The organism is Streptomyces sp. NPDC031474 (assembly GCF_055581185.1).
This window is the reverse complement of sequence record NZ_JBVIJX010000007.1, coordinates 363,493-420,860: the sequence shown is the minus strand read 5'-3', so window position 1 is coordinate 420,860 and position 57,368 is coordinate 363,493. Positions and strand designations below refer to the sequence as shown.

At 70.6% G+C, this 57,368-nt stretch carries 53 protein-coding genes (2 of these 53 only partly in view); 5 read left to right on the top strand and 48 right to left on the bottom strand.

What is annotated here, in order from left to right; all coding sequences use genetic code 11:
- The 3 genes from ACZ5SK_RS17135 to rpe all read right to left on the bottom strand — a co-directional run.
- A protein-coding gene (locus tag ACZ5SK_RS17135) for a barstar family protein (protein ID WP_334583209.1) crosses the window boundary here: on the bottom strand, window positions 1-207 show its 5' portion. 138 nt of this gene lie to the left of the window's left edge; the window shows 207 of its 345 coding nt (coding positions 1-207); its start codon is at window positions 205-207; the stop codon falls past the left edge of the window.
- A gap of 176 nt (window positions 208-383) precedes the next feature.
- Window positions 384-1,427, bottom strand: a complete 1,044-nt coding sequence (locus ACZ5SK_RS17130; RefSeq protein WP_334583210.1) for a sugar-binding transcriptional regulator — start codon at window positions 1,425-1,427, stop codon at window positions 384-386.
- A gap of 90 nt (window positions 1,428-1,517) precedes the next feature.
- Window positions 1,518-2,204 (bottom strand): ribulose-phosphate 3-epimerase, encoded by a 687-nt coding sequence (gene rpe / locus ACZ5SK_RS17125; RefSeq protein ID WP_334583211.1) that lies wholly within the window; start codon window positions 2,202-2,204, stop codon window positions 1,518-1,520.
- Between the two features lie 159 nt (window positions 2,205-2,363).
- Here rpe and argG point away from each other — a divergent pair, with 159 nt between their 5' ends.
- A complete protein-coding gene (gene argG, locus ACZ5SK_RS17120) occupies window positions 2,364-3,818 on the top strand; it encodes an argininosuccinate synthase (RefSeq protein WP_334583212.1) in 1,455 nt (484 codons plus the stop codon).
- A 79-nt stretch (window positions 3,819-3,897) separates the two neighbouring features.
- Here argG and ACZ5SK_RS17115 read toward each other — a convergent pair whose 3' ends face one another.
- Window positions 3,898-5,316: an RsmB/NOP family class I SAM-dependent RNA methyltransferase gene (locus tag ACZ5SK_RS17115; protein WP_334583213.1), complete on the bottom strand. Its 1,419-nt coding sequence runs from the start codon at window positions 5,314-5,316 to the stop codon at window positions 3,898-3,900.
- Window positions 5,317-5,476: 160 nt separating this feature from the next.
- Window positions 5,477-6,409, bottom strand: a complete 933-nt coding sequence (gene fmt / locus ACZ5SK_RS17110) for a methionyl-tRNA formyltransferase (RefSeq protein ID WP_334583214.1) — start codon at window positions 6,407-6,409, stop codon at window positions 5,477-5,479.
- Window positions 6,410-6,662: 253 nt separating this feature from the next.
- On the opposite strand from fmt, the gene ACZ5SK_RS17105 reads away from it, so the two are divergent.
- Window positions 6,663-7,208 carry a hypothetical protein gene (locus tag ACZ5SK_RS17105; RefSeq protein ID WP_334583215.1) on the top strand — a complete coding sequence of 182 codons (546 nt, stop codon included), beginning with the start codon at window positions 6,663-6,665 and terminating at the stop codon, window positions 7,206-7,208.
- A gap of 120 nt (window positions 7,209-7,328) precedes the next feature.
- On the opposite strand, the gene ACZ5SK_RS17100 is transcribed toward ACZ5SK_RS17105, so the two are convergent.
- The 14 genes from ACZ5SK_RS17100 to pyrR all read right to left on the bottom strand — a co-directional run bounded on the left by ACZ5SK_RS17100 (window position 7,329) and on the right by pyrR (window position 24,017).
- Window positions 7,329-9,512 (bottom strand): primosomal protein N', encoded by a 2,184-nt coding sequence (locus ACZ5SK_RS17100; RefSeq protein WP_468576234.1) that lies wholly within the window; start codon window positions 9,510-9,512, stop codon window positions 7,329-7,331.
- Between the two features lie 182 nt (window positions 9,513-9,694).
- On the bottom strand, window positions 9,695-10,903 hold the full coding sequence (metK, locus tag ACZ5SK_RS17095) for a methionine adenosyltransferase (RefSeq protein WP_334583217.1): 1,209 nt from the start codon (window positions 10,901-10,903) through the stop codon (window positions 9,695-9,697).
- A gap of 240 nt (window positions 10,904-11,143) precedes the next feature.
- Window positions 11,144-12,346: a bifunctional phosphopantothenoylcysteine decarboxylase/phosphopantothenate--cysteine ligase CoaBC gene (coaBC, locus tag ACZ5SK_RS17090; RefSeq protein ID WP_334583218.1), complete on the bottom strand. Its 1,203-nt coding sequence runs from the start codon at window positions 12,344-12,346 to the stop codon at window positions 11,144-11,146.
- A gap of 120 nt (window positions 12,347-12,466) precedes the next feature.
- A complete protein-coding gene (gene rpoZ, locus ACZ5SK_RS17085) occupies window positions 12,467-12,739 on the bottom strand; it encodes a DNA-directed RNA polymerase subunit omega (protein WP_003988945.1) in 273 nt (90 codons plus the stop codon).
- A gap of 40 nt (window positions 12,740-12,779) precedes the next feature.
- The gene (gmk, locus tag ACZ5SK_RS17080; RefSeq protein WP_334583219.1) at window positions 12,780-13,373 is read right to left on the bottom strand and encodes a guanylate kinase; all 594 of its coding nucleotides are present in this window, start codon (window positions 13,371-13,373) and stop codon (window positions 12,780-12,782) included.
- A gap of 60 nt (window positions 13,374-13,433) precedes the next feature.
- Window positions 13,434-13,757, bottom strand: coding sequence for an integration host factor (locus ACZ5SK_RS17075; RefSeq protein WP_003977346.1), 324 nt, complete (start codon window positions 13,755-13,757; stop codon window positions 13,434-13,436).
- Window positions 13,758-14,035: 278 nt separating this feature from the next.
- A complete protein-coding gene (pyrF, locus tag ACZ5SK_RS17070; RefSeq protein ID WP_334583220.1) occupies window positions 14,036-14,878 on the bottom strand; it encodes an orotidine-5'-phosphate decarboxylase in 843 nt (280 codons plus the stop codon).
- On the bottom strand, window positions 14,875-15,981 hold the full coding sequence (locus tag ACZ5SK_RS17065) for a quinone-dependent dihydroorotate dehydrogenase (RefSeq protein WP_334583221.1): 1,107 nt from the start codon (window positions 15,979-15,981) through the stop codon (window positions 14,875-14,877). The genes pyrF and ACZ5SK_RS17065 overlap by 4 nt, the downstream gene beginning before the upstream one ends.
- 52 nt (window positions 15,982-16,033) lie before the next feature.
- A complete protein-coding gene (carB, locus tag ACZ5SK_RS17060) occupies window positions 16,034-19,342 on the bottom strand; it encodes a carbamoyl-phosphate synthase large subunit (RefSeq protein WP_361701617.1) in 3,309 nt (1,102 codons plus the stop codon).
- Window positions 19,335-20,477: a glutamine-hydrolyzing carbamoyl-phosphate synthase small subunit gene (carA, locus tag ACZ5SK_RS17055; protein WP_334583223.1), complete on the bottom strand. Its 1,143-nt coding sequence runs from the start codon at window positions 20,475-20,477 to the stop codon at window positions 19,335-19,337. The genes carB and carA overlap by 8 nt, the downstream gene beginning before the upstream one ends.
- Complete coding sequence (locus tag ACZ5SK_RS17050; RefSeq protein WP_334583224.1) at window positions 20,474-21,052, bottom strand: PH-like domain-containing protein; 579 nt, start codon at window positions 21,050-21,052, stop codon at window positions 20,474-20,476. Before ACZ5SK_RS17050 ends, carA begins: the two co-directional genes overlap by 4 nt.
- Entirely contained in the window at window positions 21,049-22,335 is a 1,287-nt protein-coding gene (locus ACZ5SK_RS17045; RefSeq protein WP_334583225.1) for a dihydroorotase, read from the bottom strand. The genes ACZ5SK_RS17050 and ACZ5SK_RS17045 overlap by 4 nt, the downstream gene beginning before the upstream one ends.
- A 4-nt stretch (window positions 22,336-22,339) precedes the next feature.
- On the bottom strand, window positions 22,340-23,338 hold the full coding sequence (locus tag ACZ5SK_RS17040; protein ID WP_334583226.1) for an aspartate carbamoyltransferase catalytic subunit: 999 nt from the start codon (window positions 23,336-23,338) through the stop codon (window positions 22,340-22,342).
- A 94-nt stretch (window positions 23,339-23,432) separates the two neighbouring features.
- Window positions 23,433-24,017 carry a bifunctional pyr operon transcriptional regulator/uracil phosphoribosyltransferase PyrR gene (gene pyrR / locus ACZ5SK_RS17035; protein WP_079663523.1) on the bottom strand — a complete coding sequence of 195 codons (585 nt, stop codon included), beginning with the start codon at window positions 24,015-24,017 and terminating at the stop codon, window positions 23,433-23,435.
- A 241-nt stretch (window positions 24,018-24,258) separates the two neighbouring features.
- Here pyrR and bldD point away from each other — a divergent pair, with 241 nt between their 5' ends.
- A complete protein-coding gene (gene bldD, locus ACZ5SK_RS17030; protein ID WP_009313753.1) occupies window positions 24,259-24,759 on the top strand; it encodes a transcriptional regulator BldD in 501 nt (166 codons plus the stop codon).
- 320 nt (window positions 24,760-25,079) lie between these two features.
- On the opposite strand, the gene nusB is transcribed toward bldD, so the two are convergent.
- From nusB to ACZ5SK_RS16940, 18 genes are all read right to left on the bottom strand, one after another.
- Entirely contained in the window at window positions 25,080-25,514 is a 435-nt protein-coding gene (gene nusB / locus ACZ5SK_RS17025; RefSeq protein WP_334583227.1) for a transcription antitermination factor NusB, read from the bottom strand.
- Window positions 25,515-25,516: 2 nt separating this feature from the next.
- Window positions 25,517-26,083: an elongation factor P gene (efp, locus tag ACZ5SK_RS17020; RefSeq protein ID WP_020117452.1), complete on the bottom strand. Its 567-nt coding sequence runs from the start codon at window positions 26,081-26,083 to the stop codon at window positions 25,517-25,519.
- Between the two features lie 51 nt (window positions 26,084-26,134).
- Window positions 26,135-27,241, bottom strand: a complete 1,107-nt coding sequence (locus ACZ5SK_RS17015) for an aminopeptidase P family protein (protein WP_334583228.1) — start codon at window positions 27,239-27,241, stop codon at window positions 26,135-26,137.
- Between the two features lie 61 nt (window positions 27,242-27,302).
- Complete coding sequence (locus ACZ5SK_RS17010; protein ID WP_334583229.1) at window positions 27,303-28,184, bottom strand: Pro-rich N-terminal domain-containing protein; 882 nt, start codon at window positions 28,182-28,184, stop codon at window positions 27,303-27,305.
- Between the two features lie 208 nt (window positions 28,185-28,392).
- Window positions 28,393-29,487 carry a 3-dehydroquinate synthase gene (gene aroB, locus ACZ5SK_RS17005; protein ID WP_334583230.1) on the bottom strand — a complete coding sequence of 365 codons (1,095 nt, stop codon included), beginning with the start codon at window positions 29,485-29,487 and terminating at the stop codon, window positions 28,393-28,395.
- Window positions 29,484-29,999, bottom strand: coding sequence for a shikimate kinase (locus tag ACZ5SK_RS17000; protein ID WP_334583231.1), 516 nt, complete (start codon window positions 29,997-29,999; stop codon window positions 29,484-29,486). Before ACZ5SK_RS17000 ends, aroB begins: the two co-directional genes overlap by 4 nt.
- Window positions 29,996-31,180 carry a chorismate synthase gene (aroC, locus tag ACZ5SK_RS16995; RefSeq protein WP_334583232.1) on the bottom strand — a complete coding sequence of 395 codons (1,185 nt, stop codon included), beginning with the start codon at window positions 31,178-31,180 and terminating at the stop codon, window positions 29,996-29,998. Before aroC ends, ACZ5SK_RS17000 begins: the two co-directional genes overlap by 4 nt.
- A gap of 183 nt (window positions 31,181-31,363) precedes the next feature.
- Entirely contained in the window at window positions 31,364-32,221 is an 858-nt protein-coding gene (locus ACZ5SK_RS16990) for a shikimate dehydrogenase (protein ID WP_334583233.1), read from the bottom strand.
- Window positions 32,202-33,986, bottom strand: coding sequence for an endolytic transglycosylase MltG (gene mltG / locus ACZ5SK_RS16985; RefSeq protein WP_334583234.1), 1,785 nt, complete (start codon window positions 33,984-33,986; stop codon window positions 32,202-32,204). Before mltG ends, ACZ5SK_RS16990 begins: the two co-directional genes overlap by 20 nt.
- 123 nt (window positions 33,987-34,109) lie before the next feature.
- Complete coding sequence (ruvX, locus tag ACZ5SK_RS16980) at window positions 34,110-34,574, bottom strand: Holliday junction resolvase RuvX (protein WP_079665190.1); 465 nt, start codon at window positions 34,572-34,574, stop codon at window positions 34,110-34,112.
- 8 nt (window positions 34,575-34,582) lie between these two features.
- Window positions 34,583-37,255, bottom strand: a complete 2,673-nt coding sequence (gene alaS, locus ACZ5SK_RS16975) for an alanine--tRNA ligase (protein ID WP_334583235.1) — start codon at window positions 37,253-37,255, stop codon at window positions 34,583-34,585.
- Entirely contained in the window at window positions 37,255-37,608 is a 354-nt protein-coding gene (locus tag ACZ5SK_RS16970) for a hypothetical protein (protein ID WP_334583236.1), read from the bottom strand. The genes alaS and ACZ5SK_RS16970 overlap by 1 nt, the downstream gene beginning before the upstream one ends.
- 9 nt (window positions 37,609-37,617) lie before the next feature.
- Entirely contained in the window at window positions 37,618-38,058 is a 441-nt protein-coding gene (locus ACZ5SK_RS16965) for a DUF948 domain-containing protein (protein ID WP_319334828.1), read from the bottom strand.
- Between the two features lie 181 nt (window positions 38,059-38,239).
- The gene (rpsD, locus tag ACZ5SK_RS16960) at window positions 38,240-38,854 is read right to left on the bottom strand and encodes a 30S ribosomal protein S4 (RefSeq protein ID WP_079663510.1); all 615 of its coding nucleotides are present in this window, start codon (window positions 38,852-38,854) and stop codon (window positions 38,240-38,242) included.
- A gap of 311 nt (window positions 38,855-39,165) precedes the next feature.
- Window positions 39,166-40,521 (bottom strand): replication-associated recombination protein A, encoded by a 1,356-nt coding sequence (locus tag ACZ5SK_RS16955; RefSeq protein ID WP_334583237.1) that lies wholly within the window; start codon window positions 40,519-40,521, stop codon window positions 39,166-39,168.
- Between the two features lie 71 nt (window positions 40,522-40,592).
- On the bottom strand, window positions 40,593-41,252 hold the full coding sequence (locus ACZ5SK_RS16950; protein ID WP_334583238.1) for a vitamin K epoxide reductase family protein: 660 nt from the start codon (window positions 41,250-41,252) through the stop codon (window positions 40,593-40,595).
- Window positions 41,253-41,454: 202 nt separating this feature from the next.
- Window positions 41,455-42,717 carry a histidine--tRNA ligase gene (gene hisS / locus ACZ5SK_RS16945; protein WP_334583239.1) on the bottom strand — a complete coding sequence of 421 codons (1,263 nt, stop codon included), beginning with the start codon at window positions 42,715-42,717 and terminating at the stop codon, window positions 41,455-41,457.
- Between the two features lie 12 nt (window positions 42,718-42,729).
- Complete coding sequence (locus ACZ5SK_RS16940) at window positions 42,730-43,446, bottom strand: MBL fold metallo-hydrolase (RefSeq protein WP_334583240.1); 717 nt, start codon at window positions 43,444-43,446, stop codon at window positions 42,730-42,732.
- 179 nt (window positions 43,447-43,625) lie between these two features.
- On the opposite strand from ACZ5SK_RS16940, the gene ACZ5SK_RS16935 reads away from it, so the two are divergent.
- On the top strand, window positions 43,626-44,444 hold the full coding sequence (locus ACZ5SK_RS16935) for a peptidylprolyl isomerase (RefSeq protein ID WP_334583241.1): 819 nt from the start codon (window positions 43,626-43,628) through the stop codon (window positions 44,442-44,444).
- Window positions 44,445-44,612: 168 nt separating this feature from the next.
- A complete protein-coding gene (locus ACZ5SK_RS16930; RefSeq protein ID WP_319671189.1) occupies window positions 44,613-45,842 on the top strand; it encodes a DUF349 domain-containing protein in 1,230 nt (409 codons plus the stop codon).
- 102 nt (window positions 45,843-45,944) lie between these two features.
- Here the strand turns inward: ACZ5SK_RS16930 and ACZ5SK_RS16925 are convergent, their stop codons facing one another.
- The 11 genes from ACZ5SK_RS16925 to pdxS form a co-directional block, all read right to left on the bottom strand.
- On the bottom strand, window positions 45,945-48,461 hold the full coding sequence (locus ACZ5SK_RS16925) for a RelA/SpoT family protein (protein WP_334583242.1): 2,517 nt from the start codon (window positions 48,459-48,461) through the stop codon (window positions 45,945-45,947).
- Between the two features lie 203 nt (window positions 48,462-48,664).
- On the bottom strand, window positions 48,665-49,213 hold the full coding sequence (locus ACZ5SK_RS16920) for an adenine phosphoribosyltransferase (RefSeq protein WP_334583243.1): 549 nt from the start codon (window positions 49,211-49,213) through the stop codon (window positions 48,665-48,667).
- The gene (gene secF / locus ACZ5SK_RS16915; protein WP_361701819.1) at window positions 49,210-50,322 is read right to left on the bottom strand and encodes a protein translocase subunit SecF; all 1,113 of its coding nucleotides are present in this window, start codon (window positions 50,320-50,322) and stop codon (window positions 49,210-49,212) included. The genes ACZ5SK_RS16920 and secF overlap by 4 nt, the downstream gene beginning before the upstream one ends.
- 2 nt (window positions 50,323-50,324) lie before the next feature.
- A complete protein-coding gene (gene secD, locus ACZ5SK_RS16910) occupies window positions 50,325-52,127 on the bottom strand; it encodes a protein translocase subunit SecD (RefSeq protein ID WP_334583244.1) in 1,803 nt (600 codons plus the stop codon).
- 136 nt (window positions 52,128-52,263) lie between these two features.
- Window positions 52,264-52,758 carry a preprotein translocase subunit YajC gene (gene yajC / locus ACZ5SK_RS16905; protein ID WP_334583245.1) on the bottom strand — a complete coding sequence of 165 codons (495 nt, stop codon included), beginning with the start codon at window positions 52,756-52,758 and terminating at the stop codon, window positions 52,264-52,266.
- 177 nt (window positions 52,759-52,935) lie between these two features.
- The gene (gene ruvB, locus ACZ5SK_RS16900; RefSeq protein WP_361701634.1) at window positions 52,936-54,030 is read right to left on the bottom strand and encodes a Holliday junction branch migration DNA helicase RuvB; all 1,095 of its coding nucleotides are present in this window, start codon (window positions 54,028-54,030) and stop codon (window positions 52,936-52,938) included.
- 10 nt (window positions 54,031-54,040) lie between these two features.
- A complete protein-coding gene (ruvA, locus tag ACZ5SK_RS16895) occupies window positions 54,041-54,646 on the bottom strand; it encodes a Holliday junction branch migration protein RuvA (RefSeq protein WP_361701636.1) in 606 nt (201 codons plus the stop codon).
- Entirely contained in the window at window positions 54,643-55,191 is a 549-nt protein-coding gene (ruvC, locus tag ACZ5SK_RS16890; protein ID WP_468576228.1) for a crossover junction endodeoxyribonuclease RuvC, read from the bottom strand. The genes ruvA and ruvC overlap by 4 nt, the downstream gene beginning before the upstream one ends.
- A gap of 126 nt (window positions 55,192-55,317) precedes the next feature.
- Window positions 55,318-56,070, bottom strand: coding sequence for a YebC/PmpR family DNA-binding transcriptional regulator (locus tag ACZ5SK_RS16885; protein WP_334583249.1), 753 nt, complete (start codon window positions 56,068-56,070; stop codon window positions 55,318-55,320).
- Between the two features lie 48 nt (window positions 56,071-56,118).
- The gene (pdxT, locus tag ACZ5SK_RS16880) at window positions 56,119-56,730 is read right to left on the bottom strand and encodes a pyridoxal 5'-phosphate synthase glutaminase subunit PdxT (protein WP_334583250.1); all 612 of its coding nucleotides are present in this window, start codon (window positions 56,728-56,730) and stop codon (window positions 56,119-56,121) included.
- A gap of 8 nt (window positions 56,731-56,738) precedes the next feature.
- Window positions 56,739-57,368, bottom strand: partial view of a pyridoxal 5'-phosphate synthase lyase subunit PdxS gene (gene pdxS / locus ACZ5SK_RS16875; protein ID WP_079663494.1) — the 3' portion only. It continues 282 nt past the right edge of the window; 630 of the gene's 912 nt are visible here — the last part of the coding sequence; its start codon lies off the right edge, out of view — the gene reads right to left on this strand; the stop codon is at window positions 56,739-56,741.

Below are 57,368 nucleotides of genomic sequence, written 5' to 3'. Positions count from 1 at the left end.
CAGTCGGCCGCGGGCGGCCGGGGTCGCGGGCAGGTCGGTCAGGGAGTCGGCGAGGGCATCCCAGTTGCGGCCGAAGTAGTCGGGCAGGCCGAGCGCGCGGGCGCAGCGGTCCATGAAGGCGGGTTTGCCGGTGACGCCGGTGAGGTCCAGTTCCGTGTGGTCCCAGCCCCCGGCGCCGAGGACCTCGGCGAGCGTCGCGTCGGTCATCTCAGTACCGCCCTGCACATCCGGTTGTGATCACCGCTGTAGTAGACCCCACCGGCGACCGCGGTGACAATGAGCCGACCCGTGGCCCGGCGGGCCGTCCGCGCCGCCCCTGCACGGAGGACGGCCGTGACCGCACGCCTTCGGCGCCGTCACGGCCGTCCCGGCATGACACTCCCTCAGATCCCGTCCGGGTCCGCCCGGTTGAGGGCCGGCTTCGGTGTCGGTCCCGCCGTCATCAGGTAGTCGGCCGCCGACGTGTCCGTCACCAGGCTGGTGACGAGACCCGAGCGCAGCACCGCGTCGATCGCGGCCGCCTTGCGCTGACCGCCCGCTATGGCGACGACCTCGGGGACGCGGCGCAGCTGGTCGGTCTTGACCGTGATGCACCGCTCGCCCAGGTCTCGGCCGACCCTGCGGCCCTCGGTGTCGAAGAGGTGCGCGGACATCTCGGCGGCGACGCCGAGCGAGGCGTAGTGCGACCGCTCCTCGTCGCTGAGCATGTCGTGCACCGTCGAGATGCCCGGCTCCCAGGAGCCGATGGAGACACAGGCGACCGTGACCTTGTCGAAGTACTCGAAGGCCCGGGCGATCCCGGTCTGGTGGCGCAGGGCCTGCGCGGTGGCCGCGTCCGGCAGCAGCATCGGCGCGTAGATGGGGTGCGCGTCACCGCCGGACACCTGTGCGGCGCGGCGGACGGCCTCGACCGAGCCGCGTTCCGCGGTCCCCGCGTCGTACACACCCGTCAGCTGCACGACCGTGCAGGGCGGCAGCCGGTCCAGCGCCGCCGCCATGTGAATGGTGGACCGGCCCCAGGCCAGCCCCAGTACGTCCCCCTCGTTGACCAGTTCGCCGAGCAGGTCGGCGGCCACTTCCCCCAGGTTCTCGGGGTCCGTGGTCTCCTCGGCCTCGGCCGGGGACTCGACCACGACGGCATGCCTGAGGCCGTAACGGGCGCGGAGCGCGTCGGAGCGCTCGGCGTCCAGTTCGGCCGGCACTCGGATCTCGATCCGTACGAGATCCCGTTCGAGGGCGGTCTCCAGGACCCGGGCCACCTTGAAGCGGCTGACGCCGAACTCCTCCGCGATCTGGATCTTGGACTTTCCCTCGAGGTAGAAGCGGCGGGCCATGGCCGCCGCCTGCACCAGCTCAGCGGGTCCCATCCGCATGGCTGACCGGCCCGCCGACATACCCGACACGGCGATCTCCTCACTGCTGTTCACACTCTGGATACGCCGTTCATCCTCGCAGATCCGGCGCAGTTGATCAGCTCTGATGGGAGCCGTTCACATTCCTGTCGGCAAGTGGTTGGCTCAGTGTTCACATGCCCACGAGGCCCCGGCGGTAGCCGCCTCCGCCTGAGCCCGCAGGCCACGGACCGCTTCGGCCGGGTCGGCGGCGCCGTACACCGCCGACCCGGCCACGAACACGTCGGCGCCCGCTTCGGCGCACCGCTCGATCGTGCCGGCCGAGACCCCGCCGTCGATCTGGAGCCACAGGTCGAGGCCGTGCTTGCCGATCAGCTCGCGGGTGCGGCGGATCTTGGGAAGCATGATGTCGAGAAACGCCTGGCCCCCGAAGCCCGGCTCGACCGTCATGATCAGCAGCATGTCGAGTTCGGGCAGCAGATCCTCGTACGGCTCGATCGGCGTCGCCGGCCTGAGCGCCATGGAGGCCCGGGCGCCCTTGGCGCGGATCTCGCGGGCGAGCCGCACCGGCGCGGCGGCCGCCTCGACATGGAAGGTGACGGACGAGGCGCCCGCCTCGACGTACTGCGGGGCCCAGCGATCGGGGGCCTCGATCATCAGATGGCAGTCCAGCGGAGTGTCCGTCGCACGGGCCAGTGACTCCACGACCGGCACACCGAGCGTGAGGTTCGGGACGAAATGGTTGTCCATGACGTCGACGTGGAGCCAGTCGGCTCCCTCGACCGCCTTCGCCTCCTCCGCGAGGCGGGCGAAGTCGGCGGACAGGATGCTGGGGTTGATCTGCACGGCCATGACCCAAGCCTGCCATGCCCTCCGGGGGTTGGGCGCATCGGTCCTGGAGAGCTACGGTGCGTTGTCCGGCGCGGGCTGTGTGTGGCTTGTCGCGCCCCGCACGGCGGAGCCGCACATGCGCCCTTTGCATGACCATGCGAGTTCATGCATAATCTTCCTATGTCCAAGGTCCTCACCTCCCTTCCCGCCGGCGAGCGCGTCGGCATCGCCTTCTCCGGCGGGCTCGACACCTCCGTCGCGGTCGCGTGGATGCGCGACAAGGGCGCCGTCCCGTGCACCTACACCGCCGACATCGGCCAGTACGACGAGCCCGACATCGCCTCGGTGCCCGGCCGCGCGAAGACCTACGGCGCCGAGATCGCGCGCCTGGTCGACTGCCGTGCCGCCCTGGTCGAGGAGGGCCTGGCCGCGCTCACCTGCGGCGCGTTCCACATCCGCTCGGGCGGGCGCGCCTACTTCAACACCACTCCCCTCGGCCGTGCCGTCACCGGCACCCTCCTGGTCCGGGCGATGCTCGAGGACAACGTCCAGATCTGGGGCGACGGCTCGACGTTCAAGGGCAACGACATCGAGCGGTTCTACCGCTACGGCCTGCTCGCCAACCCGCACCTGCGCATCTACAAGCCCTGGCTGGACGCGGACTTCGTGACCGAGCTCGGCGGCCGCAAGGAGATGTCGGAGTGGCTGGTCGCCCATGACCTGCCCTACCGGGACAGCACGGAGAAGGCGTACTCCACCGACGCCAACATCTGGGGCGCCACCCACGAGGCCAAGACCCTGGAGCACCTGGACACCGGCGTCGAGACCGTCGATCCCATCATGGGCGTGCGGTTCTGGGACCCGTCGGTCGAGATCGCCGCCGAGGACGTGACGATCGGCTTCGACCAGGGCCGCCCGGTGACGATCAACGGCAAGGAGTTCTCCTCCCCCGTCGACCTGGTGATGGAGGCCAACGCCATCGGCGGCCGGCACGGCCTCGGCATGTCGGACCAGATCGAGAACCGGATCATCGAGGCGAAGAGCCGCGGCATCTACGAGGCGCCGGGCATGGCCCTCCTGCACGCCGCCTACGAGCGCCTGGTCAACGCGATCCACAACGAGGACACCGTCGCCCAGTACCACAACGAGGGCCGGCGCCTGGGCCGCCTGATGTACGAGGGCCGCTGGCTGGACCCGCAGGCGCTGATGATCCGTGAGTCGCTCCAGCGTTGGGTCGGCGCCGCGATCACCGGCGAGGTCACCCTGCGGCTGCGGCGCGGCGAGGACTACTCGATTCTCGACACCACGGGCCCGGCGTTCAGCTACCACCCGGACAAGCTCTCCATGGAGCGCACCGAGGACTCGGCCTTCGGCCCCGTCGACCGCATCGGCCAGCTGACCATGCGCAACCTCGACATCGCCGACTCGCGTGCCAAGCTGGAGCAGTACGCGGGCCTCGGTCTGATCGGCACCGGCAGCCCCACCATCGGCGCCTCCCAGGCGGCCGCGACCGGTCTGATCGGCACCATGCCGGAGCTCCCGGAGGGCGGCGCCGAGGTCATCGCCTCGCGCGGCGAGGTCTCCGAGGCGGACGAGCTGCTGGACCGCGCCGCGATGGAGTTCGGCACGGACTGACCCCGGACGGGGACACATCACGCGGGAAAGGCCGGCCCGACGCCGTTGCGTCGGGCCGGCCCTTTCGACCGTTGCGGCCTCAGCCGGTCTTCCTGATCAGCGCCAGGTACATGGCGTCGGTCCCGTGCAGATGCGGCCACAGCTGGACGTCGGGGCCGTCGCCGAGCGCCGGCACGCCGGGCAGCAGGGGCCGGGCGTCGATCAGCTCGGCCTGCGGGAACTGCTTGAGCAGGTCGGCGACCACCGCCCGGGTCTCGGCGAGGTGCGGCGAGCAGGTGGCGTATCCGACGACGCCCCCCACCCGGACGGACTCCAGCGCGGTCCGCAGCAGCCCGCGCTGCAGCGGAGCGAACCCGTCGAGGTCCTCCGGCCGACGCCGCCATCGCGCCTCGGGCCGACGCCGCAGAGCGCCGAGCCCCGTGCACGGCACGTCCATCAGCACCCGGTCGAAGGAACCGGGCCGCCACGGCGGCCGGGTCCCGTCTGCGGCGACGACCTGGTAGGGCCCGGGATTGCCGGCGAGGGCCTTGGCGACGAGCCCCGCCCGGTGCGGCTGCTTCTCGGAGGCGAGGAGAGTGGCGCCACGCTGCGCGGCGAGCGCGGCGAGAAGGGCGGCCTTGCCGCCGGGCCCGGCGCACCCGTCCAGCCACTTCGTGTCGGGCCCGTCGACCGGCGCGTTGGCCAGCGCGAGCGCAACCAGCTGGCTGCCCTCGTCCTGCACCCCCGCCCGCCCGTCCCGTACGGCGTCGATGGCGCCGGGCTCGCCGCCCTCGGTGAGCCGCACGGCGTACGGCGACCAGCGCCCGGCGACCGCGGCCTCCTCCCGCAGCAGCTCCCCGGTGGTGGCCCGTCCGGGCCGGGCGACGAGCGTCACCTCGGGCCGCTCGTTGTCGGCCTCCAGCAGTTCCTCGATGCCGGCCCGCCCGCCGCCGAGGGAGTCCCACAGCGCGGAGACGACCCAGCGGGGATGCGAGTGCACGACGGCGAGATGGTCCTCGGGGTCGTCGTCGTAGGGCGGTGCGACCTTCTCGACCCACTCGTCGAGATCGTGCTGGGCGACCTTGCGCAGCACCGCGTTGACGAACTTGGCACGCCCGTCGCCGAGCACGACCCGGGCGAGCTCGACGGAGGCGGACACGGCGGCGTGCGTCGGGATGCGCGTCCCGAGCAGCTGGTGCACACCGAGGCTCAGCACATCGAGCACCGGCGGATCGACCTCACGCAGCGGCCGGTCGACACAGGCCGAGATGACGGCGTCGTACGTCCCCTGCCGGCGCAGCGTCCCGTAGACCAACTCGGTGGCGAGAGCCGCGTCCCGTCCGTCGAAGCCCCCCTTCTCCCGTGCCTTGCGCAGCAACGGCGGCAGCACGAGGTTGGCATACGCGTCCCGCTCGTCCACCGCCCGCAACACCTCGAAGGCGAGGAGACGGACAGGATCCTTCTGGGGCCGACGGTAGGGCTTGCCCGGCTTGCGGGAACCCTGGGGCTGATCGCTCACGGTGCTCCGGATTACAGGATGGGATGCGCAGACAGACTGACGTTCCAGCGTACGTCGGCGGCGGCAGCGGAAGACTTTCCGGCCTTGTGCGCCCAGCAGGGCTTGTGGGGCTTGTGCACCCAGCAGGGCTTGTGGGGCATGTGGGGCTTGTGCAGGAGCGTTACGCCCCGACGGTCTCGCCCTCCCCGATCCGGACGCCGCGCGCCCAGTCGGCGGCCCGCATCGGCTTCTTGCCCTGCGCCTGCACCCACACCAGCTCGACCGCGTACGAACCGGTGCCGACATGCACGCTGTTCTTGCCGACGGACAGTGCGCCGGGGGCGAGATCGGTCCGCTCGGGAACCGGCTGGACCTGGATCAGCTTGAGCCGCTCGCCGCGGAAGGTGGTCCAGGCGCCGGGCGCGGGGGTGCAGCCGCGCACGACGCGGTCGACGCGCAGAGCCGGCGTTGCCCAGTCGACCTGGGCGTCCTCGACGGTGATCTTCGGTGCGAGAGTGATCCCCTCGCCCGGCTGCGGCACGGCCTTCAGGCTGCCGTCCGCGATCCCGTCCATGGTCGCGGCGAGCAGTCCGGCGCCGGCGAAGGCGAGCCGGGTCAGCAGATCGCCGCTGGTGTCGGTGGACCGGATCTCCTCGGTGACCGTCCCGTACACCGGCCCCGAGTCGAGACCCTCCTCGATGAGGAAGGTGGAGGCGCCGGTGATCTCGTCCCCCGCCATGATGGAGTGCTGGACGGGCGCGGCGCCGCGCCAGGCGGGCAGCAGCGAGAAGTGCAGGTTGACCCAGCCCTGGGCCGGGATGTCCAGCGCCACCCTGGGCAGCAGCGCCCCGTAGGCCACAACGGGGCAGCAGTCCGGCGCGATCTCCTTCAACCGCGCCAGGAACTCCGGGTCCCGGGGCTTGAGGGGCTTCAGCACCTCGATGCCCGCCTCCTCCGCGCGCCGGGCGACAGGAGAAGCGATCAGCCGCCGCCCCCGCCCGGCCGGCGCGTCGGGCCGCGTGACGACAGCGGCCACCTCGTGCCGCCCGGAGGCGAGCAGAGCGTCCAGAGCGGGTACGGCGACCTCGGGGGTACCGGCGAAGACGAGCTTCATGAGTGGGCGGGGCCTCTCGGACGGTTCGAATGACGGGCGACACACAAGTTTATGGGGCGGGAACGACCAACGCCCCGGCACCCGAGGGGAGGCCGCCGACGGCGAGGGCCGTGGGCCGAGCCGCGCACACCCCGCCCCAGGGGGCGTACGCATATGCTCATACGCCCCCACACCGTGACCAGCGGAGCGAACCCGCGTTGGTCAAGACAGAGTTGACCACACCTACTTCAACGCCGGTTCGAGAGGCTTGTTCATGGCCGACCATGCAACCCACGACGCCCAGGCCCGGGCCAGCCTGCACTTGCTGGTGCGGGACATCGAGCGCGTCCGCCGGCAGGTGGACGCACTGCGCACCCTCACCGCCCAGCTGGGCAACGTCTACCGCCCCCGCCGCTCCGGCCCCTCCACGGGCTTCGTCGTCTACGGACGCGCTCCCGCCCCCACGGTCCGCCTGGCCCAGGAACTGCGGGACAGCGTCGAGACCCTGGTCACCGCGGCGGTGGACTTCGACCGTTCACTCGGCTTCTCATGGGACGCGGTGGGCTCCGCGCTCGGGGTCACCAAGCAGGCCGTCCACCGCCGTTACGGCGCCCGCCGCGCCGCGGCCCAGGCGACCACCACCGAGGCGGACCGTCCGACGGAGCCGACCGGCGCCCGCTCGGTCGGCGTGACCACGGGCCTCCCGACGGTTCCCACGGTCCCCGCCGCCCGCTCGATGCCGACCCAGCCGACGGCCGGCAGCCCGGCACTGCGGGACGAGGCAAGGCCGACCGCCTTCCCCGGCCCGCGCAGCGGCTGACGCACCCCGTCCGTCCCCTCACCGCACCCCCATCCCACACAGCACCGCCCGCTCCACCCCACCCTGCCCTCTCGGCCCAAGCCCGAGAGGGCAGCCGCGTATCCGCGACCACGCAGCGCCTCACCCGATGTCCGGCGGATCGACCCGCACCCGGACAACGTCCTCCCCACCCCGGGGCGCCCGGGAAGCCCGAGCCATCCGAGCCGCCTGCGCCGCCTTCAACGCGGCAGCCAGCGCAGCGCCCCTGCCCGGCGGGACCCGGATCAACGCCCGCTCCCACTGCTCCCCGGGCGGCGGCGCCCCCGCCCGTCGAGGCCGCCCCGCCGGACCGGCCGGCACCGGAACCGGCCCCAGCACCTCCGCCTCCCGAGGCAGTTCGACGGCCTCCAGGAACGCGGCCACCGCCTCCGCCGTCCCCGACACCGCCGCCATCCGTGACACCGGCGGAAACCCCAGCTCGGCGCGCTCGGCGAACTCCCGCACGGCGTGCCCCACGGGATCCCACCGCACCAGCGCCTGCACGGGCCGCAGCGTGGGCTCGGCGACGACGACCACGGTCCCCCCGTCCCCCTGGGGCCGCACGAGCGCGGCGGCCGCGATCCAGCGGCGCAGCGCGTCCTCCCCGGCCCGCAGGTCGGGCCGGCCGAGCATGGCCCAGCCGTCCAGCAGCAGCGCGGCCGCGTATCCGCCCTCGGCGACCGGCTCGGCCCCGGGCGTGGACACGACGAGCGCGGGCGTGCCCGGCACGGTGTCCAGCACCTGCTCCCGCCCCGATGTACGCACCGGAACGGCGGGAAACGCCCGCCCCAGCTCCTCGGCGGTCCGCCGCGCCCCCACGATCTGGGCCCGCAACCGGAACGAGCCGCACTCCGGGCAGTGCCAGGCGCCCTCCTCACGCCCGCACCACCCGCACCACAACGAGCCGCCCACCGCGCCGCCGTCCCGCGCCTCCAACGGCCCGGAGCAGTGCCGGCACCGGGCGGGGGCACGGCACTGCGCACACGCCATCCGCGGCACGTACCCCCGTCGGGGCACCTGCACCAGCACCGGCCCGTGCCGCAGCCCTTCCCGGACCGTCTGCCAGGCCAGGGTGGGCAGCCGGGCCGCCCTGGCGGCCTCGTCCCGAGCGAGATCCTGGTCCCCCACGGTCCGCACCAGCGGAGCGGAGCGCCGCACCTGCTCCCGCCCGGCGACCAACGGCCGCGCCCAGCCGCTCTCGACGAGCTGGGCGCCCTCCACCGTGCAGCTCCAACCCCCCATCAGGAAACCGCACTTGTCCTGAGCGGCCCGCAGCAGCAGCACCTCCCGCGCATGGGGCTGCGGCGCATGCTGCTCGCTGTGGCTGTCGTCCCCGTCGTCCCAGAGCGCGACCAGCCCCAGGTCCTGAACCGGCGCGAACATCGCGGCGCGCGTTCCGACGACCGCCCGCACCGATCCGCGTCGCACCGCGAGCCACTCGCGGTACCGCTTCTCGGGCCCGGCGTCCGCGGTGAGCAGCGCATGCCGGCCCTCCCCCAGCAGCGCCGTCAGCGCCGCGTCGACCCGCGCGGCGGCCCGCCCGTCCGGTACGACGACCAGGGCCCCGCGCCCCGAGGCGAGCGTCGCGGCGACGGCCCGCGCCAGCGCCTCGCTCCACTCGGGGCCGGGCAGCGCGTTCCACACGGCCCGCGGCGCGCCCCCGGCCGCCAGCGAATCGAGGAACGCGCCGCCCCGCTCGTACCGCGCCCAGGACCCGGCCTCCGGCGCCCCCGGCGGGGGCAGCGGGGCGGGCGAGGGCCGCTGCTCGGCGCGCGCGTTGCGCGGCGGCACCGCGAGTTGCAGCACGTCGGCCAGGCTCCCCGCGTACCGGTCGGCGACGGCTCGCGCCAGTCCCAGCAGCTCCTGGCTCAGCACCGGCTCGGGCGACACCACCTGGGCGAGCGCCGCGAGCGGCCCGGAGTAGTCCGATGCGGCGAGCCGCTCGATGAGGAACCCGTCGATGAGCCCGCCGCCCTCGCGGCGCCCTTCCCTGACCCGCCCGCGCCCGGCCCCGAACCGCACCCGCACCCGCACCCCCGGCTGCGCGTCCGCGTCGAGTTCGGCCGGCACCGCGTAGTCGAAGTAGCGGTCCAGGTGCAGCACGCCCTTGTCGACGAGCACCCGCGCGACGGGCAACTCCTCGGCCAGTGCGGCCCCCCGCCACGTCCGGGGCTTGGCTCGCGGCGCCTTGGCCTGCCGCACGCTTTCCCGAATCAGCGCGAGCTGCTCCGGTGGGGCGCCCTCGCCGGCCGCCCCACCGCCCCCCTGCCCGTTCTCGCTGCTCACGCCTGCATTCTTACCAAACGCCACTGACAACGGCCGCCCTCGGACGCGTCACCCCCGAGAGGCCGGGAGCCGCGCCCGCCCAGGACGACGTCGGCTCCCGGAACCAACAGGTTCCGGGAGCCGACGTCGTCCACAGGTTTCCCGCCCTGCGAGTCGGGCGGAGTCCTGGCGTCAACCGCGTATCAGATGCCCGCGGCCTTCCGCAGGGCCTCGACGCGGTCCGTACGCTCCCAGGTGAAGTCGGGGAGCTCACGGCCGAAGTGGCCATAGGCGGCGGTCTGGGCGTAGATCGGGCGGAGCAGGTCGAGGTCGCGGATGATCGCGGCCGGACGCAGGTCGAAGACCTCGTCGATGGCCTTCTCGATCTTCTCGACGTCCACCTTGGCCGTGCCGAAGGTCTCGACGAAGAGGCCGACCGGCTCGGCCTTGCCGATCGCGTAGGCGACCTGGACCTCGCAGCGGGCCGCCAGACCGGCCGCCACCACGTTCTTCGCCACCCAGCGCATCGCGTAGGCGGCCGAGCGGTCGACCTTGGACGGGTCCTTGCCCGAGAAAGCGCCGCCGCCGTGCCGGGCGAAGCCGCCGTAGGTGTCGATGATGATCTTGCGACCGGTGAGGCCGGCGTCGCCCATCGGGCCGCCGATCTCGAAGCGGCCGGTCGGGTTGACCAGCAGTCGGTAGTTCTCGGTGTCGAGCTTGATGCCGTCGTCCAGGAGCGCCTTGAGCTCCGGCTCCACGACGAACTCGCGGATGTCGGGGGCCAGCAGGGAGTCCAGGTCGATGTCGCTCGCGTGCTGCGAGGAGACGACCACCGTGTCGAGGCGGACGGCCTTGTCGCCGTCGTACTCGATGGTGACCTGGGTCTTGCCGTCGGGGCGCAGGTAGGGGATGGTCCCGTTCTTGCGGACGTCCGACAGGCGCTTGGAGAGGCGGTGCGCCAGGAAGATCGGCAGCGGCATCAGGGTCGGCGTCTCGTCGGAGGCGTAGCCGAACATCAGGCCCTGGTCGCCGGCGCCCTGCTTGTCGAGCTCGTCGTCGTCGCCCTCGACCCGGGACTCGTAGGCCGTGTCCACACCCTGGGCGATGTCCGGGGACTGCGCGCCGATGGACACCGACACGCCGCAGGAGGCGCCGTCGAAGCCCTTCTTGGAGGAGTCGTAGCCGATCTCGAGGATCTTGTCGCGCACGAGCTGGGGGATCGGCGCGTAGGCCTTCGTGGTGACCTCACCGGCCACATGCACCAGGCCGGTCGTGATCAGGGTCTCGACCGCGACCCGGGAGGTCGGGTCCTCGCGCAGCAAGGCGTCGAGAATGGTGTCGCTGATCTGGTCAGCGATCTTGTCGGGGTGACCCTCGGTCACAGACTCCGAAGTGAAAAGGCGACGGGACACAACGCTCCCTGGGGTTGCAGCGGCTGCTGGCTGATCATTGGCGGACGCGACGGGAGCTGCGCCCGGCGTCATCCGAGAACAGTTTATCGGTCGTGCCCCACCACCGGCCCACCCGTCTCGCCTCTCGGGAGCGCTGTGACCTGCGGCACGAGCATTCTGCCGAATGCCCGGCAGCCTTGGCCAGGGGCGCCACACCCGATTCGAGCGAGCTACGAGGGGACGGCGATGCGCATCAAACAGTCAGGTCAGGCGGGTCGTCACCAGGTCCCACACGATTTCGGCCAGGGCCTCCTTCGGGCCGTGCGGCACCGGGGTCTCACTCCCGTCGGCCCCCAGAACAAGCGCCTCGTTCTCCTCGGAGCCGAATGTGCGACGCTCCCCCACCTCGTTCACCACCAGCAGATCGCACCCCTTGCGCCGCAGCTTCGTCCGGCCGTTGGCGAGGACGTCGTCGGTCTCGGCGGCGAAGCCGACAACCACCTGATTGGGGCGCGCCCGGTCGGCGGAGATCTCCGCGAGAATGTCCGGATTCCGCACGAGAACGATGGGTTCCGGTTCCTGGCCGTCCTTCTTCTTGATCTTTCCCGCCGCGTATGTCTGTGGCCGGAAGTCGGCCACCGCGGCGGCCATGACGACCGCGTCGGCGTCCGCGGCGGCCTTCAGGACCGCCTCGCGCAGTTGTACGGCCGTGCCGACCTGGACGATGTCGACCCCGGCCGGGTCGGGCAGTCCGGTGTTCGCGGCGATCAGCGTGACGCGGGCGCCGCGGGCGGCGGCGGTGCGGGCGAGGGCGTAGCCCTGCTTGCCGGAGGAGCGGTTGCCGAGGAAGCGGACCGGGTCGAGGGGCTCGCGGGTGCCGCCGGCGCTGACGACCACATGCCGGCCGGCGAGGTCGGGTTCGCGCACTCCCCTGGCCAGGACGCGGCGGCAGACCTCGAAGATCTCGGCCGGGTCGGGCAGCCGCCCCTTGCCGGTGTCGACGCCGGTGAGCCGGCCGACGGCCGGCTCGATGACGACGGCGCCCCGGCGGCGCAGTGTCGCCACGTTCTCCTGGGTGGCCGGGTGCTCCCACATCTCGGTGTGCATCGCGGGGGCGAAGACGACCGGACAGCGGGCGGTGAGGAGGGTGTTGGTGAGGAGGTCGTCCGCGAGGCCGTGGGCGGCTTTGGCGAGCATGTCGGCCGTGGCCGGGGCGACGACCACCAGGTCGGCGTGCTGGCCGATGCGGACGTGCGGGACTTCGTGGACGTCGTCCCAGACCTCCGTGGAGACGGGGTGGCCGGACAGGGCGGACCATGTGGCGGCGCCGACGAAGTGCAGCGCGGAGGCGGTGGGGACGACGCGGACGTCATGACCCGACTCCGTCAGTCTGCGCAGCAGCTCGCAGGCCTTGTAGGCGGCGATGCCCCCACTGACCCCCAGAACGACCTTCGGCTTGTCCACCGTCTCTCCCCGACCTCGACGACGTACGCCGCGGCTCCCGGCGTATGAGTCCATCAGACACCACAGGCCCGGCAGTCATGCTGCCGGGCCTGTGGAAAAAGCAACTGCGAGCCGAAAATACTACTGCGCGGGACCCTCGACGGCCTCGGACGTCAGCAGCCCCGCGTTGATCTCGCGGAGGGCGATCGAGAGCGGCTTCTCGTGGACATGCGTGTCGACGAGCGGACCGACGTACTCGAGGAGGCCCTCGCCGAGCTGCGAGTAGTACGCGTTGATCTGGCGGGCCCGCTTGGCCGCGTAGATCACGAGGCTGTACTTCGAGTCGGTGGCCTCGAGGAGCTCGTCGATCGGCGGGTTGATGATGCCCTCGGGCGCGGAGATGGAAGAGGACACGCTCTACCTTCCGATGGATGGGAAAAAAGAATGGTCGTGATCACACGACATCCGTCAAGGCTAGCAGCTCGCGCGCCACGTCCTCGACGGAGGTGTTGACCAGGGTCTCGTCGAACTCCGGCTCGGCCGCGAGTTCGATCTTCGCGGCCTCCAGCCGGCGCTCGATGACCTCGGGCGGCTCGGTGCCCCGCCCGGTGAGTCTGCGCACCAGCTCCTCCCAGGAGGGAGGAGCCAGGAACACCAGCTGGGCCTCGGGCATGGACTCACGGACCTGCCGGGCGCCCTGGAGGTCGATCTCCAGGAGGACCGGCTCGCCCGACTCCAGGCGCTCCAGTACGGCGGCGCGCGGAGTGCCGTAGCGGTTGCCGGCGAACTCGGCCCACTCCAGCAGCTCGCCGTTGGCGATCAGCTTGTCCATCTCCTCGTCGGTGACGAAGAAGTAGTGGACTCCATGCTTCTCGCCGGGACGGGGCTTACGGGTCGTCGCCGACACCGAGAGCCAGACCTCGGGGTGTTCCTTGCGCATATGGGCGACGACCGTGCTCTTGCCGACCCCGGAGGGGCCGGAGAGCACGGTCAGCCGCGGACGTGCGTCCGGGGGCTCGGGGGTCGTCCCCCGGAATGTTGCAGCCATGCAGCGATTATTCCAGCAATCCCGGAGTGCCCGGGACTCCCTTCCCGCAGGACCCGGGAATCAGGAGCCGGTGCTGCCGAACTCACGCTCCAGGGAGGCGATCTGGTTGGAGCCGAGGCCACGTACGCGGCGGCTCTCGGAGATGCCGAGTCGCTCCATGATCTGCTTGGCGCGGACTTTGCCCACGCCCGGGAGCGACTCCAGGAGGGCGGAGACCTTCATCTTGCCGATGACGTCGTTTTCCTGACCCTGCTTGATGACCTCGTGAAGCGAGGCGCCGGAGTGCTTCAGTCGATTCTTGACCTCGGCCCGCTCCCGGCGAGCCGCGGCGGCCTTTTCGAGCGCGGCTGCGCGCTGTTCGGGGGTAAGGGGCGGAAGAGCCACGCCTACGTCACCTCGGATGTCGAACTGTCGGATACGGACCGGTGAGGAACCTAGTCGCCCCACACCTGGTGAGCCACGAGCAACACGCTTGCCCGTTCACTCTCCGTCGGAGACTAGCGGCCAACTCCGCCGGAGTCAGCGAGAACAGAGGAAAAGTCCTGGTCAGCCTCCGTAGGGCCGGGCATTTAAGACATACTGCCCCGGATTTGAGGATGTATCCAGACTCAAGTCGGCCCGAGGCCGCCCGACCGAGCCCCCGGTCGGGCGGTCGGAGCCCCTCAGGCGGAGGCCACGGCGGCACGCACCTCTCGCGCAAACCGCTCCACGGCGTCACGCAGCGCGACGACGTCGGGACCCTGACGCAACACGCCCCGGCTGATGTTCGGCACGACATTGCGCAGTGCCGACCCGAAGACCCGGGGAAGGTCGGCCGGTGTCGCGCCCTGGGCGCCGACACCGGGCGCGAGGAGCGGACCGTTGATATCGAGGTCGTAGGTCGACAGGTCGCCCAGGGTGGCGCCGACGACCGCCCCGAAGGAGCCCAGCGGCTCCTCCCCCACGTTCTCGGCGGCCAGGTGCGCCAGCATCGTCGCGCCGACGTTGCGGCCGTCGGCCCGCACCGCGTGCTGGACCTCGCCGCCCTCCGGATTGGAGGTCAGCGCCAGCACGAAGAGCCCGGCGCCGCTCTCGCGGGCCAGCGCCACCGCCGGCGACAGGGATCCGTAGCCGAGGTACGGCGACACCGTGAGGGCGTCGCAGAACAGCGGGGCGTCCGGGTGCAGGAACGACTCGGCGTAGGCGGCCATGGTCGAGCCGATGTCACCGCGCTTGGCGTCCATCACGACCAGCGCGCCGGCCGCCCGCGCCTCCTGCACCGACTTCTCCAGGACCGCGACCCCGCGCGAGCCGAACCGCTCGAAGAAGGCGCTCTGCGGCTTCAGCAGGGCCACCCGGTCCGCCGTCGCCTCCACGACCGTGCGGCTGAACCGCTCCAGGCCGGCGACGTCGTCGTTCAATCCCCACTCGGCGAGCAGGGAGGCATGCGGGTCGATGCCGACGCACAGCGGGCCGCGCTCGTCCATCGCGCGACGCAGTCGCGCGCCGAAGGGCTCCGGGGTCATGCCGTCTTCCTCACGTCGGCGCCGACCGCGTCGGCGAGGGTGGCGTAGGGACTCGTCCGCAGGCGGGCGGCGAGCCCCTTGTGGATCGCGCGGCCCCAGAAGGGCCCCTCGTAGATGAAGGCGCTGTAGCCCTGCACCAGCGTGGCACCGGCCAGGATGCGCTGCCAGGCGTCCTCTGCGTTCTCGACGCCGCCGACGCCCACCAGGGTGATGCGGTCGCCCACGCGCGCGTAGAGGCGGCGCAGCACCTCCAGGGAACGGGCCTTGAGGGGCGCCCCGGACAGACCGCCGGTCTCCTTCACCAGCAAGGGGTCGGACGCCAGCCCGAGGCCCTCGCGCGCGATGGTGGTGTTCGTGGCGATGATCCCGTCCAGGCCGAGCTCGACGGCCAGGTCGGCGACCGCGTCCACGTCGTCGTCCGCCAGGTCCGGAGCGATCTTCACCAGCAGCGGGACGCGCCGCGAGGTCACCGTGCGGTCGGCGGCCTCCCGGACGGCGCTCAGCAGCGGCCGCAGCGCCTCGGTGGCCTGCAGGTTGCGCAGCCCCGGCGTGTTCGGCGAGGACACGTTCACCACCAGGTAGTCGGCGTACGGCGCGAGCCGCTCGGTCGACTTCACGTAGTCGCCGACGGCCTCCTCCTCCGGTACGACCTTGGTCTTGCCGATGTTGACGCCCACCACGGGCTTGAAGACCGGCTCACGGGAGGCGAGGCGCGCCGCGACGACCAGCGAGCCCTCGTTGTTGAACCCCATGCGGTTGATGAGCGCGCGGTCCTGCACGAGCCGGAACAGCCGCTTCTTGGGGTTGCCGGGCTGCGGCTCGCCGGTGACCGTGCCGATCTCGACGTGGTCGAAGCCCAGCATCGACATCCCGTCGATCGCGACGGCGTTCTTGTCGAAGCCGGCGGCGAGCCCGAAGGGGCCGTGCATGCGCAGCCCGAAGGCCTCGGTGCGCAGTTCCTTGTGGCGGGGCGCGAGGGCGGCGGCGACGAACGTGCGCAGCACGGGGGTGCGGGCGGCGAGCCGGATCCAGCGGAAGGCCAGGTGGTGGGCCTGCTCCGGGTCCATCCGCCTGAAGACGAGGTTGAAGAAGATCTTGTACATGGTTCCCTCATGCAGAGGGGGACACCGTTTCCGGTGTCCCCCTCGTCGGCTGCTAGTCGCGGGCCGCGGTCAGGTGTTCCGCGTGTTCCTGGAGCGAGCGGACGCCCACGTCCCCGTGGTTGAGGGCGTCGATGCCCTGGACGGCGGCGGCGAGCGCCTGGACCGTCGTCAGGCACGGCACGGACCGCGCCACGGCCGCCGTACGGATCTCGTAGCCGTCGAGGCGGCCGCCGGTGCCGTAGGGGGTGTTGACGATGAGGTCGACGTCGCCGTCGTGGATGAGCTGGACGATGGTCTTCTCGCCGTTCGGGCCGGGACCCTCGGACTGCTTGCGCACGACCGTGGCGTTGATGCCGTTGCGCTTGAGGACCTCGGCGGTGCCGGAGGTGGCGAGCAGCTCGAAGCCGTGGCCGACCAGCTCACGCGCCGGGAAGATCATCGAGCGCTTGTCGCGGTTGGCGACCGAGATGAACGCGCGCCCCTTGGTGGGCAGCGGTCCGTACGCCCCCGCCTGCGACTTGGCGTACGCCGTGCCGAAGACGGAGTCGATGCCCATGACCTCGCCGGTGGAGCGCATCTCCGGGCCGAGGACGGTGTCCACACCACGGCCGGAGGTGTCCCGGAAGCGGGTCCACGGCATCACGGCCTCCTTGACGGAGATCGGCGCGTCCAGCGGCAGCTCGCCGCCGTCGCCGGTGGCCGGGAGCAGGCCCTCGGCGCGCAGCTCCGCGATGCTCGCGCCCAGCGAGATCCGGGCGGCGGCCTTCGCCAGCGGCACCGCGGTCGCCTTCGAGGTGAAGGGGACCGTGCGGGACGCGCGCGGGTTGGCCTCCAGCACGTAGAGGATGTCGCCGGCCATCGCGAACTGGATGTTGATCAGGCCGCGGACGCCCACCCCGCGCGCGATGGCCTCGGTCGAGGCCCGCAGACGCTTGATGTCGAAGCCGCCGAGCGTGATCGGGGGCAGGGCGCACGCCGAGTCGCCGGAGTGGATGCCGGCCTCCTCGATGTGCTCCATGACGCCTCCGAGGTACAGCTCCTCGCCGTCGTAGAGCGCGTCGACGTCGATCTCGATGGCGTCGTCGAGGAAGCGGTCGACGAGGACCGGGCGGGTGGGGCTGATCTCGGTCGACTCGGCGATGTAGGACGACAGCCGGGTCTCGTCGTAGACGATCTCCATGCCGCGGCCGCCGAGGACGTAGGACGGCCGGACGAGGACGGGGTAGCCGATCTCGTCGGCGATGGCCTTGGCCTCGGCGAAGGTGGTGGCCGTGCCGTGCTTCGGGGCCGGCAGCCCGGCCTCGGCGAGCACGCGCCCGAAGGCGCCCCGGTCCTCGGCCGCGTGGATGGCCTCCGGGGGCGTGCCCACGATCGGCACGCCGTTGTCCTTCAGCGCCTGCGCCAGACCGAGCGGGGTCTGGCCGCCGAGCTGGACGACGACACCGGCGATCGGCCCGGCCTGCGCCTCCGCGTGGACGATCTCCAGCACGTCTTCCAGCGTCAGCGGCTCGAAGTACAGGCGGTCGGAGGTGTCGTAGTCCGTGGAGACGGTCTCCGGGTTGCAGTTGACCATCACGGTCTCGTACCCGGCGTCGGACAGCGCGAAGGAGGCGTGGACGCAGGAGTAGTCGAACTCGATGCCCTGGCCGATGCGGTTCGGGCCGGAGCCCAGGATGATCACCGCGGGCTTCTCGCGGGGCGCGACCTCGCTCTCCTCGTCGTAGGAGGAGTAGAAGTACGGCGTCTTCGCGGCGAACTCGGCGGCGCAGGTGTCGACCGTCTTGTAGACCGGGCGTACGCCCAGCGCATGCCGGACCTCGCGCACGACGTCCTCGCGCAGACCGCGGATCTCGGCGATCTGCTGGTCGGAGAAGCCGTGCCGCTTGGCCTCGACGAGCAGATCGCCGTCCAGCCGGTCGGCGGCGGCCAGGTCGTCGGCGGTCTCCTTGATGAGGAAGAGCTGGTCGACGAACCAGGGGTCGATCTTCGTGAACTCGAAGACCTCCTCGGGGGTGGCGCCGGCGCGGATGGCCTGCATGACGGTGTTGATGCGGCCGTCGGTGGGCCGCACGGCCTCGCGCAGCAGCTCGTCCTTGTCACCGGGCTCGCCGACGAAGGTGAACTGGCTGCCCTTCTTCTCCAGCGAGCGCAGCGCCTTCTGGAAGGCCTCGGTGAAGTTGCGGCCGATGGCCATGGCCTCGCCGACCGACTTCATGGTGGTTGTGAGGGTGGAGTCGGCGCTCGGGAACTTCTCGAAGGCGAAGCGCGGGGCCTTCACGACCACGTAGTCGAGCGTCGGCTCGAAGGAGGCCGGGGTCTCCTGCGTGATGTCGTTGGGGATCTCGTCGAGGGTGTAGCCGACGGCGAGCTTGGCCGCGATCTTGGCGATGGGGAAGCCGGTCGCCTTGGAGGCGAGGGCCGAGGAACGCGACACGCGCGGGTTCATCTCGATGACGATCACGCGACCGTCCTCGGGGTTCACCGCGAACTGGATGTTGCAGCCGCCGGTGTCGACGCCGACCTCGCGGATGACCGCGATGCCGATGTCACGCAGGATCTGGTACTCGCGGTCGGTCAGCGTCATCGCGGGCGCGACGGTGATCGAGTCGCCGGTGTGCACGCCCATGGGGTCGAAGTTCTCGATGGAGCAGACGACCACGACGTTGTCGTGCTTGTCGCGCATCAGCTCCAGCTCGTACTCCTTCCAGCCGAGGATGGACTCCTCCAGGAGCACCTCGGTGGTCGGCGACAGGGTGAGGCCCTGCCCGGCGATGCGGCGCAGCTCCTCCTCGTCGTGGGCGAAGCCGGAGCCGGCGCCGCCCATGGTGAAGGAGGGGCGGACGACGACCGGGTAGCCGCCGAGGGTGTCCACACCCGCGACGACCTCGTCCAGGGTGTGGCAGATGACCGAGCGGGCCGACTCGCCGTGCCCGATCTTCTTGCGGACCTCCTCGACGACCTCCTTGAACAGGTCGCGGTCCTCGCCCTTGTTGATGGCCTCCACGTTGGCGCCGATCAGCTCGACGCCGTACTTCTGAAGGACGCCGTTCTCGGCGAGCGAGATGGCCGTGTTGAGGGCCGTCTGGCCGCCCAGGGTGGGCAGCAGGGCGTCGGGGCGCTCCTTGGCGATGATCTTCTCGACGAACTCGGGGGTGATCGGCTCGACGTAGGTGGCGTCGGCGATCTCCGGGTCGGTCATGATCGTCGCCGGGTTGGAGTTGACCAGGATCACGCGCAGGCCTTCGGCGCGCAGGATGCGGCACGCCTGGGTGCCGGAGTAGTCGAACTCGGCGGCCTGGCCGATGACGATCGGGCCGGAGCCGATGACCAGGACGGACTGGATATCGGTGCGCTTAGGCACGCTGGCCCTCCATCAGGGATACGAAGCGGTCGAACAGGTAGGCGGCGTCGTGCGGGCCCGCTGCCGCTTCGGGGTGGTACTGGACGGAGAAGGCCGGCTGGTCGAGCAGCTGCAGCCCCTCCACGACGTCGTCGTTGAGGCAGACGTGGGAGACCTCGGCGCGGCCGAACTTCGTCTCGCTGACCTTGTCGAGCGGCGCGTCCACGGCGAAGCCGTGGTTGTGCGCGGTGACCTCGACCTTGCCGGTCGTACGGTCCTGGACCGGCTGGTTGATGCCCCGGTGGCCGTACTTCAGCTTGTAGGTGCCGAAGCCGAGGGCGCGGCCGAGGATCTGGTTGCCGAAGCAGATGCCGAACAGCGGCGTCCTGCGCGCGAGGACCGCGGTCATCAGGGCGACGGGACCGTCGGCGGTGGCCGGGTCGCCGGGGCCGTTGGAGAAGAACACCCCGTCCGGGTCGACGGCGTAGACGTCCTCCTCGGTGGCGGTCGCCGGGAGCACGTGCACCTCGATGCCGCGCTCGGCCATGCGGTGCGGAGTCATGCCCTTGATGCCGAGGTCGACGGCGGCGACGGTGAACCGCTTCTCGCCGACCGCCGGGACGACGTAGGCCTCCTTGGTGGCGACCTCCTCGTAGAGGCTCGCGCCCTTCATGTGCGGCTGGGCCTGCACGCGCGCCAGGAGCTCGGAGTCGGCGGCGATCGCCTCGCCGGAGAAGACGCCGGCGCGCATCGAGCCGCGCTCGCGCAGGTGGCGGGTGAGCGCGCGGGTGTCGATGCCGGAGATCCCGACGACGCCCTGGGCGACGAGCTCGTCGTCCAGGGAGCGTTTGGCGCGCCAGTTGGACGGCACGCGCGCGGGGTCGCGCACGACGTAGCCGGAGACCCAGATGCGGCTGGACTCGTCGTCCTCGTCGTTCCAGCCGGTGTTGCCGATCTGCGGGGCGGTCGCGACGACGATCTGGCGGTCGTAGGACGGGTCGGTGAGGGTCTCCTGGTAGCCGGTCATGCCGGTGGAGAACACCGCTTCGCCGAAGGTCTCCCCCACGGCCCCGTAGGCACGGCCGCGGAAGATCCGGCCGTCCTCCAGGACGAGTACGGCGGGAACCTTGGTGGCCCCCCTGGTGGAGGTCGTCATCGTGCGCCTTCCGTCGTGTTGTTCTTGATCATGGAGTTGATGGCGTCCACCCACTCGGTGTGCTCGGCCGCGTGGTCGGACCGGAAGCCGGAGTCGATCAGCTTGTCGCCGTGCGCCCAGGTCACCACCAGCAACCCGCCCTCGGTGAGGACCTTGCCGGCGATGCCCTTGCCGAGCAGCGCCTCGCGCAGCGCGCCGACGGGGATGAAGAAGTCGGTCGCGCCGGGGCGTACGACGTCCAGTCCCGCGTCCGTCAGGGTGAGCTCGACCCGGCTGCGGGTGCCCAGGCCGTGCGCCACGATGCGGTCGAGCCACTGCCCCGCGGTGGTGGAGCCGTGGTAGCGGCCGCTCATCGACAACACAGTCAGTCTCGCCTCGCCGGACTCGGGCGGCGCGGTGGGCAGGTCGGGGAGGTCGCCCTGGAGCGTGCCGCGCCACTTCCAGCCCTCGCGCATCAGCCAGTACACGAGCGCGACGAACAGACCGAGGCCGACCACCCAGCCGATGCGCGCGGCCCAGTCGGTCACCGCGGCGGATTCCTTCTCGGCCGCGAGGAGTAGTGCAGCAGATGTCACGTGAGCTTCCCGTCGACGAGCGTGGCCTTGCCCCGGAGCCACGTGTGCGTGACACGGCCCGGCAGCTCACGCCCCTCGTAGGGAGTGTTGCGGCTGCGCGAGGCGAAGCCCGCGGGGTCCACGGACCCACGGTATTCCGTGTCGACGAGCGTGAGGTTGGCGGGCTCACCTGCCGAGACGGGGCGGCCGTGCCCCGTGGCCTGCCCGATGCGGGCGGGCGTGCGGGACATGCGGTCGGCGACCCCGGCCCAGTCGAGGAGCCCGGTCTCCACCATCGTCTCCTGGACCACTGACAACGCGGTCTCCAGGCCGACCATGCCCATGGCGGCCGCGGCCCACTCGCAGTCCTTGTCCTCGTGCGGGTGCGGGGCGTGGTCGGTGGCGACGATGTCGATGGTGCCGTCGGCGAGGGCCTCGCGCAGGGCGAGCACGTCGCGTTCGGTGCGCAGCGGCGGGTTGACCTTGTAGACCGGGTTGTAGGACCGGACCAGCTCGTCCGTCAGGAGCAGATGGTGCGGGGTGACCTCGGCGGTGACGTCGATGCCGCGGGACTTGGCCCAGCGGACGATCTCGACCGAGCCGGCGGTGGAGAGGTGGCAGATGTGGACGCGGGAGCCGACGTGCTCGGCGAGCAGGACGTCCCGGGCGATGATCGACTCCTCGGCCACCGCGGGCCAGCCCCCGAGCCCCAGTTGGGCGGAGACGACGCCCTCGTTCATCTGGGCGCCCTCGGTCAGCCGCGGCTCCTGCGCGTGCTGGGCGACGACCCCGCCGAAGGCCTTCACGTACTCCAGGGCCCGGCGCATGATCACCGCGTCGTCGACGCACTTGCCGTCGTCGGAGAAGACGGTGACACCGGCGGCCGACTCGTGCATGGCGCCCAGTTCGGCGAGCTTCTTGCCCTCCAGGCCGACGGTGACGGCGCCGATGGGCTGCACATCGCAGTAGCCGTGCTCGCGGCCCAGTCGCCAGACCTGCTCGACGACGCCGGCGGTGTCGGCGACGGGGAAGGTGTTGGCCATGGCGAAGACGGCCGTGTAACCGCCACAGGCCGCGGCACGCGTACCCGTCAGCACGGTCTCGGAGTCCTCGCGGCCGGGCTCGCGCAGATGCGTGTGCAGGTCGACCAGTCCAGGCAGCAGCACCTTGCCGCCGGCGTCGACGACCGTCGCGCCCTCCTCGGACAGGCCCGTGCCGACAGCCTCGATGAGCTCGCCGTCGATGAGGACGTCCTGCGGCTCCCCGCCGAGCACCTTCGCACCACGGATCAGGATCTTGCTCATGTTCTTACTTCTCCTCGGTGGTACGGGCATGGCCGACGGCGGGCACGTCTTTGGAACTGAACACGGCGCCGCCCAGGAGCAGGTAGAGGACGGCCATCCGGATGGAGACGCCGTTGGCGACCTGCTCGACGACGGTGCAGCGCTCGGAGTCGGCGACCTCGGCGGTGATCTCCATGCCGCGGACCATCGGGCCGGGGTGCATCACGATGGCGTGCTCGGGCATCTTCGCCATGCGGTCGCCGTCGAGGCCGTAGCGCCGCGAGTACTCGCGCTCGGTGGGGAAGAACGCGGCGTTCATCCGCTCCCGCTGCACCCGCAGCATCATCACCGCGTCGGACTTGGGCAGCGTGCTGTCGAGGTCGTACGACACCTCGCAGGGCCAGGCCTCGATGCCGACCGGGACGAGGGTGGGCGGGGCGACCAGGGTGACCTCGGCGCCGAGGGTGTGCAGCAGGTCGACGTTGGAACGGGCGACCCGGCTGTGCAGGACGTCGCCGACGATCGTGATGCGCTTGCCGGAGAGGTCCTGCCCGAGGCCGGCGTCCCGGCCGACGAGCCGGCGGCGCATGGTGAAGGCGTCCAGGAGGGCCTGGGTGGGGTGCTGATGGGTGCCGTCGCCGGCGTTGACGACGGCCGCGTCGATCCACCCGGACGTGGCCAGGCGGTACGGCGCTCCGGAGGCGCCGTGCCGGATGACGACGGCGTCGACGCCCATGGCCTCCAGCGTCTGCGCGGTGTCCTTCAGGGATTCGCCCTTGGACACCGAGGAGCCCTTGGCGGAGAAGTTGATGACGTCCGCGGACAGGCGCTTCTCGGCGGCCTCGAAGGAGATACGCGTGCGCGTGGAGTCCTCGAAGAACAGGTTGACGATCGTGCGGCCGCGCAGGGTCGGCAGTTTCTTGATGGGCCGGTCGGCGACCCGGGCCATCTCCTCGGCGGTGTCGAGGATCTGGACGGCGTCGTCGCGGGTGAGGTCGGCGGCCGAGATGAGATGACGCTGCATCTGTCAGGCTCCGTAAGGCAGTTCATGGGGAGGATTCGGGCAGGCAGGGGCACGGCGGCTGGGCGTACGGCCCATCGGGCCGCACGCGCGCGTGCTACTGCTGGGCGGTCTGCTTCACGCCGAGCAGCACGGTGTCGCGACCGTCCTCCTCGGCGAGCAGGACCTTGACCGTCTCCCGCAGCGACGTGGGGAGGTTCTTGCCGACGTAGTCGGCGCGGATGGGCAGTTCCCGGTGGCCGCGGTCGACGAGGACCGCGAGCTGGACCGCGCGCGGGCGCCCGATGTCGTTCAGGGCGTCGAGGGCGGCGCGGATGGTACGGCCCGAGAAGAGCACGTCGTCGACGAGGACGACCAGTCTGCCGTCGAGGCCGTCACCGGGGATCTCGGTGCGGGCCAGCGCACGCGGCGGGTGCATGCGCAGGTCGTCGCGGTACATCGTGATGTCCAGGGAGCCGACCGGGATGCCGCGGTCGGTGATCTGCTCCAGCTTGGCGGCGAGCCGCTGGGCGAGGAAGACGCCGCGGGTCGGGATGCCGAGGAGCACCACGTCGTCGGCGCCCTTGGCGCGTTCGACGATCTCGTGGGCGATGCGCGTCAGCACGCGCGCGATGTCGGGGCCTTCGAGAACGGGCCGCGCATCGGTTTGCCGGGAATCCTGCGGGGTGTCCTGCTTGTCCATAAGAAACGGACCTCCTTCTCCGCCTCACGGGACGGACCTTAAAGGACGTCGGATTTGCGCCATCAACGGTAGCAGGCCGGGAGGACACCCAGGATCACCCCCTTGGCGTAATCGGCCACGGATACCACGGAAGAGTCGGTGTGGACCATTCGGCTTGACGCAGAAGAATCACGCTGCGTAACCTCACAGTGAGTTACCAGCACGCGGCTGCTGCCGCGTCGACCCAGTGCCGGGGAGCTATATGTCCAGCGAATACGCCAAACAACTCGGGGCCAAACTCCGGGCGATCCGCACCCAGCAGGGCCTTTCCCTCCACGGTGTCGAGGAGAAGTCCCAGGGCCGCTGGAAGGCGGTCGTGGTCGGTTCGTACGAGCGCGGCGACCGCGCCGTGACCGTGCAGCGCCTTGCCGAGCTGGCGGATTTCTACGGCGTTCCCGTGCAGGAACTGCTGCCGGGCACTACCCCGGGCGGGGCGGCCGAGCCCCCGCCGAAGCTGGTCCTGGACCTGGAGCGGCTGGCCCATGTGCCGGTCGAGAAGGCCGGTCCTTTGCAGCGGTACGCCGCCACGATCCAGTCGCAGCGCGGTGACTACAACGGCAAGGTGCTGTCGATCCGCCAGGACGACCTGCGCACCCTCGCCGTCATCTACGACCAGTCGCCGTCGGTCCTGACCGAACAGCTGATCAGCTGGGGCGTCCTGGACGCGGACGCGCGTCGCGCGGTCTCCCACGAGGAGAGCTGAGCCGCTCCGCGGTTGAGCAGAAACGTACCCTCGGGGTGGCCGGAACCCAGCGGTTCCGGCCACCTCGACGGCGTTCTACGGGCCTGTGGGGCCCGAGAGGCACCCGGATGCCGGAGGGCCCGCAGCGTCACCGCTGCGGGCCCTCCGGCGTGTCGTACCGCTGAAGGACCTGTCCGGCCACTTGATCGGCCGCGCAGGTCCAGGTCGTGTCCGCGAAGTCCCGCCTTGCTCGCGACGCCGGGCACGGTCCCCCAGAGGGGGACCCCCAGCCGCGTTGTCGGGTCGCCGGCGCTACTTTGCGGACATGACCCAGGCGCGACCTAGGCGTCGTCCCTGCGCAGGGACGGCTTGAGCTCCTTGAGGCGGCCGAGCAGGCCGTTCACGAACGAGGGCGACTCGTCCGTGGAGAACTCCTTCGCCAGCTGCACCATCTCGTCGAGGACGACCGCGTCCGGCGTCTCGTCGGCCCAGATCAGCTCGTAGGCGCCGAGACGGAGGATGTTGCGGTCGACGACCGGCATCCGGTCCAGCGTCCAGCCGACCGAGTACTGGGAGATCAGCTCGTCGATGCGCCGCGCGTACTGCGCATAGCCCTCCACCAGCTGCATCGTGTACTCGCTCACCGGCGGCTGCCTGGTGTCGGCCCGGGAGAGCCGGATCCAGTCCGCGAGGACGGTCAGGACGTCGGCTCCGCGCTGGTCGCCTTCGAAGAGGATCTGGAAGGCACGCTTGCGGGCCGTGTTGCGGGCAGCCACGGTTAGCTGTTCACCCGGCCGAGGTAGTCGCTGGTGCGGGTGTCGACCTTGATCTTCTCACCGGTGGTGATGAAGAGCGGGACCTGGATCTGGTGGCCGGTCTCCAGCGTCGCGGGCTTGGTGCCACCGGTGGAGCGGTCGCCCTGCAGGCCCGGCTCGGTCTCCTGGACGACGAGCTCGACGGCGGCCGGCAGCTCGACGAAGAGCACCTCGCCCTCGTGCTGCGCGACGGTGGCGGTGAAGCCCTCGATCAGGAAGTTGGCGGCGTCGCCGACGGCCTTGCGGTCGACCATGAGCTGGTCGTAGGTCTCCATGTCCATGAAGACGAAGTACTCGCCGTCCATGTAGGAGAACTGCATGTCGCGCTTGTCGACAGTGGCCGTCTCGACCTTGACGCCGGCGTTGAACGTCTTGTCGACGACCTTGCCGGAAAGCACGTTCTTGAGCTTGGTGCGCACGAAGGCCGGGCCCTTGCCGGGCTTGACGTGCTGGAACTCGACGACGGACCAGAGCTGGCCGCCTTCGAGCTTGAGCACCAGGCCGTTCTTGAGGTCGTTCGTGGAAGCCACGGTTGCGGAATCTCCTGGACTGACGTGGACGACCCCGGGGCACGCACCTGCCTAGAGGGCGAGCAGCTCCTTGGTCGTGATGGTGAGTAGCTCGGGTCCGCCGTCCGCCTCGGGGCGCACGACGAGCGTGTCATCGATCCGGACACCGCCCCGGCCCGGGAGGTGGACCCCCGGTTCGACGGTGACCGGCACGCAAGCGTCCAGTTTACCCATGGCCGCGGGAGTCAACTGCGGGTCCTCTTCGTTTTCGAGTCCGACGCCGTGTCCGATGATCGCCGGGAGGCCCTCGGAGTACCCCGCGGAGTCCAGCACGTGGCGTGCCGCGCGGTCCACGTCACGGCAGGCGGCGCCGGGCGTCAGGGCCTCGCGTCCGGCCCGCTGAGCGGCGAAGACGAGGTCGTACAGCGCTACCTGCCAGTCCGCCGGGGACGTGCCGATCACGAAGGTACGGCCGATCTCACAGCGGTAGCCGCGGTAGGCCGCGCCCAGGCAGACGGTGAGGAAGTCGCCCTCCTCGACGCGTCGGTCGGACGGCCGGTGTCCGCGCCGGCCGGAATTCGGTCCGGTGGCGACGGAGGTGGCGAAGGCGGGGCCGTCGGCTCCGTGGTCGACGAGGCGCCGCTCCAGTTCCAGGGCGAGATGCCGTTCCGTCCGCCCGACCAGGATGGACTCCAGCAGTTCCCCGAGGGCCTGGTCGGCGATCTCCGCGCCGATGCGGAGACAGGAGATCTCCTCCTCGTCCTTCACGACACGGAGCTGTTCCACCGCGCCGCCCAGATCCGCCAGGCGCAGGCGCGGGGCGACCGAGCGGAGTTCCCGGTGCCGGGCCACCGTGAGGTGGTGTTCCTCGACCGCCAGGGAGTCTCCGCCCTGGGCCATGAGGAGGTCGGCGGCGGCGACCGCCGGATCTCCTCCGGCGTGGGAGAGGGAGTGGACGCGCAGCGCGTCGTCCGGTCGGCCCTCGCCCGGACGGTCGTCGAGCGGGCCGGCGCACACGAGGAGGTCCTCGCGTCTGCCCAGCAACAGGACGGCGCCGTGCGGAGCCGCGCCCGCGAGGTATCTCACATTGGCGGGGCGAGAGACCAGCGCTGCCACGCTGCCGGCCGCGTTGCAGCGTTCCCGTAGGCGGGATCGGCGAACCTCGTGCACCTCTGACATGAGACGAGCGTAGGAGGGGTGGCCGGATTGTGCTGGTTGGAGAAGCGTTCGGGGGACGCCGCTACCACTTCGGGGGGCTGGCGATGGCGCGGGCCAGTACGTCGTTCAGGACCCGTGCCGTGGTGGGGACGTCCAGTTGGGAGTTGTCGATGATGGGGAGGCCCGAGCCGTACCAGCCGGCCATGCGGCCGTGGATGCGGGCGACCTCCTCGTCGGTGAGGCGGCGGTTGCCGGAGCGTTCGGCGTTGCGTTCCAGGACGACTTCCAGGCCGGGGAGGAGGACGACGGGCAGGAGGCCCGGTCCCACATGCCGTTTCCAGCCACCCAGGCCCACGGCCGGGCGGTCGGGGAAGATCGCGTCGTCCAGGATGCACGAGATGCCGTTGGCGAGGAAGTTGCGCGCGGCGAAGCCGCAGGTGCGGCGGGCGAGGCGGTACTGGGCCTCGGAGTGGTCGTTCCATCCGGACTGCGGGTCGGCGAAGCCCGAGCGGACCCATTCGCGTACGTCGTCGAGGCTGACGTGGGCGGTGGGCACCCGGCGGTGGTCGGCCCAGTACTTGGCGACGCTGGTCTTGCCGGCGCCCGCGGGACCGATCAGCAGAACCGCGAGCGTCGTGGCCGTCGGGTCCGGGACCGTCGGGGCGGGCGGCGCGCTGGGCATGGCGACGGGGCCGCCGGGCGGCAGGGGGACATGCCCCGTCGCGTCGACGCCCTGCGGAACGGGGGCGTGCTGCGGGGCGGGGGGCGGCGGCACGGGCGGCACCGGCGGCTGGGGCGCGGGCGGGACCGGTCCCGAGGGGGCGCCCAGGTATCCCGGCTGCGGCTGGGGGGCGCTGCCGGGCTGGTGCGGGCCCGGGTGTCCCGCGCCCGGCGACCAGCCGGGGGCCGGACCGTGCCCCGGCTGGTGGGGCGGCGGCAGCGGAGAACCCACTGCGTGCTGCATCCGGTGCCACTCCGTCTCGTACAGGCAATGGGCGCTGGTTGTGGGGGTGCGGACCCCTCTTCGCCACTGAACGGTACCGCCCCCGGCCGTCGATTGGTGAACGGCCGGGGGCGGTCCGAAGTGCCCGGTGTGGAAGGCGAATCGGGCGGAAGGGGAGCGGGCGTACTTACTCGGCCGTCCCGCGGTCCGCCTGGCTCGTCCCGCGGTCCTACTCGCCCACCTCGCCGTACGCGGCGAGCAGGACGGCCGGGTCGGGGCCTTCCAGCACGGTGGGCTTGGCCAGACCGTCCAGGACGATGAAGCGCAGCAGGTCGCCGCGGGACTTCTTGTCGACCTTCATCGTCTCCAGCAGCTTGGGCCACTGGTCGTACCGGTAGTGCAGCGGCAGGCCCACCGACTCCAGAACCGTGCGGTGGCGGTCGGCCGTGGCATCGTCCAACCGGCCCGCCAGGCGGCCCAGTTCGGCGGCGAAGTGCATGCCCACGGACACGGCCGCGCCATGCCGCCACTTGTAGCGCTCGTTCTTCTCGATGGCGTGCGCGAGGGTGTGACCGTAGTTGAGGATCTCCCGCAGCCCCGACTCCTTCAGATCGGACGACACCACGTCCGCCTTGACCCTGATGGAGCGCTCGATCAGCTCGGCGGTGTGCGGGCCCGCCGGGGTGCGGGCGGACTCGGGGTCGGACTCGATCAGGTCCAGGATCACCGGGTCGGCGATGAAACCGGCCTTGATGATCTCCGCCAGACCCGACACGTAGTCGTTGACCGGGAGGGAGTCAAGCGCCGCCAGGTCGCACAGCACGCCGGCCGGCGGGTGGAAGGAGCCGACGAGGTTCTTGCCCTCGGCGGTGTTGATGCCGGTCTTGCCGCCGACGGCCGCGTCGACCATGGCCAGCACCGTGGTCGGCACGGCGATCCAGCGCACGCCGCGCAGCCAGGTCGCCGCGACGAACCCCGCGAGGTCGGTGGTCGCACCGCCGCCCACGCCCACCACGACGTCCGTGCGCGTGAACCCGGACTGGCCCAGCGCCTTCCAGCAGTAGGCGGCGACCTCCGCGGTCTTGGCCTCCTCCGCGTTGGGCACCTGGATGGCGACGGCCTCGAAGCCCTGCCCGGCCAGGTCGGCGCGGAGCGCGTCCCCGGTCTCCGCCAGCGCCTCGGGATGGATCACCGCGACCCGCTTGACGCGGTCACCGATCAGCCCGCCGAGCTCCTCCAACAGCTGACGGCCGACCAGCACCTCGTAGGGTTCGGAACCCGCGCTGCCGCCGACCCGGATCCGCGTCACGGACTCGCTGCTCATGCTTCCTTCAACTCCAAAGCGTCCAGGGCTGCTTGGGCGACCTCTTCGGGCGTGCGACCGTCCGTCGCGACCACCGCCGTGGCAACGCCCTCGTACAGGTGACGGCGGGCCTCCATCAGCTCGCGCCACTGCTTGCGCGGGTTGACGGCGAGCAGCGGGCGGGCCGCGTTGAGGCCGGTGCGCTTGACGGCTTCCTCGACGTCCATCGCGAGGTAGACCACGCGCTGCCCGGCCAGCAGGCCGCGTGTGTCGGCGTCCAGGATCGAGCCGCCGCCGAGCGCGAGGATGCCGGCGTGCTCGGCGAGCGCACGGTGCACTGCCTGCTTCTCGATGGCGCGGAAGGCGTCCTCGCCTTCGTCGACGAAGATCTCCGCGATGCTGCGGCCCTGCTCGGCGACGATGTCGTCGTCGGTGTCCCGGTAGCCGGCGCCGAGGCGCTCGGCCAGCAGCTGTCCGACGGTGGACTTGCCGACGCCCATCGGGCCGACCAGGACGACCAGCGGCCCGCTCATCGGATGTGCAGGTGGTCGAGGTACGACCGGACGTTGCGCCGGGTCTCGGGCACCGAGTCGCCGCCGAACTTCTCCGCCACCGCGTCCGCCAGGACGAGGGCGACCATCGCCTCGGCCACGATCCCGGCCGCCGGCACGGCGCACACGTCGGAGCGCTGGTGGTGCGCCTGGGTCGCCTCGCCCGTGGCCACGTCCACCGTCTGCAGGGCGCGCGGCACGGTCGCGATCGGCTTCATCGCCGCCCGCACGCGCAGCAGCTCCCCCGTGGTCAGACCGCCCTCGGTGCCGCCGGAGCGGCCGGTGGAGCGGCGGATGCCCTCGGGCGTGGTGACGATCTCGTCGTGCGCCTTCGAACCCGGCACGCGCGCGAGGCCGAAGCCGTCGCCGACCTCGACGCCCTTGATCGCCTGGATGCCCATCAGGGCAGCGGCCAGCCTGGCGTCCAGGCGGCGGTCCCAGTGCACGTGCGAGCCCAGCCCCACCGGGACGTCGTAGGCCAGCACCTCGACGACGCCACCGAGGGTGTCGCCGTCCTTGTGGGCCTGGTCGATCTCCGCGACCATCGCCTTCGACGCGTCCGCGTCCAGGCAGCGCACCGGGTCGGCGTCCAGCTTCTCGACGTCGGCCGGGGTCGGCACGACGCCGTAGGGCGCCTTGGCCGCGGCCAGCTCCACGACGTGGGAGACGATCTCGATGCCCGCCGTCTCCTTCAGATACGACCGGGCCACCGCGCCGAGCGCGACCCGGGCGGCGGTCTCCCGCGCGGAGGCGCGTTCCAGGATCGGCCTGGCCTCGTCGAAGCCGTACTTCTGCATCCCGGCGAGATCGGCGTGGCCGGGGCGCGGGCGGGTGAGCGGGGCGTTGCGGGCCAGACCGGCGAGGACCTCCGGGTCGACCGGGTCGGCCGCCATCACCTGCTCCCACTTCGGCCACTCGGTGTTGCCCACCATGACCGCCACCGGCGAACCCAGGGTGAGACCGTGCCGGACGCCGCCGAGGAAGGTGACCTCGTCGCGCTCGAACTTCATCCGCGCGCCACGCCCGTAGCCGAGCCGCCGTCGCGCCAGGTGGTCGGCCACCATGTCCGTGGTGATCGGCACGCCGGCGGGAAGGCCCTCCAGCGTGGCGACAAGTGCGGGACCGTGGGACTCCCCCGCGGTCAGCCAACGCAGCCTGCTCAACGATGCTCCTCAAGTCTCGCGCCCCGTTATGCCGTGCCGCACGCGCGTCCTTGCGTACGTCGTCGGCGTGACCGGGTGCGCGGCCCGGGCCCGCCACCTCCGATCCTCCCACGTCCGGGCCCCGGACACGGTCGCCGGTCCATCCAGCGGACGGAGCGGCGGACAGAGCGGCGGACGGACGGGTCAGCGACCGTGCGCTGCCCGACGTGCGGCGAGAGCGTGTTCGCCCGCCTTGCGCATGGCCTCCACGGGAGCCGGGGCGCGGCCGGTCATCTGCTCCACCTGGAACACCGCCTGGTGCACGAGCAGGTCGAGGCCGCTGACGACGGCGCCGCCGAACATGGACCACCGGGCGGCCAGTTCCGTCGGCCAGGGATCGTAGAGCACGTCGAAGAGGGTGGCGGGCCGCTCCGGCACGGAGAGGGCGAGGGCGTCCGTGGCACCGGCCGGGGTGGTCGCGACGACCAGCGGGAAGCGCAGGGCGTCGGCGGCGTCCGCCCAGTCGGCGATCCGGACCCCGACGTCGAGCCGTTCGCCCCACTGCCGCATCTCCGCGGCGCGGGCCCCGCTGCGGACGTAGGCGACGATCTCGCCGGTGCAGACCCGGGCCAGGGCCGCGAGCGCGGAGGACGCGGTGGCGCCGGCGCCGAGGATCGCGGCCGAGTCGACCTGTTCGACGCCGTGCTCGCGCAGGGCGGCGACCATGCCGGGGATGTCGGTGTTGTCCCCGACGCGCCGGCCGTCCTCGGTGAACACCAGGGTGTTGACCGCGTCGACGGAGGCCGCCGTCTCGCTGATCTCGTCGAGCAACGGGATGACCGCACGCTTCAGCGGCATGGTCAGCGACAGCCCGGCCCAGTCGGCGCCGAGCCCGTCGACGAAGGCGGGCAGGGCCGCCTCGTCGACCTCGAAGCGGTCGTACGTCCAGCCGGTGAGCTCCAGCGCCTCGTAGGCGGCGCGGTGCAGCGCCGGGGAGAGGGAGTGGGCGATGGGGCTGCCGAGTACCGCGGCCCGGCGGGCGTCAGTTGCCCGTGCTGGCATCGAACTTGTCCTTGAGTTTCTGGAAGTCCGCGAAGGTCTTGGCGAATTCGGTGTTGCTCTCACCGTCGGTGGCCACGAAATAGATCCAGCCGTCGGCGGTCGGATTCAGGGTGGCCTTCAGCGCGTCGTCGCCGGGATTGCCGATCGGACCGGGCGGCAGACCCTTGTTGGTGTAGGTGTTGTACGGGTCCTTGTTGCTGTTGATCTCGGACGCGCTGATATGGATCTTGCTCTCGCCCTTCAGGTAATTGAAGGTCGAGTCGAACTGGAGCAGTCGGTTGGTCTCTTCGTTCGTGGGCTTGAGCCGGTTGTAGACGACCTCCGCCATCTTGCGGTAGTCCTCGTGCGTCTTGCCCTCGGCCTGCACGAGGCTGGCGACCGTGATGACCTGCAGCGGACTCTCCAGCTTGAGCGCCTTGGCCTTGGCGTCGAGGTTGTAGCCGCCGTACACCTCGTTGGCGTGGGCGACCATCGCCTTCAGGATGGCCTCCGGCTTCATGCCCTTGGCCGCGGGATAGGTGCCCGGGAACAGGAAGCCTTCCAGCGGGTCCTTGATGCTGGCATTGTCGTTCGCCCAGCTGGGCAGCCCGAGCTTCTTGTACTGGGTTTCCGCCACCTTCCGGGTGGCTCCGGAGGCGAGACCGAGCTTTGTGTCGATGCTCTTGTAAACGCCCACGTTCCGCTGACCCGGCGCGACCACCACATTGGCCTGGCTCTTCGGGTCGAGCATCATCGCGACGGCGCTTTTCGCGGACATCTCCTTTTTGAGGATGTACGCGCCCGCCTGGATGCTGTCCGCCTGGGGATTGCTCGTGAACGCGGAGACGAACGCGTCCACGCTCTTGACGACGCCGGCTTCCTTCAGCAGTCGGCCGATGGCCGCGCCGCCGGATCCCTTGGGAACCTCGACGCTCACACTCTGGGCGGTGCCGGCGCCCGCGTAGTCGGGAGCCGCGCCGTAACGATTCTGGTAGTAGTGGTAGCCGAAGTAGCCGACGCCGCCGATGCCACCGGCGAACACCAATACGACGACCAGGCAGGCGCAGCCGTTGCGGCTCTTCTTGCTCTTCGCCCCCTTGGCGCCCTTCGCGCCCTTGCCGCCTCGGCCCCTGCGATTCCCGCGGCCCTCGGGCTCGTCCTCGTCCTCGTCGTCCTCGGCTCCGCCACCTGCGAAGAAGGCGTGCTCGCCCTGGTCGGGGCCGGGATCCCAGTCGGGCTTCTGGTCGGGCTCCGGTTCCGGCTCCGCCTGGGCCGGTTCGGGCTCGGGGCGTCGCCGGGCGGGCGGTTCCGGCGGCGGATACGCGTCCGGGGTGCCGTAGAAGTCGGGCTGCTCCGCACCGTAGGCCGCGGCCTGCTGGCCGTAGGGGTCACCGGGGTCGGCCGCGTACGGGACATGGGCATGCGTGCCCGTGCCGTCCCAGCCGCCCTCCTGATAACCCTCCTGGTATCCCTGCTGGTTCTGGTGGTTCTGGTGGTTCTGCTGATTCTGGTGGGCGTACTGCTGCGAGCCCTGTTCGGCGTACTGCTGCTGGTCGTAGCCCTGGTACTGCGGGTCGTACTGCTGCTGGTCGTACTGCTGCGCCTGTCCTTGGCCCCAGTCGCCGTACTCCTGCTGCGCCTGCTGCGGGTAGTGGTGCTGCTGCTGGCCGCCGTAGGCAGGCTGATGACCCACGTGGGCCTGCTGCCCTTCCCATCCGCCGTCCCCGTACAACGGGTCCTCCGGATGCCACGGTTCGGAGCCTGGGCCCCGGCCATACTCAGTCATCGATCCCCTAGAGCCGCGAGGCGGCGATCACGCGGCTTTCGCAGGCCCGTCACCGTTCCGCCTCTCTCTGTGCGGCAGCTGTTCGAACACCGCCGCATCGCGCGGAACGTTACCGTATCGCGATCAGATGACCACTTCGACGCCCTCGCCCGGTGCTTTACCTGACACCCGTTCGGATTCCAGCGCCTGCTGAAGGATGATCACAGCGGCTGCCTGGTCGATCACCGAGCGGCCCTTCTTCGACTTCACCCCGGAGGCGCGCAGTCCTTGACTGGCCGTCACCGTCGTCATCCGCTCGTCGACGAGCCGGACCGGGACGGGGGCGATGCCCTTGGCCAGCTCCTGGGCGAAGCCGCGAACCTTTACCGCGGCCGGCCCCTCGCCCCCCTTGAGGGAGCGAGGGAGACCGACGACGACCTCGATCGGCTCGTACTCCTCGACCAGTTGTCCGAGGCGGCGGTGAGCCGCCGGGAGGTCCCGGCCGGGGACCGTCTCGACCGGGGTGGCGAGGATCCCGTCGGGGTCGCACGAGGCGACCCCGATCCGGGCGTCCCCGACGTCGATCGCGAGTCGACGGCCCTTCCGCATCGGATGGCTCACTTGGCCGTTTCCACCACGAGCCGCTCGACGGCGTCGACAGCCTCGCCGATCGCGGCCGGGTTCTGTCCGCCGCCCTGGGCGACGTCCGGCTTGCCGCCACCGCCGCCGCCGAGGGTCTTGGCGGCCGTACGGACCAGCTCGCCGGCCTTGAGACCGCGCTCGCGGGCGGCCTCGTTGGTGGCGATGACCGTCAGCGGCTTGCCGTTGTTGACCGTGAACAGGGCGACCACGGCGGCGCGTCCGCCCTGGATGCGGCCGCGCACGTCGAGGACCAGCTTGCGCAGGTCGTCCGGGGTCGTGCCGTCCGGCACCTGACCGGTGACGACGGCTACACCGCGCACGTCCTTGGCCAACTCGACGAGACCGGCGGCGGCCTGGAGCACCTTCTCCGCGCGGAACTTCTCGATCTCCTTCTCGGCGTCCTTCAGCTTGCCGAGCATGGCGGAGACCTTCTCCGGGAGCTCCTCCGGACGGCCCTTGATCAGCTCCTGGAGCTGGGCGACGACCGTGTGCTCCCGGGCCAGGAAGTTGTAGGCGTCGACGCCGACGAGGGCCTCGATCCGGCGCACACCCGAGCCGATCGACGACTCGCCGAGCAGCTTCACCAGGCCCAGCTGGGAGGTGTTGTGCACATGGGTGCCGCCGCACAGCTCCTTGGAGAAGTCGCCGATGGTCACGACGCGGACCCGCTCGCCGTACTTCTCGCCGAACTCGGCGATGGCGCCCTGTTTCTTGGCCTCGTCGATGCCCATGATGTCGGCGCGCACGTCGAGGTCGCGGGCGAGCACCTCGTTGATCTGCTGCTCGACGTCGGTCATCACGGCCGTCGGGACGGCGGACGGGGAGCCGAAGTCGAAGCGGAACCGGCCGGGCTGGTTCTCGGAACCGGCCTGGGCGGCCGTCGGGCCGAGGGCGTCGCGCAGCGCCTGGTGGGTCAGGTGGGTGGCCGAGTGGGCGCGGGCGATGGCCGTACGGCGACGGTTGTCGATGGCGGCGTGGGCCTTGGCGCCGACCGTCACCTCACCGAACTGGACCACGCCCTTGTGGACGTAGACGCCCGGAACCGGCTTCTGGCAGTCGCGGATCTCGATGACGGCGCCGGTGTCGACCTTGATCCGGCCGGTGTCGCCGATCTGGCCGCCGCCCTCGGCGTAGAACGGGGTGCGGTCGAGGACGATCTCGACCTCGTCGCCCTCGGTGGCGGCCGGAGAGGAGGCGCCGTCGACGAGGATGCCGACGATCGTGGACTCGCCCTCGGTGTCGGAGTAGCCGATGAACTCGGTCTCGCCGGCCTGATCGGCGATCTCACGGTAGGCTCCGGCGCCGGCGTGACCGGTCTTCTTGGCCTGGGCGTCGGCCTTGGCGCGCTCCCGCTGTTCCTTCATCAGACGGCGGAAGCCGTCCTCGTCCACGGAGAGGCCCTGTTCGGCGGCCATCTCCAGGGTGAGGTCGATCGGGAAGCCCCAGGTGTCGTGGAGCAGGAACGCCTTGTCGCCGGCGAGGACCGTGCCGCCGGACTGCTTGGTCTCGGTGACGGCCGTGTCGAGGATGTTGGTGCCGGCCTTCAGCGTCTTGAGGAAGGCGTTCTCCTCGGCGACGGCGACCTTCTCGATGCGCTCGCGGTCGGTGACGAGCTCCGGGTACTGCTGCCCCATCATCTCGATGACCGTGTCGATGAGGTCCTTGACGACCGGACCCGTGGCGCCGAGCAGGCGCATGTTGCGGATGGCGCGGCGCATGATGCGGCGCAGCACGTAACCGCGGCCCTCGTTGCCGGGGGTCACGCCGTCGCCGATGAGCATCACCGAGGTGCGCATGTGGTCGGTGACCACGCGCAGGGAGACGTCCGAGTCGTGGGCGTCGCCGTACTCGACGCCGGTCAGCTCGGTGGCCTTCTTGATGACGGCCATGGAGGTGTCGATCTCGTACATGTTCTGCACGCCCTGCAGAATCATGGCGAGGCGCTCCATGCCGAGGCCCGTGTCGATGTTCTTGCTCGGCAGGTCGCCCAGGATCTCGAAGTTGTCCTTGCCGATGCCCTCGCCGCGCTCGTACTGCATGAAGACGAGGTTCCAGATCTCCACGTAGCGCTCGTCGTTGACGGCGGGGCCGCCCTCGACGCCGAACTCGGGGCCGCGGTCGTAGTTGATCTCGGAACACGGTCCGCAGGGGCCGGGGACGCCCATGGACCAGTAGTTGTCCTTCATGCCGAGGCGCTGGATGCGCTCCTTGGGCACGCCGACGACCTCGTGCCAGATGCGCTCGGCCTCGTCGTCGTCCTTGTAGACGGTGATCCAGAGCTTCTCCGGCTCCAGGCCGTAACCGCCCTTGTCCTGGGGCGTGGTGAGCAGCTCCCAGGCGTAGCTGATGGCGCCTTCCTTGAAGTAGTCGCCGAAGGAGAAGTTGCCGCACATCTGAAAGAACGTGCCGTGGCGGGTGGTCTTGCCGACCTCTTCGATGTCGGGCGTGCGCACGCACTTCTGCACGCTGGTGGCGCGCGCGAAGGGCGGCTTGACCTCACCCAGGAAGTAGGGCTTGAAGGGCACCATGCCGGCCGGGACGAGGAGCAGAGTCGGGTCGTCCGCGATGAGCGACGCCGAAGGGACGACGGTGTGCCCGCGCTCCTCGAAGAAGCTCAGCCAGCGGCGGCGAATCTCGGCCGACTCCATCAGTGGTCCTCATTCCGGTTGTACGAGTACGTCGTGTTCTCGATGTACTTGGCGTTCTTCGGTGTGCTGCTGTTCTCGATGGCGGCGTGCCGCCTGGGTGCGGGGAGTTCGGGGTCCTCGCGGATCCCCAGCGCCTCCCCCAGTTCGGCCTCCCGCTGGGCCATGTTGTCGCGGACGTCGAGGGCGAAGCCCACCGCGCGGTCCTTGAGGCGCGCTCCCGTCTCGAGCGCCTTGTTGGCCGCGGTCGCGGCGAGGCTCTCGGGGGTCAGCTGCCTCAGCTTGCGGTTGACCTTGGTGGTGGCCCAGACACCGGCGGCTACGCCCGTGGTGAACCAGAAGGTACGGCGGAACATGGCTGGCTCTCAGTCCCTCTTTCCACGGGCGTTCCGCTTCTCCCGCCGGGAGACCGTGCGGCCCACGATCACGGTACGCCGGGGCTTGCCGGCGGGCGCGGCTTCCTTGCGGCCGCCGAGGGCCCGGCGCACCCCGTACCCGAAGGCGGCGACCTTGACCAGGGGGCCGCCGAAGGTGGAGGCGACGGTCGTCGAGAGCGCGGAGGCGTTCGACGTGACTTCCTGGACGTCGGTGGCGATCGCGTCGACCCGGTCGATCTGGGTCTGCGCGGAGCGCACCGCCGCGGAGGCGTCGGCCAGCAGCGGGACGGCCTGTTCGGTCACGTCCGCGACCAGCCGGGTGGTCGCCCTGAGCGTCTGGGCCAGCCTTGCCAGCGCGACGGCGAGGAAGGAGACCAGGATCGCCCAGAAGACGGCCACCAGGATTCCGGCCACCTCACCACCGGACACCGTGCACCTGCTTCCCGCTCTTCGGCGAAATCGATTGGGTTCCGAGCCTATCGCGCCGTCGCTGCCGTTCCGTACCGGATTAGGGGTGTGCGAAGGCCCGCCGCCCCGCCTGCCGGGGAGGCAGGGAGACGACGGGCCTGGGCGCAGAAGTCCTACGACCGCAGAACGATCCGGGAAAGGATCAGCGGGCGTAGTACTCGACGACGAGCTGCTCGTCGCAGATCACCGGGATCTCCTTGCGGTTCGGCTCACGGTCCAGGCGGAACGCCAGGGAGCGGAGGTTCACCTGGAGGTAGCGCGGGGTCTCGCCGTCGGGGGCGAAGCCGCCCTCACGGGCGATCGCGAAGAGGGTCTTCTCGCGGCTGCGCTCGCGGACCATCACGACGTCGTCGGGACGGACGCGGAAGGACGGCTTGTCGACCTTCTGGCCGTTGACCTCGATGTGGCCGTGGACGACCATCTGGCGGGCCTGGTAGATCGTGCGGGCGATGCCCGAACGCAGGACCAGCGCGTCGAGACGGCGCTCGAGCTCGATGATCAGGGCCTCACCGGTCTTGCCCTGGACCTTGGAGGCACGCTCGTAGGCGCGGACGAGCTGACGCTCGGACACGTCGTACTGCGCGCGCAGACGCTGCTTCTCGAGCAGACGGACCTTGTAGTCCGAGTTCTGCTTGCGGCCACGGCCGTGCTCGCCCGGCGGGTAGGGGCGGGCCTCGAAGTACTTGACGGCCTTCGGGGTCAGCGCGATGCCGAGAGCACGCGACTTCTTGACCTTGGGGCGGGACTGATTCGCCACTGTCTGTGTCTCTTTCCTAGTTTTCCGGCTTGTCAGAGTTGAGGGAGGTCGCATCCGCAGCCGGGGAAACCCGCCGGGTCCGCTCGGAACCTGCCGGGCAGCCGCTCCCCTGGTCTGGGCACATACGTGCAGCACGCGAGTGGCCCACCGACCGTTCCCGGAACTTCGGGTGGTGGTGGGCTGCCCGCGACACCGTTCAACGGTGCGCGACGCTCCTGGAGCCGATCCGATCCCAGGAGGACCGGGGCTCCGGCTGACTGTCCCGTTCTGACTGCACGGGACGCAGCACTTCGGGCGAGTCTACAGGGTGCTCACGACCCCCTGCGACCGAGGTGCTGTCTGGTCCACTCGACCGCGTCCGCGTAGCGGGCCTCGGCGCCGTGCCGGGTGGGCGCGTAGTACTCCCGGCCGTGGATGGCGTCCGGGGCGTACTGCTGGGCGGCGATGCCCTCCGGCAGGTCGTGCGGATACACGTACCCCTGCGCGTGCCCGAGCTTCGCGGCGCCCTTGTAGTGCCCGTCGCGCAGATGCGGCGGAACGGGCCCCGCCAGCCCCTTGCGTACGTCGTCCAGGGCGGCGCCGATCGCCGTCGTCGCGGCGTTGGACTTGGGGGCCAGGGCGAGGGCGATGGTGGCGTGGCTGAGGGTCAGGGCGGCCTCGGGAAAGCCGATCATGGCGACGGCCTGGGCGGCGGCGACCGCGATCGGCAGCGCGCCCGGATCGGCGAGGCCGATGTCCTCGCTGGCGGAGATCATCAGGCGGCGGGCGATGAAGCGGGGGTCCTCGCCGGCCTCGATCATGCGGGCCAGGTAGTGCAGGGCGGCGTCGACGTCCGAGCCCCGGATGGACTTGATCAGCGCACTGGCGACGTCGTAGTGCTGGTCGCCGTCGCGGTCGTACTTCACGGCCGCGCGGTCGACCGTCTGCTCCAGGGTCTGCAGGCTGATCTCGGTCTCGTCCTGGTCGAGGGCGGCGCCGGCGGCGGCCTCCAGCGCGGTCAGCGCGCGGCGGGCGTCGCCGCCGGCGATGCGCAGGAGGTGGGCCTCGGTGTCCTCGGGGAGGGTGACGGCGCCCTTGAGGCCGCGGTCGTCGGCCAGTGCGCGCTTGACGAGATCGCGGAGGTCGTCGTCGGTGAGGGGTTCGAGGGTCAGCAGGAGGGAGCGGGACAGGAGCGGGGAGATGACCGAGAAGTACGGGTTCTCCGTCGTCGCCGCGATCAGCGTCACCCAGCGGTTCTCGACGGCCGGGAGGAGGGAGTCCTGCTGGGCCTTGCTGAAGCGGTGGATCTCGTCGAGGAAGAGGACGGTCTCCTTGCCGTAGCCGCCGATGGCGCGGCGGGCGCCGTCGATGACCGAGCGGACCTCCTTGACGCCCGCGGTGATGGCCGACAGCTCCACGAACCGCTTGTTGGTGGCCTTGGAGACGACGTACGCCAGAGTCGTCTTCCCCGTGCCGGGCGGTCCCCAGAGGATCACGGACGACGGGCCCGCCGGGCCCTTGGCGCCGTCGCCGACCAGGCGGCGCAGGGGTGAGCCCGGCTTCAGCAGGTGCTGCTGGCCCACCACCTCGTCGAGCGTGCGCGGACGCATCCGGACCGCCAGGGGGCTCCCCGCGGGGTCCTTCTCCTGGCGGTCTTCTGCTGCGGCGGTGAACAGGTCGGGCTCCACACATCGGAGCCTACGTCAGGGGTCCGACAGTCCTGTCCGGGGCCGGGTCCGGGGCCGGTCCGCGGCCGGGCTCAGGCCCAGAGGTCGGTGCCCCAGCGGGTCAGGATCAGCATGGCGATGATGCCGACGTGGGTGGCCGGCAGGACCCAGGTGAACTCGCCGAAGAACCGCTTCAGCCAGCCCGGTGCGGGCAGCAGGCCGTTGCGCACGTTGAACGAGGTGACGTACCAGAACATGGTGATCGTCGCGACCCAGGCCAGCGAGCACCACAGGCACAGGGCGTTGATCTCGTACAGGGACTGGTACTGCAGCCAGGTGCAGAAGGACACGCCGAAGAGCGTGCCGAAGTTGAAGGTCAGCCAGTACCAGCGGGGGAAGCTTGCCCGGGCCAGCAGGCTCATGCCGACGCAGATGACGATGCCGTAGGCGACGAGGCCGAGCATCGGGTTGGGGAAGCCGAAGGCGGCGGCCTGCTTGCTCTCCATGACGCTGCCGCAGGACACGATCGGGTTGATGCTGCAGCTGGGGGTGAACGTCTTGCCGTCCACCTTGCCTTCGAGGATCTTGAACTTGTCGATCGTGATGACCCACGCGGCGAGCAGACCGGCCGCGCCGGTGATCAGCAGCAGGATCGCGAACGCACGGCTGCCGCCCACCGTCCGGGGCTCCGTCGCGGCGACGCGCTCGGGCTCGGACTCCGTGGAGACGTCTTTGACTGTCGTCTTGCTCATCACGCCGATCCGTCACTTGAGAGTTGGACCATCTTCGGGCAGGGGCCATTGTGCCGCACGGGGTCGTGTGTCCACCGTTCAGTGGACATAAGGAAGTACGCGCGGGCGCCCCTGGGCGTTCGGTTTCGGCCGATGGGCGAGCCGGGGCAGCACACCCGAGCGAAGGGTGCCGGACCGGACGATCCGGCACCCTCGTGGGGCCCTAGCCGAGCCTCGACTCCAGTTCCGCCACGATCTCGTTCACGCCGACCGCCGCCTGCTCACCGGACTCCATGTCCTTGAGCTGGACGACGCCCTCGGCGAGGTCGCGTTCACCTGCGACGATCGCGTAGCGGGCCCCGCTGCGGTTGGCGTTCTTCATGGCGCCCTTGAGCCCCTTGGCGCCGTAGGAGAAGTCGGCCGCGATGCCGACCTTGCGGAGCTCGGTGACCTTGGCGAACAGGACCCGGCGGGCCTCCTCGCCCAGCGGCACCGCGAACACGCTGGTCGTGGAGGGGAGTTCGAGCTCGATGCCCTCCGCCTCCAGGGCGAGGACCGTGCGGTCGACGCCCAGTGCCCAGCCCACCGACGGCAGCGCGGGGCCGCCGAGCATCTCGGAGAGGCCGTCGTAGCGGCCGCCGCCGCCCACCGCGGACTGGGAGCCCAGCCCGTCGTGGACGAACTCGAACGTCGTGCGCGTGTAGTAGTCCAGGCCGCGGACCAGCTTCGGGTCGTCCTCGAAGGCGACGCCCGCCGCCGTGATCAGCTCGCGGACCTCCTCGTGGTACGCCTTGCAGCCGTCGCAGAGGTAGTCGCGCAGCAGCGGGGCGTCTTTGAGCTGCTTCTGGACCGACTCGCGCTTGTCGTCCAGGACGCGCAGCGGGTTGATCTCCGCGCGGCGCAGGGTGTCCTCGTCCAGGTCCAGGCCGCGCAGGAAGTCCTGCAGCGCCGCGCGGTACACCGGCCGGCACTCCTTGTCGCCCAGGCTGTTCAGCAGGATGCGGAAGTCGCGCAGCCCCAGGGAGCGGTACGCCTGGTCCGCGAGGATGATCAGCTCGGCGTCCAGCGCCGGGTCCTCCGCGCCGATCGCCTCGGCGCCGACCTGCGAGAAGTGCCGGTAGCGGCCCGCCTGCGGCTGCTCGTAGCGGTAGTAGGAGCCGGAGTACCAGAGCTTGACCGGGAGGTTGCCCTGCCGGTGCAGGTTCGCCTCCAGCGCGGCGCGCAGCACGGAGGCGGTTCCCTCGGGGCGCAGGGCCAGCTTGTCGCCGCCCTTGGTCTCGAAGGCGTACATCTCCTTCGTCACGATGTCGGTGGACTCGCCCACACCGCGCGCGAAGAGCTCCACGTTCTCGAAGCCGGGCGTCTCGACATAGCCGTAGCCGGAGTTTTTGAGCGGTTCGGCGATGGCCTCGCGCACCGCGAGGAACTTCGCCGACCGCGGCGGGATCAGGTCGTACGTGCCCTTGGGGGCCTGAAAGGTGCTCACGGAAGTCTCTCGTCACATTCCTCGTCGGGGAGGAGCCGAAGGGCCCTCTCCCTGGCCGGCGGCCGCCACCTGCCGCAGATACTGGTTGGTGGCGCGCTCCTGGCCGATGGTCGTCTGGGGGCCGTGGCCGGACAGCACCACGGTCGAGTCGTCGAGCGGCAGGCACACACGGGCCAGCGAGTCGAGCATCTCGGCCATGTCGCCGCCGGGCATGTCGGTGCGTCCGATGGAGCCGGCGAACAGCAGATCCCCGGAGAAGAAGACCGACGGGATCTCGGCCGTCTCGGGCATCCGGAAGGTCACCGACCCCTTGGTATGGCCCGGCGCGTGCGCGACGGAGAACTCCAGACCCGCCAGGTTCAGCCGCACGCCGTCGGTCAGCTCCCGGACGTCGTCCGGCTCCCCCACGGTCAGCTCGCCCATCAGCGGCATCCCGAGGGACCGGCCGAGGGCCTTCTCGGGGTCGCTCATCATGTACCGGTCCTCGGGGTGGATCCAGGCCGGTACGTCGTGCGCGCCGCACACCGGGACGACCGAGGCCACATGGTCGATGTGGCCGTGGGTGAGGACGACGGCGACGGGCTTGAGCCGATGCTTCCTGATCGCTTCCTCGACTCCGGGGGCCGCCTGGTGGCCCGGGTCGATGATCACGCACTCCTCACCGGCGGCGGGGGCGACGAGATAACAGTTCGTCCCCCAGGCCCCGGCGGGGAACCCGGCAATGAGCACGATCGTCCTTCGTTTGTGTCGATACGCGTGGGCTTCTGACGGCTGCGCCAGTGGTCAGAGCCTACCGGCGCTGCCGTTTCCTCAGCGAACCCATATACGGTACGGGGCACACGCAGGCGGTCGGCTCACAAGACGCACGCGCCCCAGTCGACGTACGAGACGCACGAGGAGAGAACGCGGTGGTCACCCAGGAACAGCGGAAGCGTCAGCTCGCCCGGGAGAAGTTCTTGCGGCAGCAGCAGCGGCGCACCTCCGCCCGGCGCAAGGCGCGCATGCGCAACTCGGTGATCGCGTCGGTGCTCGGCGTGATCATCATCGGCAGCCTGGCGCTGTACACGACCGGCGTCCTGAAGGACGACGACAACAAGACGAACGCGAGCTCCGAGACCACGCCCTCCGCGTCGCCCAGCGCCGCGAAGGACCCGTGCGAGAAGCCGGCCGCGGGCTCGATCAAGACGCAGACCTGGAAGAAGGAGCCGGCGCTCACGATCGACACGTCGGCGAAGTACACGATGACGCTCGCGACGACGTGCGGTGACATCGGCATAGCGCTGAAGGCCAAGGCCGCGCCGCACACGGTCAACTCGTTCGACTTCCTCGCCGGCAAGGGCTACTTCGACCACACCAAGTGCCACCGGCTCACCACCAACGGCATCTACGTGCTGCAGTGCGGCGACCCGACGGGCCAGGGCAGCGGCGGCCCCGGCTACACGATTCCGGACGAGAACCTGAAGGACGCCAGCCTCAAGGCCAACACCTACCCGGCGGGCACGGTCGCGATGGCCAACACCGGTCAGGCGCACACCGGCGGCAGCCAGTTCTTCCTCGTCTACCAGGACAGTCAGCTGCCGCCCAGCTACACGCCGTTCGGTACGTTGTCGGCCGACGGCATGAAGGTTCTGCGGAAGATCGCCGCCGCGGGCGAGAGCACGGGCGCCGGAGACGGGGCCCCGAACGCGACGGTCGTGATCAACAAGGCGACGGTCACGAAATCCTGACGACGAACTGACGACAACCCGACGACTAAGGCGCGGTCAACTGCGCAATTTCGGTCGCGCTGGATGCGGACAGGCGGCCCGCCGGTCGCCTATGTTGGCCGTGACGAAACTGTGGACGATGCCCAGGGGCACTGAAGCCCCTCGGAGGCATCATGTGGAGGAGGCGCTGTGAGCAGCGACCCGTGGGGCCGCGTCGACGAGACGGGCACCGTGTACGTGCGTACGGCCGACGGCGAGCAGGTGGTCGGTTCCTGGCAGGCAGGCTCCCCCGAGGAAGCCCTGGCCTACTTCGAGCGCAAGTACGAAGGCCTGGTTGTCGAGATCGGCCTCCTCGAGAAGCGAGTGCAGACCACGGATCTGTCGGCGAAGGACGCGCAGGTCGCCATCGACCACATCCGCGAGCAGGTGGACGCGCACCACGCGGTCGGCGATCTTCAGGCCCTGCGGGACCGGCTGGACAAGCTGGTGGCGACCGTCGAGTCGCGGCGCGAGGAGCGCAAGCAGCAGCGTGCCAAGCAGTCCGACGAGGCCCGCAAGGCCAAGGAGGACCTGGTCATCGAGGCGGAGCAGCTCGCACAGTCCGACCAGTGGCGGGCCGCCGGTGAGCGGCTGCGCTCCCTGGTGGACACCTGGAAGGGTCTGCCGCGGCTGGACCGCAAGTCGGACGACGAGCTGTGGCACCGGTTCTCGCACGCGCGTTCGGCGTTCTCCAAGCGTCGCAAGGCGCACTTCGCGCAGTTGGACGCCCAGCGCGAGGACGCCCGCCGGATCAAGGAGCGGCTGGTCTCCGAGGCCGAGGGGCTGTCCGGTTCGACGGACTGGGGTCCGACGGCCGCGCGCTACCGCGAGCTGATGGCGGAGTGGAAGGCGGCGGGCCGCGCCCAGCGCGAGCACGAAGACGACCTGTGGAACCGCTTCCGCGGCGCCCAGGACGTCTTCTTCGCCGCCCGCAGCTCGGTCTTCGCCGAGCGGGACGCGGAGCAGACGGAGAACCTGAAGCTCAAGGAGGAGCTCGCCGAGGAGGCCGAGAAGCTCCTGCCGATCGGTGACCTGAAGGCGACGCGGGCCGCGTTCCGCTCGATCAACGAACGCTGGGAGGCCATCGGCCACGTCCCGCGCGACGCACGGCCGAAGGTCGAGGGCCGGATGCACGCGGTGGAGCGGGCGATCCAGGAGTCCGAGGAGGCCGAGTGGCGCCGGACGAACCCGGAGGCACGCGCGCGTGCCGAGGGTCTGACCGGTCAGCTCCAGGCCGCCGTGGACAAGCTGCGGACGCAGATCGAGCAGGCTCGCGCCCAGGGCAACTCGGCGAAGGCCGACAAGCTGGAGCGGGAGCTGGAGGGTCGCCAGGCGCTGCTGGACCAGGCGCTGAAGGGCCTGCACGAGTTCGGCGGCTAGTCGTTCGGCCGGATTCTCTTCGACGCGAAACGGCCCGGCGGTGGGAGACCACCGCCGGGCCGTTTCGCGTTGCCTTCTCCCGGGATCGCCCCCGGGCTTGCGTCAGGGCCTGCGTGCCGACGTCACCCGGTACACGTCGTAGACGCCCTCGACCCCGCGGACGGCCTTCAGGACGTGTCCCAGGTGCTTGGGGTCGCCCATCTCGAACGTGAAGCGGGAGGTGGCCACCCGGTCACGGGAGGTCTGGACGGCCGCGGACAGGATGTTGACGTGCTGGTCGGACAGGACCCGCGTGACGTCCGACAGCAGACGGGAGCGGTCCAGCGCCTCGACCTGGATGGCGACCAGGAAGACCGAGGACTGCGTCGGCGCCCACTCGACGTCGAGGATCCGCTCCGGCTCGCGGGACAGTGACTCCACGTTGACGCAGTCGCTGCGGTGAACCGATACGCCACTACCGCGTGTGACGAATCCGATGATCGGGTCGCCGGGCACGGGCGTACAGCACCGGGCCAGCTTGACCCACACGTCGTCGACGCCCTTGACGACCACACCCGGGTCCTGGTTGCTGCGCCGCTTGCGGCCACGGGTGCGGGACGGCGGAACCGCCTCGTCGATCTCCTCGGTGGCCGCCTCCTCGCCGCCGAGGGCCTGCACCAGCTTCTGCACGACGTTCTGCGCGGCCACATGGCCCTCGCCGATCGCCGCGTACAGCGAGGAGATGTCCGGGTAGCGCATCTCGTGGGCCAGCGTGACCAGCGAGTCGCCGGTGAGGATGCGCTGGATCGGCAGGTTCTGCTTGCGCATGGCGCGCGCGATGGCGTCCTTGCCCTGCTCGATGGCCTCGTCGCGGCGCTCCTTGGAGAACCAGGCCCGGATCTTGTTGCGGGCGCGCGGCGACTTCACGAAGTTCAGCCAGTCCCGGGACGGCCCGGCCCCGGCCGCCTTGGAGGTGAAGACCTCCACCAGGTCGCCGTTGTCCAGGGTCGACTCCAGCGGCACGAGGCGGCCGTTGACCCGGGCTCCTATGGTGCGGTGGCCCACCTCGGTGTGCACCGCGTACGAGAAGTCCACGGGCGTGGCGCCGGCAGGCAGCGCTATCACGTCACCCTTCGGCGTGAAGACGAAGACCTCGTTGCGTGACAGGTCGAAGCGCAGGGACTCCAGGAACTCGCCGGGGTCCTCCGTCTCCTTCTGCCAGTCCAGGAGCTGGCGCAGCCACGCCATGTCGTTGAGGTGGTCGTCCTTGCCGGTGGTCCGCGGCTGGTCCGAGCGCACCTTGGAGGCGCCGGCGACGGCCTCCTGCTTGTACTTCCAGTGCGCGGCGATGCCGTACTCGGCCCGGCGGTGCATGTCGAACGTGCGGATCTGGAGTTCGACCGGCTTGCCGTTGGGGCCGATGACCGTCGTGTGCAGCGACTGGTACATGTTGAACTTGGGCATCGCGATGTAGTCCTTGAACCGGCCGGGGACCGGGTTCCATCGCGCGTGCACGGTGCCGAGGGCCGCGTAGCAGTCGCGGACGGTGTCGACGAGGACACGGATGCCCACCAGGTCGTAGATCTCCGCGAAGTCACGGCCGCGGACGATCATCTTCTGGTAGACGCTGTAGTAGTGCTTCGGGCGCCCGGTGACGGTCGCCTTGATGCGGGCGGCGCGCAGGTCGGCCTGGACCTCGTCGGTCACTATGGCCAGATACTCGTCACGCTTCGGTGCCCTCTCGGCCACCAGCCGTACGATCTCGTCGTACATCTTGGGGTAGAGGATCGCGAAGGCGAGGTCCTCCAGTTCCCACTTGATGGTGTTCATGCCGAGGCGGTGGGCGAGCGGCGCGTAGATCTCCAGGGTCTCGCGCGCCTTCTTCTCCTGCTTCTCGCGCTTGAGGTAGCGCATGGTGCGCATGTTGTGCAGGCGGTCGGCGAGCTTGATGACCAGGACGCGCGGGTCCTTGGCCATGGCGACGACCATCTTGCGCACGGTTTCGGCCTGCGCGGCCTCGCCGAACTTGACCTTGTCCAGCTTGGTGACGCCGTCGACGAGCAGCGCGACCTGGTCGCCGAAGTCGCGGCGCAGGTCCTCCAGGCCGTACTCGGTGTCCTCGACGGTGTCGTGCAGCAGGCCCGCCATGAGGGTGGCCGGGTCCATGCCGAGTTCGGCGAGGATCGTGGTGACCGCGAGCGGGTGCGTGATGTACGGGTCGCCGCTCTTGCGCTTCTGACCGCGGTGCCAGCGCTCGGCGACCTGGTAGGACTTCTCGATCTGGCGCAGAGTGGCGGTCTCGATCTTGGGGTCGTTGCTGCGCACTATCCGCAGCAGCGGTTCCAGGACCGGGTTGTAGGGGTTCGCGCGCTGGACGCCGAGCCGGGCGAGGCGGGCGCGGACGCGGTTGGAGGAGCCGGAGCGCGCGGTCGGCTGGGCGGCGGCCGGGCGGCCGACGGGCGTGGCCGAGGGGCGGTCGGCCGGGGCCGGCTTGGGGCGGGGCTGCTCGGCCGGCTTGTCGACGGGCGCGGAACGGTCGTGCTCGACCGGCCCGCGCGGGTCGCTCTTCGCGGGCATGGCCGCGGGCGCCGAGGCGGACTCGGGCTTGGCGGCGGTCAGGTGCTGGGCCTCGTCTGGCAAGAGGACTCCTCGTGCGCGATCCGGGTCCCCGGTCAGGCTCCGGAGCACCCATCGTAGCGATCCTGGGCTCCGGGATCGCCTTCAGGCCGATGTGAGGGCCGTCTACCGGAGAAACGCAAGGGGCGGGCGCCGGATTCCTCCGGGCCCGCCCGCTTGGCGTACGGCGGTTTTCGGACTGTCGTCAGACGGTCGGCAGGCCGCCGTCAGATGGTCAGCAGTGACTCCAGCGGAGCCCCGCCGAGGGCGGCCTCCAGGCGGGGCCGGCCGGCGAGGAAGCTCAGCTCCATCAGGACGGCGACGCCCGCGACCTCGGCGCCCGCGCGATGGATGAGCTGGATCGACGCCTCGGCGGTGCCGCCGGTGGCGAGCACGTCGTCGACGATCAGGATCCGGTCCTCGGGCGTCAGGTCCTCGGCGTGCACCTCGATCTCGGCCGAGCCGTACTCCAGGTCGTAGGCCTGGGCGAGGGTCGCTCCGGGGAGCTTGCCCGCCTTGCGTACGGGGATGAAGCCGAGGCCGGCCCGAACCGCGACCGGGGCGCCCAGGATGAAGCCCCGGGCCTCCAGGCCGACGACCTTGGTGGCGCCGGTGCGCTCGGCGATCTCGGCGAACGCGTCGGTGAGCGCGGTGAACGCAGCCGGGTCCGCCAGGAGCGGGGTGATGTCCTTGAACATCACGCCCGGCTCCGGGTGGTCGGCCACATCACGGATGCGGCTGAGCAGCAGGGTCGTGATGTCGGTGACCTCGGTCATCGGCGCTTCCCCGACGGACGGCCGCGGCCCCGGCCACGGGACGCGGGCTGACTGCGCGGGCCGATGACCGCGGGAGCGGCGTCCTCCCGGTCGTCGTCGTAGGCGTCGTCGCCCCGGCCGTCGGCGAGCTGCTCCTCCGTCCTCGCCTGGGCGCGCTTGGCGAGGATCCGCTTCTTCAGCGCCTTGACCTGCGGCTCGCGCTCCTTGAGGTCGGCGACGAGCGGCGTGGCGATGAAGATCGAGGAGTAGGCGCCGGCCGCGAGGCCGACGAACAGCGACAGCGAGATGTCGTTGAGCGTGCCCGCGCCGAGGAAGCCGCCGCCGATGAACAGCAGGCCCGCGACCGGCAGCAGCGCCACGACCGTGGTGTTGATGGACCGGACCAGGGTGCCGTTGATCGAGCGGTTGGCGATCTCGCTGTAGGTGAAGCGGGTCTGCTTGGTGAGGTCCTTCGTCTGTTCCTTGAGGGAGTCGAACACGACGACCGTGTCGTACAGCGAGTAACCGAGGATCGTCAGCAGACCGATCACCGTGCCGGGCGTGACCTCGAAGCCGACGAGGGCGTAGATGCCGACGGTGATGGTGATGTCGTGGATCAGGGCGACGAGCGCCGCGATGGCCATGCGCCACTCGAAGGCGATCGCCAGGTAGATCACGACGAGGACCATGAAGATCGCCAGGCCCTGCCAGGCCTTGTTGGCGATCTGGTCGCCCCAGCTGGGACCGACCAGCTCGGCGGTGATCGTCTCCGGGTCGGCCTTGAAGTCCTTGGCCAGGTCGTTCTTGATCACGGTGGACTGCTTGATGTCCATGCCGGCGATCTGGATGCGCAGCGTGCCGTTGCCGAGCTTCTGCACGACCGCGTCATGGCCGGACGCCGACTTCGCGTAGTCCTCCGCCTGGGAGACGGAGACGCTGGTCTTCTCGGTGGTGAAGACGGCGCCGCCCTGGAAGTCGATGCCCATGTTCAGGCCGCGCACCGCCAGGCCGAGGATGGCCGTGATGGTGATCAGGATCGAGATGCCGTACCAGAGCTTGCGGTGGCCGATGAAGTCGTAGCTGACCTCGCCACGGTGCAGTCGGGCGCCGAGGTTGCCGAGTTTCGACACGCTCACGCCTCCTTCGTCTCGACGGGGCCGGCGGCAGGACCGGCGGGACGGCGGGTGCGGCGAATCGGCGGGTGGGCGCCGAGGCTCTTCGGGTCGAGCCCGGACCACTTGTGGCCGTTCGCGAAGAACTTGCGGCGGGCGATGAGCGTCATCAGCGGCTTGGTGAAGAAGAAGACCACGACCACGTCGAGGACGGTGGTCAGACCCAGCGTGAACGCGAAGCCCTGGACCTTGCCGACGGTGACGATGAAGAGCACGGCGGCGGCGAGGAACGACACGAAGTCGGAGACCAGGATGGTGCGCCGGGCGCGCGGCCAGGCCCGCTCGACGGCGGGACGCAGGGTGCGGCCCTCACGGATCTCGTCCCGGACGCGTTCGAAGTACACGATGAACGAGTCCGCTGTGATGCCGATGGCGACGATGGCGCCACAGACGGCCGGGAGGTTCAGCGCGAAGCCGATCGCCGGGCCGAGCAGGGACATGAGGACGTAGGTGAGAGCTGCGGAGACCAGCAGCGAGGCGAGCGCGACGAGCGCGAGACCCCGGTAGTACGCCACCAGGTAGATGACGACCAGGGCGAGGCCGATGGCGCCGGCGAGCAGACCGGCGTGCAGCTGGTCACCGCCGAGCGCCGCGGTCACCGTGGTCACGCTCTGCTCCTTGAAGGAGAGCGGAAGCGCACCGTAGGACAGCATGTTGGCGAGGCCCTGGGCCTCCTGCTGCTGGAAGCTGCCGGAGATCTGGGCCTGGCCGCCGGTGATCGCGTTCTGCACGAACGGGCTGGAGACGACGTCGCCGTCGAGCACGATGGCGAACTCGTTCTGCGGCTGGGTGTTCTGTGCGAGCTGCCCGGTGATGGTGGCGAACTTCTTGGAACCCTTGGACGTGAAGTCCATGGTGACCTGCCAGCCGGCGGCGCCCTGCGTGTCGAAGACGGCCTGGGCCTTCTTGACGTCGGTGCCGTCGACGGCGGCCGGGCCGAGGAGGTACTTGTACCAGACCTTGTCGATCTCACCGCAGGCCACGGTCGGGTCGCCGGGCTTGACGCCTTCGCCGGTCTTGGTGCGGGCCGCCTTGTCGGAGCAGTTCAGGGCCGCGTACTTGGCCTGGAGCGCGGCGTCCTGGGGCGTGGTGGCGCCGCCGCTCGCGGGGGCCGACGGGCTGGGGGAGGCGCTCGCCTTGGTGCCGGCGGAGGCCGACGGGGTGGCGTCCGCCTTCAGCGCGTCGGTGACGGCGCGGCCCTGCGAGGTGGCTGTGGCCGACGGGGACGTCGAGGAGGTCGCCTTCTCGCCGGTGCCGGAGGCGGTCGCCGAAGGGCTCGGCGACGAGCTCGGCGAGGCGCCGGCCGAGCCGCTCGCGGTGGTGCTCGGGGACGCGCTCGGTGCGGGGGTGGCGGCGGAGCCGGTGGCCTCCTGGGCCAGGACCGGACGGAAGTACAGCTTGGCGGTGGTGCCGACCTGCTGGCGGGCTTCGTCGGAGTTGGTGCCCTTGGGGATGTTCACGATGATGTTGCGCTCGCCCTGGGTCTGCACCTCCGCCTCGGAGACGCCCAGCCCGTTGACACGGCGGTTCATGATCTCGACCGCGGTGTTCATGTTGGACTTGTTGATCGTGGATCCCGGTTCGGGCTTCGCCTCCAGCGTGATGCTGGTACCGCCGGCAAGGTCGATGCCGAGACGCGGAGTGGTGTGACCGGAGGCGAACATGCCTCCGGTGAGCCCCGCGATGGCGATCAGGATCAGGGCCAGCGAGCGCCCTGGCTTGCTCTGGGCACTCGCGCTCCGGCCCTTCTTAGGTGCTGCCACCTTCTCGTACTCCCTCTCGGGCCGCCTCGCGCCGGGTCAGCGCGGCGGCGGCCATGACATGGTGTCGGGATCCCCTGGCGAGATGCGCGCGCCCCGGCACGGACGGGTGCGACCCGTGTACGCGCCGGGGACGTGGCTACTTCTTCGCGTCGGAGTCGCCGTCGGTCTTCTTCGGCTCTTCGTCGGCCTCGGCGGCCTTCTCCTCGGCCGCTTCGGGCTCGTCCTTCTTACCGAGGTCGACGGGCTTGTCGTCGGAGGCGGCGGCAGCTTCGTCGGCGGGCTCGTCGGTCTCGGTGAGGGAGGAGGCGTCGTCCGGGACGATGTCGGAGTCGGACTTCAGGTCGTGCTCGACGCCGTGGACGATGCGGTTGTACTCGTCGTCGGTCAGGACGGCGCCGATCGCGTTCTTCGCGAAGAGCAGTTCCACGCCCGGCCCCGCATCGAGGAGGATCGTGTCGTCGTTGACCTCCTTGACCGTCGCGTACATGCCCCCGATGGTGCGGACACCACTGCCGGGCTGCAAATCGTTACGCATGTTGGCGGCCTGTTGCTGCTTCTTCTTGGCCGACCGGGTCATCAGGAACATGGCCCCGATGAGCACGATGAACGGGAGGAGGGTCACAGGACTCACGGGACGGAACTTCCTTCAAACGACCGCGATGGTTTGAGCGGCCTGATGGATGGGGGTTGTGTGCTGCCGACAACTGCGGCATCGGCGGAGTCTAAGCGAGTCCGCATGCATGGAACAACGCTCAGCATGGCACCTGGGTTCCTGACCCGGCCAATGCCCCCGCCGTAGCCCTGCGTCTCACGGACCGAACAGGTCCTGTTGTCCACTTCCCTGGGCCGGGGGGCGGGGCGGGGTGAGGCCGAGGTGCGTCCACGCGGCCGGGGTCGCCACCCGCCCGCGCGGTGTACGCGCCAGTAGCCCCTCCCGCACGAGGAAGGGTTCGGCGACCTCCTCCACGGTTTCTCGCTCCTCCCCCACCGCGACGGCGAGGGTGGACAGGCCGACCGGGCCGCCGCCGAACAGTTTGAGCAGGGCCTTCAGGACCGCGCGGTCCAGCCGGTCCAGACCGCGGCCGTCCACCTCGTAGACCTTCAGGGCAGCCTCCGCGATCTCGCGGGTGATGATCCCGTCGGCCTTGACCTGCGCGTAGTCGCGGACGCGGCGCAGCAGACGGTTGGCGATCCGGGGGGTGCCGCGGGAGCGGCCGGCGATCTCGGCGGCGCCGTCGGTGTCGATCTCGACATCGAGGAGGTTCGCGGAGCGGTGGATGACGCGCTCCAGTTCGGCCGGCTCGTAGAACTCCATGTGCGCGGTGAAGCCGAAGCGGTCGCGCAGCGGGGGCGGCAGCAGGCCCGCGCGCGTGGTGGCGCCGACCAGGGTGAAGGGGGGCAGTTCGAGGGGGATGGCGGTGGCGCCGGGGCCCTTGCCGACGATGACGTCGACGCGGAAGTCCTCCATCGCCATGTAGAGCATCTCCTCGGCGGGCCGCGACATGCGGTGGATCTCGTCGAGGAAGAGGACCTCGCCCTCCTGGAGGGAGGAGAGGATCGCGGCGAGGTCGCCTGCGTGCTGGATGGCGGGGCCGGAGGTGATGCGGATCGGGGCGCCCATCTCGGCGGCGATGATCATCGAGAGGGTGGTCTTGCCGAGGCCGGGGGCGCCGGAGAGCAGCACGTGGTCGGCGGTCGCGCCACGCGCGCGTGCGGCGCGCAGGACCAGGTCGAGCTGTTCGCGGACCTTCTCCTGGCCGATGAACTCGCCCAGGTCCTTGGGGCGCAGGGCGGCCTCGACGGCCTGGTCCTCACCGTCGGCGACAGAGCCCACCAGCCGGTCCGCGGCGGGGCCGACGAGCTGCTCGGGGGCACTCTCGTCGGTCGTGTCGTCCCAGTTCACTGCTGTTCTCCTAGCGGGCGCGGTTCAGGGTCTGCAGGGCGGCCCTCAGCAGGTGGCCCACCTGCGGCGCGCCGTCGGCGGCCTCGGCCTGCGGGGTCACGGCGAGGACCGCCTCGTCGGCCTCGCGGGTGGCGTACCCGAGGCCGATCAGGGCGGCGTGCAGCTGGTCGCGCCAGCCGCTGGTGACCGGCGCGCCGACCGCGGGGGCGCCCACCGGCGCGCCCAGCCGGTCCTTGAACTCCAGCAGCAGCTTCTGCGCGCCCTTCTTGCCGATGCCCGGGACCGCCATGAGCGCCTTCTCGTCCCCCGCGGCCACCGCTCGGCGCAGGGCGTCCGGGGTGTGCACCGCCAGCATGGCCTGGGCCAGCCTGGGGCCGACCCCGCTCGCGGTCTGCAGCAGCTCGAAGACCTGGCGTTCGTCGTCGTCCACGAAGCCGTACAGGGTCAGCGAGTCCTCCCGTACGACGAGGGAGGTGGCGAGCTTGGCCGGCCGGCCGAGCCGGAGGGTGGACAGCGTGTTCGGGGTGCACTGGACGGCCATGCCCACACCGCCCACCTCGACCACCGCGAGGTCGGGAGCGAGTGCGGCGACCGTGCCGCTGACGAAGGCGATCATGCCGTACGGCCTTTCGATGTCATCGGTGCTTTGGCTGCGTGCAGGGCGACGGCCTGCTGAAGTCGGTTCTGCGCGGGGGCGCGCCAGATGTGGCAGATGGCGAGCGCGAGGGCGTCGGCGGCGTCGGCCGGCTTGGGCGGGGCGTCGAGCCGGAGCAGACGCGTGACCATGGCACCGACCTGTGCCTTGTCCGCGCGCCCGCTGCCGGTGACGGCGGCCTTGACCTCGCTGGGGGTGTGCAGGGCGACGGGGATGCCGCGGCGGGCGGCGCACAGCATGGCGACGGCGCTGGCCTGGGCGGTGCCCATGACCGTGCGCATGTTGTGCTGGCTGAACACCCTCTCCACGGCGACGAATTCGGGCCGGTACTTCTCCAGCCAGCTTTCGATGCCCTGCTCCACGGCGACCAGGCGCTGCCCCAACTCGGCGTCCGCGGGCGTGCGGACGACACCGACGCCGAGCATGGTGAGCGGCCGGCCCGCGACCCCCTCGACGACACCGACACCGCACCGCGTCAGTCCGGGGTCCACCCCGAGTACGCGCACGCCCCCACCCTTTCGCAGCTGAAGATCTCCGATGGTCGCCAGGCTATCCGCCGGCACTGACAACGACGTCGGGCCGGTAGGACGTGTCCCCACCGGCCCGACGGATCCGCTCAGTTCGCGGCAGCCCTACGCGTCGACCTTCTCCATGACCTCGTCGCTGACGTCGAAGTTGGCGAAGACGTTCTGGACGTCGTCGCTGTCCTCGAGTGCGTCGATCAGCTTGAAGATCTTCTTCGCGCCCTCCTCGTCCAGCTCGACCTGCATGGTCGGGACGAAGTTGGCCTCGGCGGAGTCGTAGTCGACGTCGGCCTCCTGGAGGGCGGTGCGGACCGCGACCAGGTCGGTGGCCTCGCTGATGACCTCGAAGGACTCACCGAGGTCGTTGACCTCCTCGGCGCCCGCGTCGAGGACCGCGCCGAGCACGTCGTCCTCGGTCAGCTCGCCCTTGGGGACGATGACGACGCCCTTGCGGTTGAAGAGGTAGGACACCGAGCCCGGGTCGGCCATGGAGCCGCCGTTGCGGGTCATGGCGACGCGGACGTCGGAGGCGGCGCGGTTGCGGTTGTCGGTGAGGCACTCGATGAGCACCGCGACGCCGTTGGGGCCGTAACCCTCGTACATGATCGTCTCGTAGTCGGCGCCGCCGGCCTCGAGACCGCCGCCGCGCTTGACCGCGGAGTCGATGTTCTTGTTCGGAACCGACTGCTTCTTCGCCTTCTGGATGGCGTCGTAGAGCGTCGGGTTGCCCTCGATGTCGACGCCGCCCATCCGGGCCGCGACCTCGATGTTCTTGATCAGCTTCGCGAAGAGCTTGCCGCGTTTGGCATCGATCACGGCCTTCTTGTGCTTCGTCGTAGCCCATTTAGAGTGGCCGGACATCTGCCTGTCTCCTTCGCGTAACCCATCGATGAACGAACCCCAGAGATCCTACAAGGACTCCGCCGCGCGGTTCGCGCGCACCATGTCGACGAACAGGGCGTGCACGCGGTGGTCGCCGGTCAGCTCCGGGTGGAACGACGTGGCGAGCACGTTGCCCTGACGGACCGCGACAATGTGACCCTCGTGCTCGGCGAGCACCTCGGTCCTGGCGCCCACGGACTCGACCCAGGGGGCGCGGATGAAGACGCCCTCCACAGGATCGCCCGTGATGCCGCGCACGTCGAGTGCGGCCTCGAAAGACTCGTTCTGGCGGCCGAAGGCGTTGCGCCGCACGATCATGTCGATGCCGCCGATGGTCTCCTGGCCCGAGCGCGGGTCGAGGATCTTGTCGGCGAGCATGATCATGCCGGCGCAGGTGCCGTAGACGGGCATGCCGTTCCGCACGCGCGCGCGTAGGGGCTCCATCACACCGAAGAGGACGGCCAGCTTGGAGATGGTGGTGGACTCCCCGCCGGGGATGACGAGACCGTCGACCTCGGCGAGTTCCTCAGGGCGCCTGACCGGCCTGGCCACGGCGTCGGCCGCGGCCAGGGCGATGAGGTGCTCCCGTACGTCGCCCTGGAGGGCCAGGACGCCTATGACAGGGGCTTCGTTGCTCATGGGGGCGATTACCAGCCGCGGTTGGCGTAGCGCTCGGCCTCGGGCAGGGTGTCGCAGTTGATGCCGACCATGGCCTCGCCCAGGTTGCGGGAGGCGTCCGCGATGATCTTCGGGTCGTCGTAGAAGGTGGTGGCCTTCACGATGGCGGCGGCGCGCTTGGCCGGGTCGCCGGACTTGAAGATGCCGGAGCCGACGAAGACGCCCTCGGCGCCGAGCTGGCGCATCAGCGCGGCGTCGGCCGGGGTGGCGACACCGCCGGCGGAGAACAGCACCACCGGGAGCTTGCCGAGCTCGGCGACCTCCTTGACCAGCTCGTAGGGGGCGCGCAGGTCCTTTGCGGCGGCGTACAGCTCGTTGTTGTCGTAGCCGCGCAGGCGGGCGATCTCGTTCTTGATCTGGCGCAGGTGGCGGACGGCCTCGACGACGTTGCCGGTGCCGGCCTCGCCCTTGGAGCGGATCATCGCGGCGCCCTCGGCGATGCGGCGCAGGGCCTCGCCCAGGTTGGTGGCGCCACAGACGAAGGGGGTCGTGAAGGCCCACTTGTCGGAGTGGTTGACCTCGTCGGCCGGGGTGAGGACCTCGGACTCGTCGATGTAGTCGACGCCGAGGGACTGCAGCACCTGCGCCTCGACGAAGTG

What these genes read in the sequence shown, in the direction of transcription:
- pdxT (WP_334583250.1), bottom strand. Translation starts at nt 56,730, where the DNA reads ATGAGCAACGAAGCCCCTGTCATAGGCGTCCTGGCCCTCCAGGGCGAC.
- ACZ5SK_RS16970 (WP_334583236.1), bottom strand. Translation starts at nt 37,608, where the DNA reads ATGTTCCGCCGTACCTTCTGGTTCACCACGGGCGTAGCCGCCGGTGTC.
- gmk (WP_334583219.1), bottom strand. Translation starts at nt 13,373, where the DNA reads ATGGCTGCAACATTCCGGGGGACGACCCCCGAGCCCCCGGACGCACGT.
- ACZ5SK_RS17015 (WP_334583228.1), bottom strand. Translation starts at nt 27,241, where the DNA reads ATGTCAGAGGTGCACGAGGTTCGCCGATCCCGCCTACGGGAACGCTGC.
- ACZ5SK_RS17000 (WP_334583231.1), bottom strand. Translation starts at nt 29,999, where the DNA reads ATGAGCGGGCCGCTGGTCGTCCTGGTCGGCCCGATGGGCGTCGGCAAG.
- pyrR (WP_079663523.1), bottom strand. Translation starts at nt 24,017, where the DNA reads ATGGACAAGCAGGACACCCCGCAGGATTCCCGGCAAACCGATGCGCGG.
- ruvA (WP_361701636.1), bottom strand. Translation starts at nt 54,646, where the DNA reads ATGATCGCCTTCGTCAGCGGCACGGTCGCCGCACTCGCTCCCGACCTC.
- ACZ5SK_RS16990 (WP_334583233.1), bottom strand. Translation starts at nt 32,221, where the DNA reads ATGCCAGCACGGGCAACTGACGCCCGCCGGGCCGCGGTACTCGGCAGC.
- ACZ5SK_RS16885 (WP_334583249.1), bottom strand. Translation starts at nt 56,070, where the DNA reads ATGTCCGGCCACTCTAAATGGGCTACGACGAAGCACAAGAAGGCCGTG.
- ACZ5SK_RS17010 (WP_334583229.1), bottom strand. Translation starts at nt 28,184, where the DNA reads ATGCAGCACGCAGTGGGTTCTCCGCTGCCGCCGCCCCACCAGCCGGGG.
- carA (WP_334583223.1), bottom strand. Translation starts at nt 20,477, where the DNA reads ATGACGACCTCCACCAGGGGGGCCACCAAGGTTCCCGCCGTACTCGTC.
- pyrF (WP_334583220.1), bottom strand. Translation starts at nt 14,878, where the DNA reads ATGACCCCGGAGCCCTTCGGCGCGCGACTGCGTCGCGCGATGGACGAG.
- rpe (WP_334583211.1), bottom strand. Translation starts at nt 2,204, where the DNA reads ATGGCCGTGCAGATCAACCCCAGCATCCTGTCCGCCGACTTCGCCCGC.
- argG (WP_334583212.1), top strand. Translation starts at nt 2,364, where the DNA reads ATGTCCAAGGTCCTCACCTCCCTTCCCGCCGGCGAGCGCGTCGGCATC.
- alaS (WP_334583235.1), bottom strand. Translation starts at nt 37,255, where the DNA reads ATGGAGTCGGCCGAGATTCGCCGCCGCTGGCTGAGCTTCTTCGAGGAG.
- ACZ5SK_RS17065 (WP_334583221.1), bottom strand. Translation starts at nt 15,981, where the DNA reads ATGTACAAGATCTTCTTCAACCTCGTCTTCAGGCGGATGGACCCGGAG.
- ACZ5SK_RS16920 (WP_334583243.1), bottom strand. Translation starts at nt 49,213, where the DNA reads ATGACCGAGGTCACCGACATCACGACCCTGCTGCTCAGCCGCATCCGT.
- ACZ5SK_RS17045 (WP_334583225.1), bottom strand. Translation starts at nt 22,335, where the DNA reads ATGAGCAAGATCCTGATCCGTGGTGCGAAGGTGCTCGGCGGGGAGCCG.
- ruvX (WP_079665190.1), bottom strand. Translation starts at nt 34,574, where the DNA reads ATGCGGAAGGGCCGTCGACTCGCGATCGACGTCGGGGACGCCCGGATC.
- ACZ5SK_RS17040 (WP_334583226.1), bottom strand. Translation starts at nt 23,338, where the DNA reads ATGCAGCGTCATCTCATCTCGGCCGCCGACCTCACCCGCGACGACGCC.
- aroB (WP_334583230.1), bottom strand. Translation starts at nt 29,487, where the DNA reads ATGAGCAGCGAGTCCGTGACGCGGATCCGGGTCGGCGGCAGCGCGGGT.
- fmt (WP_334583214.1), bottom strand. Translation starts at nt 6,409, where the DNA reads ATGAAGCTCGTCTTCGCCGGTACCCCCGAGGTCGCCGTACCCGCTCTG.
- mltG (WP_334583234.1), bottom strand. Translation starts at nt 33,986, where the DNA reads ATGACTGAGTATGGCCGGGGCCCAGGCTCCGAACCGTGGCATCCGGAG.
- ACZ5SK_RS17105 (WP_334583215.1), top strand. Translation starts at nt 6,663, where the DNA reads ATGGCCGACCATGCAACCCACGACGCCCAGGCCCGGGCCAGCCTGCAC.
- ACZ5SK_RS16950 (WP_334583238.1), bottom strand. Translation starts at nt 41,252, where the DNA reads ATGAGCAAGACGACAGTCAAAGACGTCTCCACGGAGTCCGAGCCCGAG.
- bldD (WP_009313753.1), top strand. Translation starts at nt 24,259, where the DNA reads ATGTCCAGCGAATACGCCAAACAACTCGGGGCCAAACTCCGGGCGATC.